Genomic DNA, 57,334 nt, shown 5'->3' on the forward strand with positions numbered 1-57,334 from the left:
TCGCGCACCCTCCGCGCGAGGGTGCGCGACGCCGTCGGGCAGGTCAGGCGCCGCGGCTCGCCGCGCGCGTGGGCGACCACGGGACGGCGCGCCCCGCGGCGAGCGAGGCCGGGACCGACAGCACACGCTGGTTCGTGCTCCCCCGGAAGGGGAGCGACAGGTCGCGGCGCGAGATCTCGAACCGGCCGTCGACCAGGACGTCGAGCCCGGCGAGCAACGCCCGCTTGTCCGGCGACCCCCCGCGGAGCTCCTCGAACGTGTAGCCGCTCCAGCACCACACGTCCTTGGTGCGGCCGAACGTCTCCCGCAGACGGCGCACCACGCGCAGGCAGACCTCGGTGTTGAGGAACGGCTCGCCGCCCAGCAGCGACAGGCCCTGCACCGACCCGTGCGCGAGGTCCGCCAGGACGCGGTCCTCGAGCTCGTCCGAGAAGGGCGTGCCGTAGCGGAAGCTCCAGGTCGCCTCGTTGAAGCAGCCCTCGCACGCGAACAGGCACCCGCTCACGTACAGCGAGCAGCGCACGCCCTCGCCGTCGACGAACACGAACGGCTTGTAGTCCGCGACGTAGCCCTGGCTGAAGCGCTCCGACCTCCAGCCCGGCTGCGGGTCCCGCGACACGACGGCCTCAGGCTTCCGCAGGGCTCGGGTCGGCCACGGCGGTCGCCGACGCGGGATCGGCGACCTCGCCGAGGCTCACGGCCCCCGCCATGTGCTTGACGCGCGAGGAGATCTCGACGTGCCGACCGTGCACCATGGGGCGCTGCTGCGGGTTGCCCAGGTACCCGCACGTGCGCTTGACGACGTCGCACGTGCGCGGGTCCGTGTTGCCGCAGCCCGGGCACGCGAAGCCTCGCGCCGTCGGCGTGAAGTCGCCCGCGTACCCGCACGCGTAGCAGCGGTCGATCGGGGTGTTCGTGCCCAGGTACCCCACGCGGTCGTAGGCGTAGTCCCACACGGCCTCGAGCGCCTTGGGGTTCTGCTGGAGCACGGGGTACTCGCAGTAGTGGATGAACCCGCCCGACGCGTACTGCGGGTAGTCCATCTCGAAGTCGAGCTTCTCGAACGGCGTCGGGTCCTTGCGCACGTCGTAGTGGAAGCTGTTCGTGTAGTACTCCTTGTCGGTGATGTCGGCAACGACCCCGAACTTCTCCCGGTCGAGCCGCGCGAACCGGTCCGTGAGGCTCTCGCTCGGCGTCGAGTAGACGCTGAACTGGTAGCCGTGCTCGGCCGTCCACGCCGACGTGTGCTCCTTGAGGGTGCGCAGCACGCGCAACGTCATCTCCTTGGCCTCGGGGTCGGCCTCCCAGGCGCCGCCGAAGAACGCCGCGGCGACCTCGTACAGCCCGATGTACCCGAGGGAGACGGTCGCGCGCCCGTCACGGAAGAGCTGGTCGACGTCGTCGTCGGGTGCGAGACGCTCGCCGAACGCACCGTGCACGTACAGGATCGGGGCGTTGCCCGGGACCGCCTCCTTGCAGCGCTCGACGCGGTAGACCAGCGCGTCGTGCACCGTCGCGAGCCGCTCCTCCAGGAGCGCCCAGAACGTTGCCAGGTCGCCTCGGGACTCGAGCGCGATACGCGGCAGGTTGAGCGTCACGACGCCCAGGTTCATGCGCCCCTCGACCACGTCGTTGCCGTCCGCGTCGCGCCAGCCCTGCAGGAACGACCGGCAGCCCATGGGCATCTTGAAGCTGCCCGTGAGCTCGACGATCTTGTCGTAGCTCAGCACGTCGGGGTACATGCGCTTGGTCGCGCACTCGACCGCGAGCTCCTTGATGTCGTAGTTCTCGTCGCCCGGGTCCAGGTTGACCCCGCGCCGCAGCGTGTAGATGAGCTTGGGGAAGATCGCGGTGCGGCCCTCCGCCCCCAGGCCCTTGATGCGGATCTGCAGGATCGCCCGCTGGATCTCGCGCTCGAGCCACCCCGTGCCCAGCCCGAACCCGACCGAGGTGAACGGCGTCTGCCCGTTGGACGTGAACAACGTGTTGATCTCGTACTCGAGGCTCTGCATCGCGTCGTAGATGTCCTTGGCGGTCTTCGCCCGCGCGTACGCGTCGTGGGTCGAGGCGTCCGTGAGCCAGCGCTCGGCCTCGACCAGGTGCTTGGCGTAGTTGAGCTCGGCGTACGGGGCCAGGAGCTCGTCGATGCGGTTGACCGAGCACCCGCCGTACTGGCTCGAGGCGACGTTCGCGATGATCTGCGTGATCTGCGCGGCCGCGGTCTGGATCGAGCGGGGCGGCTCGACCTGCGCGTTGCCGATGCGGAACCCCTCGGACAGCATCGTCCGGAAGTCGATGAGGCAGCAGTTCGTCATGGGGGCGTAGGGGTGGTAGTCGAGGTCGTGGTAGTGGATGTCGCCCTTCTGGTGGGCGTTGGCCACGTGCGGCGGCAGCATGCGCAGCCCGACCGCCTTGCCGACCGCGCCCGCCGTCAGGTCGCGCTGGGTGTTGAAGACGTCCGAGTCCTTGTTCGCGTTCTCGTTGACGACCGAGGAGTCCTTGCTGATCAGGCCGACGATCGAGTGGTTCAGGTCGGTCGAGCGGCTGCGCGCGAAGTCGCGCTGGACGCGGTAGTCGATGTAGGCCCGGGCCACGTCGTACTCGCGGGACTCGAGCAGCTCGTGCTCGACCACGGCCTGGATCTCGTAGATCTGCACGGACCCGTCGAACCGCACCGAGATCTCCGCGACGACCCGGTCGAGCACCGCGTCGAGCGCGCGCTCGTGGAAGGGGGTCGCGTCCCCGTGGACCTCTTCGTAGGCCTTGCGGAGCGCCGCGCGGATCCGGGCGTCGTCGAACGGGAGCTGGCGCCCGTCCCGCTTGAGCACCGTGAGCGCGGCCCTCGCCCCCGACGCGACGTCCTCGCCCTGCTCGACCTCGACCAGGCCCATGCGACCACAACCTCTCGACGAGACGCCCCGCGACGCATGCCGACAGGGCATGAGGGGGCGCCGATGAAAACTAGATGTAGTAGCAATTACACCCGTGCAATCCCACATGTAGTGGCCAATCCCGGGCGCGCCGGGACCTTCCTCCCTGAGGTCGGGACGTTGGTCACCCTGGCGCCGGACCTACGACCCCGCACGGCGGGAGCAGCCTGCGAGGCGAGGCGGCGGGAAGGCTGGTAGACCGGCAGGAGCAGAGCGGGCGGCACTCCTGGGCCTGCTCGTGGACCGAGGAGCGCGCGACATGACCCGTCGGTACGTCACATGGGCGGGGGAGGACGACCCCGACCGGCTCGACACCGCGGTGCTCTCGCTCGGTGCGGACCGGTTCGAGTGCCTCGGGACCTCTCGCAGCGCCACGTGGGTCACGGCCTGGTCCTTGACCACCGGACCGCAGTGGGTCACGCGACGGCTCGAGGTGACGGCCCGGGGGCAGGGCTGGTCCCGGGACCTGCTGCTCGAGCGCTCGGGCTCGGGGGAGTGGACCGCGCGCGTGTCGCACACGGGCGCGGCCCCCGTCGACCTCGCGACCCCTGGCATCGAGGACCCGTCGGCGCTCGCGGGCGCGCTCGACTGCGACCTGGCCCTGTGCCCGGTGACGAACTCCATGCCGATCCTGCGCCTGGGGCTGCTGGGCGAGCGGGCGCCGGTCGAGCCGACACCCCTGACCATGGCCTGGGTCGTGGTCCCGTCGCTGCGCGTCCTGCGCAGCGACCAGGTGTACGCGCCGGGCGCCCCCTACGACCCCGGGGCGGGGCGCGCGGTCGTCACGTACACGAGCGCCACGCGCGACGTCACGGCAGACCTCACGGTCGACGCGGACGGCCTCGTGATCGACTACCCGCACCTCGCCCGTCGGGTGCGTTGAGCACGGGGAGCGCCTGCCACGGTCGAGCGGCGGCGGGAACCGGGGCGTCGAGGACGGGATCGGCCTGCACGGCCGTCCCTGTCCGCCTGGGGCTGCGACCCGAGGGGCTGCCACCCGAGGGGCCGCCCCCCGAGGGTGCCGCAGCCTGGGGTGCCGCGGCCCGGGGCGGCGCGGAGCGCTCGCCGACCAGCACGACCGCCACCCCGATGCCGCAGAGCGCGAAGCCGACGAGGGTGGTCGCGGTGAGGCTCTCGCCGAGGAGTGCCGCGCCGGCGACGGCGGTCGTCGGCGCGATGAGGAAGAGGAGCGCGTTGAGCGCGGTGATGCCCACGCGCCGCAGCAGCCACCAGTACAGGCCGTAGGCGGCGAGCGTCGGGACGGCGGCTGCGAAGGCGGCCGCGAGCCAGAAGGAGGCCGATGCGGGCGGCGCGATCGTCCCCGTCGCCGTGCTGACCACGACGAGCGCCGCGGCCGTCACGACGACGTGGACGGTGAGCGTCGTGAGCACGCCTGCCTGCCCGTCCGGTCGGCGCTGGAGGAAGGTCGCGACGATCAGGCAGGCCATGGCGAGGACGGGCAGCAGGTAGACCGCCGGGTGGGCTGCGGAGCCCTCGAGCTGCGACCGCACGACCAGCAGGACCCCGGCGGCGCCGACGAGCAGCCCGACCCACTGGGCGCCGCGCACGCGGAGCCCCAGCAGGGGGCCCACGAGCACCGCGACCACGAGCGGCTGCGCGGCGTCGACCAGCGCGACCGTGCCCGTCGCGACGCCTGCGGCGATCGCGGCGTGCACGAAGACGCAGTAGCCGAGCTGGGCGAAGAGGCCGATGACGGACTGCCGTCGCACGACTGTCGGACCGGCCGTGCGGAGGCCGCCCGTGACCAGCTGGAGGACGAGCAGCGCACCCGCCAGCGGGACGAAGCGCCAGACGAGCAGGGTGAGCGGCGAGACGTCGACGGTCGCGACCGCCGCGACGAGGAAGCCGGAGCTCCACGTCGCCACGAAGGCGACCGTGGCCAGCGCCGTCAGGGCGTGAGGAAGTAGACCGATCTGTTTAGTCATCTCGGCGACTATACAGACTGGTATAGTCGATGTCGTGCCGCCGACCGTCCCCGTCCCCGAGCTCGCCCCCTTGACCCCCGGAGCCCGTCGTGTCCTCGACGCCGCGTCGCGACTCTTCTACGAGCGCGGCATCCACTCGGTCGGGGTCGACACCATCGCCGAGGCCGCGGGCGTCACCAAGAAGACGCTGTACGACCGGTTCGGCTCCAAGGAGGCGCTGGTCGTCTCGTACCTCCAGCACCGGGACGCCAGGTGGCGCGACCATGTCGAGGCCTGCCTCGCCCGGGTGCCCGAGCCGGGCGTCGAACGGGTGCTGGCGGTCTTCGACGCCGCCATCTCGTGGTCCGACGAGAACAGCCCCAAGGGGTGCAGCGCGATCAACGCCCGGGCGGAGATCGGCGACGGTCACGACGGCCACCCGGTGTTCCCCGAGGTTTCGCGCCAGAAGGCCTGGCTGCTCCGGCTGTTCGAGGATCTCTGCCGGGAGGCCGGGACGCAGGACCCCGCCGCTGCGGCGCGCGCGCTGATGCTGCTCCACGAAGGCGCGATCGTCACGGTCGGCATGGAGACCTTCGCCCGCCCGTTCGAGCGAGCACGTGCCGTGGCGCGCGTCCTGCTCGAGTCGCAGCCGCCGCAGACCGAGCAGGTCGTCACGCCGTAGCGGCCCGGGGGCAGGGCGCGTCGTCCGCGACGCGGACGGTCTCGTGACCGACCACCCCCACCTCCTCCGTCGGTGCGTCGAGCGGGCGAGGTCAGCGGGGCCCGACGGGCCGGTCGGGCGAGCTGCTGCTAGGTTCGCAGGCACCCGGACCGGATCCGATGGAGGAACCATGGTCGACGAAGCCGCTGGCACGAGCCCGATCGAACCACCCGTCGCCGGGGACGAGGTGTCGACGCTCCTGGGATCTCTCGAGAAGCAGCGAGCGACGTTCGCCTGGAAGGTCGGCGGGCTCGACGCAGACGGCCTCGCCGCGACGGTCGGCGCATCGGCGATCACGCTCGGAGGGCTCCTCAAGCACCTCGCGTTCGTCGAGGAGCTGTGGTTCTCGACCAAGCTGCACGGGCGTGCGCCCGGCGAACCGTGGGACCAGGTCGACTGGGACACCGACCCGGAGTGGCCGTGGACGTCGGCGGCCCAGGACGAGCCGCAGTACCTGTACGGGTTGTGGCGTGCCGCGGTCGTCCGGTCGCGTACCTCGGTCGACGAGGCGCTCGCGGACGGTGGGCTGGACCGACGGATCGTCTGGAACGGGGGCGACGAGGGCGAGATGCCCAGCCTCCGGTCCGTCCTGATGTACCTCGTCGAGGAGTACGCGCGACACGACGGGCACGCGGACCTCGTGCGCGAGTCGATCGACGGCCTGGTCGGGGAGGACCCCCCTGGGGTCCCTGCGGAGTACCCGCTGCGCGAGAGCTGAGCGACCCGGTCCCAGGACTGCTCGGCAGCCCGTTCCCGGGGTCGCGCGGAGCCGTCAGCTCCCGTCGCGCAGGTCGACCGGCGCGACGTCGGACAGCGTGATCCGGTCGAAGACCGCGGTGCAGCTCTCGCCCAGGGGTGCCTGTGCCAGGAAGCCGACGCTCACGGGCAGGTCGGTGAAGAGGCGGAACAGCCGGACGAACTCCCAGACCTGGCCGTCCCGCGAGGCGTGGAAGGCCCAGCCCGGGCCCGTGCGCAGGACCCGCAGGTGCACGGACTCGTCGTCGACGTCCCACGAGTTGCAGTCGTCGGTGTACTCGTTCGTCACGGTCGAGACGACCATGGCCCGCCCCTGCGGCGACTGCTCGAAGCAGAGCTTGGCCCAGTGCCGCTCGTCGGCCCACAGGACCAGCGCGCCCGCGTCGAACGTGGTGCGCGGCGTGGGCACCCGGACCCGCGCCGACAGCGCGAGCTCGGCCGGGGCGTCGAACACCAGCGCCGGCGCCGCGTGCTGGGGCGGGGCGCCCAGGGCGTCGTTCGTCCAGTCGGTGCCGGCAGGGGCGGTCAGGGTCACGACGCCCTCGTCCACCTCGCCCGCTCCTTCGTGGGACAACCAGTGCAGCGGGGGGAGGGTGGTCTGCGTCACGGGCACACCCTACCCATGCGCGCGGGCGTGGGTGGACAGGGCCGAGCGACGTCACCCGCGCATGACGGGCCCCGCCGGTACCAGGGACGCCCGGGCCTCCCGCGTGCGGTCCGGGCGGGAGCACCGTGGACTGGTACCGGAGCCCGTCACCGTCCGCACCGGCCAGCTCGTGGCCCGACGGCGCCGCGCGGCTCCGTGCCCCTGTCACCACGGCGAGGAGAACCACGATGGCACCGTCCGACGCACCGAGCACCCGGCCCGACGACCTCTTCCCGGGGCGCGTCTCGTCTCTGCGGGACACCGACCCGGAGCTCGTCGAGCGCTTCGAGGCCTTGGCGACCGACGAGGTCCGCCGGGCCAGCCGCCTCGACCCGCGGACCCGGCTCATGGTCCAGCTCGCGGCCCTCATCGCGTGCCGGGGCCTGGGGGAGTACCGCGGCCTGGTCGCCACGGCGCTCGCGGCCGGTGTCACGCCCGTCGAGGTCAGGGAGATCGTCTACCACGCCGTGCCGTACGTGGGCATGGGCCCGGTCGTCGACGTCCTGCTCCTGACGAACGAGGTCCTCACGGAGCACGGCGTCGACCTCCCGCTGCCCGGCCGGTCGACGACGACCCCCGCGGACCGCGCGGCGAAGGGGCTCGCGGTCCAGAAGGAGATCGTGGGCGGCGACGTCGTCGACGCGATGTACGCGAACGCTCCGGACGACGAGGCCCACGTCCAGCGCCTGCTGTCGGCGAACTGCTTCGGGGACCACTACACGCGCCTGGGCATCGACGTCCCGACGCGCGAGCTGCTGACGTTCGCGATGCTCGTCGCGCTCGGCGGGTGCGACCCGCAGGTCCGGGGCCACGTGGCCGCGAACCGGAACGTGGGCAACGGCCGTGAGGTCCTCGTGGACGTGGTGACCCAGCTCCTGCCGTTCATCGGCTACCCGCGGACCCTCAACGGGCTCCGGGCGGTCGACGACGTCGCGCCGGCCGCGTAGCGATGCGTCGCTCAGGGCTCGCGGGGGTCGAGGCGGAACGTCGCCTCGACCGCGTCGGGGCCCGTCACGGTGCCCACGATCGCCGGTCCGTGGCGGTCGTACTTCGCGTGGTAGGCGGCCGTGACGGCATCGTCCACCGCGTCGTCGGGCTCGACGAACGTGACGTCCTTCTCGACCCCGCCGGCGCGGACCCGGCCGCGCGGGTCGGCGAGCGCGCGCCGGAACCAGCCGTTGCCGCGGCCGTAGGCCGAGCGGACGTAGACGTCGTCGCCCACGCGGACGACCCAGATCGTCACGAACGGGCGCAGGCTCCCGTCGGGGCGCAGCGAGGACACCTGGAGCTCCTCGGCCCGGCCGACCCGTTCCAGCTCGTCGTCGGTCCAGGCGGTGGTCGTCGATCCCGTCATGGCTGCTCCTCGGTCCGTGGGGCGGTGGGTCCCGTCGCTGGGACTGCGTCCAACGTACGTCCGAACCGGCCCGGACGTGCGGTGCGACCGTCAGGGGGCCCGGCTCTCGCGCCCGACCAGGCGGTGCTCGTGCGCGTAGACGACGACCTGCACGCGGTCGCGCAGGTCGAGCTTGCGCAGGACCGAGCCGACGTGCGTCTTGACGGTCGACTCGCTCACGTACAGGCGCGCCCCGATCTCTGCGTTCGAGAGCCCGGCCGCCACGAGGGTCAGCACGCTGCGCTCCTTGGTCGTGAGCGTCCCGACCTCGGGCGGGGTCGGGGTCGCGACGCGGAAGGTGCCGTCGAGAAGGGTCGCGAGCTCCTGGGGAGCCATGACCGCGCTGCCGGCGTGGACCGTGCGCACGGAGTGCGCGAGCATCTCGGGGCTCGAGTCCTTGAGCAGGAACCCGCTCGCGCCGTAGCGGATCGCGGTGGCCGCACGGTCGTCCAGGTCGAAGGTCGTCAGGACGATCACCCGGACCGGTCGGGAGCGGTTCGCCGCCCGGGCCGGCGAGAAGATCTGCCGGGTGGCCTCGACGCCGTCGAGCACGGGCATGCGGATGTCCATGAGGACCACGTCCGGCGCGAGCTCGTCGACCAGGCGCACGGCCTCCCGGCCGTCGGCGCCCGTCCCGACGACCCTGATGCCGGGCTGGGCGTCGAGGATGACGCCGACGCCCTGCCGGAACAGCGCCTGGTCGTCGACGAGCAGGACGCGGACGTCCTCGGCGGTGGTCATGCTGCTCCTTCTGTTCGGTGCGTACCGGGTCGCGGTGGGGGGTGCTCAGCCCAGGGGGAGGGAGGCGGTCGCGGTGAACGCCGTGCCGTCGTCCTGCGCAGGAGCGGTGTGGACGGCCAGCCGGCCGCCGACGGCGTCCAGCCGGTGACGCAGCCCCTCGATCCCGCGGCCACCGGGCACCCGCTCGGCGTCGGGGGCGACGAGGTTGGTCACGGTGATGCTCAGGCGCGGCACCCCGGCCGACCCGTCCGGCCAGTCGCGGCGGATGCCGACCGGTCGGTCGCGTCGGCCGTGCCTGAGGGCGTTGGTGAGCATCTCCTGCAGGGCCCGGAAGGCGACCGTGTGGTGCTCGACGGTCAGGTCGCGGGGGGTTCCGGACTCGAGGTCCTCGACCTGGACGCCCGTCGAGCGGACGTCGTCGATCAGGGTCTGCAGGCTCCCCGCGGGGAGCGCCCCGGTGTGGACGGGTGCGCTCGCGTCGGCGGGTGTCCCGGTCGCTCCGAGGACCGCGCGCACGTCGCGCAGCGACTGGCGTGCCGACCCAGCGACGTTCGCCAGGGCCCGCTTGGTCGCCTCGGGGTCGTCGTCGGCGAGGTACTGCGCGGACTCTGCCTGGGCGAGGATCACCGCGAGCGAGTGCCCGACGACGTCGTGCACGTCGCGTGCCAGCCTCGCCTGCCCGGACCGCAGCCGGGCGATCTCGGTCGCGCGCGCCTCCTCGTCCCGGGCACGGTCGCGCGCCCGGAGCGCGGCGCGCTCCTCCTCCTGGGACCGTCGGGTGCTCTCCCGGCCACGCAGCACGAGGCCGAGGAACCAGGGCAGGAGGAAGAACGCGAGCGACCCGAACCCGATCAGCGCCGGACCGACGAGCTGCCCGGAGCGGGGGCTCAGCAGGATCCGCAGCGCGTCGCTCAGGGACGGGATGCTGCCCGTGGCGAGGTAGGAGAAGGCGAAGACGGGGGCGAAGGGCAGGGCGATCCCGCTGAGCCACAGCACGAGGGTCGACCCGTGGCGCGAGGTCCCGTAGGCGACGACCAGCAGCGCGAGCTGTGTCAGGAGCAGGTCCGCGCCCGTCACGACCTGGAAGAGGCCGGTCGCCAGGAGCGCCAGGAGCGCGAGGCCGGGGGCTCGGCGCGAGAGCCCGCACGCCGCGGCGCTCCCGAGGACGACCGCGACGTTCGCGAGGAACCTGGTGTCGACGCCCGCGCTGTAGGAGAGGATCTCGACCGCACCGAGGACCGCCACGAGCAGCCCGCCGACGACGTCGGGCAGCACGGGGTGCGCGCTGCGGTGCACGGGCTGGGGCGCTCGGTGGGCGGAGGTCACCACGAGATGGTCCCGCACGTTCGTCATCGCTCGCGCCGACGTGTCGCGGGCGTCACGCCGCGCCCCTCGTCCGGAGGGAGGTGCGGGGCGCCCGGAGGGCCCCGAGGACGAGCTGCTCGACCAGCTCCTCGTAGGGCAGGCCGATCGTGGCGAACATCTTCGGCACCTGCGAGGTCGGGGTCATGCCGGGCATCGTGTTGACCTCGTTGAGCACCAGGCCGTGCCCGGCGGACAGGAAGAAGTCGAAGCGGGCGACGCCCCGGCAGCCGAGGGCGTCGAACAGGGCGAGGGCGGCATCGCGCAGCGCGGTGCGCTGCGCCGGGGAGACCGGTGCGGGGAGGAGGAAGGACGGGTCGGCCTCGTACTTGTCGGCGGTGTCGAACACGCTGCCGGCCGCGACCTCGATCTCGAGGGGAGGGCCGACCATCCTCGAGCCGTCCGCCGTCTCGAGGACCGCGATGTCGACCTCCCGGCCGACCACGAAGTCCTCGAGCAGCACCCGGGGGTCGAGCAGACCGGCCCGGGCGACGGCCTCGTGCAGCCCGGCGTCGTCGTGCGCGACGCTCACCCCGTGGCTCGATCCCGATGCGACCGGCTTGACCACGACGGGGTACGTCCGGTCGGCGGGCAGGGGGTCGCCCGCGTCGACGAGCCCACCTCCGGCGACCGCGATGCCGAGCTCACGTGCCACGAGCTTGGTGGCCCACTTGTCCATGGCGAGCGCCCCGCCACGGACTCCCGACCCGACGTACGGGACCCCGGCGAGGTCGAGCAGGGCGGCCAGGGTGCCGTCCTCCCCGCGGGGGCCGTGGACCGCGGGGAAGACGGCGTCGCACCTGCCGAGCACCGCGACGGCCGCGGCGAGACTCTCGGCGACCCCCTCGCCGAGCGCCCCCTGCGGGTCGCGCCACCGGCCGTCCCTCCCGATCGTCAGGCGCACGACGGTGACGTCGCGCGCCTCGAGCGCTGCGGCGACGGATCGTGCGGTCGCGAGGGACACGTCGTGCTCGCAGCTCTGCCCCCCGCCGAGCACGGCGACGCGCAGGCGGGACGGCGCACCCTCTGCGCGGGCCGTCGCGGGGCGGACGGGGGAGTCGTGGCTCGTGGTTCGCATCAGTGGTCCTCCTCGACGTGGTGGCGCTCGACGCGGGGGCCGATGCCGGTGACGATCTCGTGCTCGATGGTCCGGGCCCAGCCGGCCCAGTCGCGTGCGGTGGGCTCGCCGTCGTCCCCCGGGCCGAGGACGACGGCGACGTCCCCGGCGGCCACGGGCAGTGCTCCCACGTCGACGACCACCTGGTCCATGGACACGAGGCCGACGACGGGGCAGCGATGGCCGTGCAGCAGGACCGACGCGCGTCCGGTCGTGATCCGGGGGATGCCGTCGGCGTACCCGACCGGAAGCAGGGCGAGCCGGGTGGCGCGGGCCAGGACGTGCGCGTCGCCGTACCCGACGCGCCGGCCCGCCGCAGCCTCGCGGACCCCGACGACCGGGGCGAGCAGGGTCAGGGCAGGGCGCAACGTGGCGGCGGGGCCGACGGGAACGCCGACGGGGGCGATGCCGACGAGCCCCGCGCCGACCCGGCACATGTCGAGGCGTGCGCGGGGGTCGTGCAGGGCCGCGTCCGTGCCGCCCAGGTGCCGGACCGTCGGCGACAGCCCTGCGGAGCGGGCGACCCGGGTCGCCCGCTCGAAGCGGTCCAGGTCCGCGGTCGCGGTCGGGCGTCCGGCGCGGTCGGCGCACCCCAGGTGCCCCATGAGACCGCGGACCACGACGTCGCCCGCGGCCTCGGCGGCACCCGCCTCGGCGCACAGCCGACCCCAGGTCTCCTCCTCGGCCCCGTCGCGCGACATCCCGATGTCGGCGTGCAGGTGGATCGTCGCCGTGGTCCCCGTGCGCCGGGCCGCGTCGACGACCGCACGCAGGTGACCGGGGCTCGGGACGGCGACGTCGACCCTGGCCCGGAGCGCGTCCCCGAAGTCGGCCGCCGGGGAGTTGAGCCAGCTCAGGACCGGGACGTCGATGCCTGCGTGCCGCAGGAGGACGGCCTCCGCGATCGAGGTGACCCCCAGCGCGCTCGCCCCGCCGGCGAGCGCCGCCCGGGCCAGGGCGAGGGCACCGTGCCCGTAGCCGTCGGCCTTGACCACGGCCATGACGGGAGTCCTGGTGGCGCGGACGACCGCGCAGGTGTTCGCACGCAGGGCGCCGACGTCGACGAGCGCGGTGGGGCGGCTCACGGCGGGTGGGCGGCGGGTCGTGCGAGGTGGCCGCAGCAGGTCGGTGCTCATGCCGCGGTCGCCAGCCCGGCGGGCCCGTAGAGCGCGTACCGCGCCCCCGTGGCGAGCGCCCAGTACCGGTCGCCGTAGCTCCAGTGCCACCACTCCGTGGGGTAGTTGACGAGCCCGACCTGCCCCAGGGCCGCCGCCAGCAGCTCGCGGTGCGCGCGGGCCTGCCGCGAGATGCCGGGGGCGTCGAAGTAGCAGGCGCCGCCGCTCTCCTCGGGGGTCGCGTCCAGGGGGCACCCCATGTCGAGCTCATGGCCGCGGGAGTCGACCAGCGTCACGTCGACCGCCGCGCCGGCCACGTGCGGCGCGACGTCCAGGGGGGCGACGTAGCGGCTCGAGAGCGCGGCCACCTGCTCCGGGTCGAGGTGCGGGTGGTGGGCACGCAGCGACGCGCCGTAGCGCGCGATGATCGCGTGCTGCGCCGCGACCGGCCGGTAGCCCTCGGACAGCGCCAGGCGCAGCCCGCCCGGGAGCGAGCGCTGCGCGGCGAGCAGACGGTCGGCGAGGCCCGCGCGGACGTGGCGCGCCGTGGGGCAGGCGGGGCCGTCGATCCAGGTGAGCTCGACGAGCGGCTCGCCGGTGTCGCGGACCGGCACGCGCCGGACCTGGGGGTCGCTGATCAGGGTGGGCTGGGGCATGGCTCGACGCTAGGTCGCGGGCCGTCGGCGCGGCCTCCACCTCAGGTACCGGTGACCGGCCCGGGAGGTCCGTCCGTGGTCCGACCACGGGGTGACGCCAGGGCTGGTGCCGTGCGTCGTGCCCCTCGCGCTGCGACCGGGGCCGCGGCCGGAGGGGGGCCCGACGACGCGACGTGCGCGCCGCCGTCGGGCCCGGTCAGCGGTGGGCCGCCACGTCCCGCGCGTCGCGGGGGCTCGACGCGCGGGCCTCCGTCGCGGTGCGGACCGAGGCCCAGACGAGCACGCCGAGCCCCGCCCCGAGGACCGGGTAGGTGGCGGCGAGGCGGGCGAGCGAGAAGACGGTCACGGCGTGGTCCGTCGCGAGGAGGCGCACGACCGCGCCGACCATCCCGACCACGGCCCCGGTGCCCGCCGCGACCACCGCGGAGCGCAGGTGCCGGGGGTGGGGCACGGGTTCGGCGCGGCGCCACCAGCGCACCGTGAGGACCGCGATCGTCACGAACCCCAGGAGCGAGCTCCCGTGCTGGAGGTACTTGTAGAGCACGACGCCCGCGACGGGGGTGCGCAGGACGTCCCAGGTCTGGACGGCCGTCCCTCGCAGGTGCGTGAAGTCGTCCCAGAGGATGTGGGTGAGCGTCCCGGCCACGGCGAACCCGACGACTGCGCCCGCGACGACCAGCGGTCCCGCGACCCGGGGAGACGTGCCCTGGTCCGTGCCGCCGGGCGGGGCGGACCGCCGGGGGAGGGCGGCCAGGAACGGCCCCCGCACGACCAGGACCCACAGCGCCGTGAAGGCGACGGCGAGGGCCAGGTCCACGGTCACGGCGCCCAGCAGGCGGTGCGTGGGGTGCGCGAGCTCGTCCGTCCCGGGGAGCAGGACGTCGAGGAAGAGGGGAGCGTCGGGCACCATCGCGCCGACCGCGAAGGCAGGCAGGGCCCAGAGCAGCAGGTTCGGGGGGAGCGCACGTCGCGCACGGCGGCCTGCGAGGGGGAGGGACACCAGGGCGTGGACGGGCGTGTACGGCACGCGGCACATCCTGGCAGCGGTCGGTCGGCGCCGCTGCCACGTCTCGTGGTGTGCTCGGGGTTCGACGTCGGGCATCTCACACTTTTCGGATGTTTCCCCGCGACGAGTAGAAATAGTGTGCCAAGCGGCGACCTTCACTCAGCTCACCCAGCAACCCGACTCACCACCAGCAGGGACGAGCACAGGCCGGCCCCACGTCCGTCCCAGCCGTGGAAGGAGGCGCCCGACGGCGGTAGTTTCGCTAGGACGGGGCACCCGTCCCGTGACGGACCTGGCGCAAGGGAGCCGAGCATGGGGATCGACGAGGCGAAGGACAAGGCAGCAGCCGCAGGCGACGAGGCCAAGGAAGGGCTGGGGGGACTGGTCGACAAGGCCAAGGGCTTCCTGACCGACGACAAGATCGACGAGGTCGCCGACAAGATCAAGGGATTCACGCCCGACTCGGTCGACGGGCACGTCGACGCCCTGGCCGAGAAGGCCAAGGAAGCGAACGACTGACGGGGCAGGAACGCACGCGACCTGCCGAGGTCGGTAACATCGAGGGGTGCCACCGTCTGGTGGCGCCCTTTCCACTGCCCTCTCGAGCCGCTAGGAGCGCGCACCGTGTCAGACGTCTTCTCGTCACCCTTGTCCATCACTCTCGACGGGGAACGGACCACGGTGGAGACGGGCACGACCGGCGCAGACCTGTTCCAGGGTCGCCGCGACGTCGTCGTGCTGCGCGTGAACGGTCAGCTCAAGGACCTCGACACCCCCGTCGCCGAGGGCGACGAGGTCGAGGGCGTGACCATCGACTCGCCCGACGGGCTCGACGTGCTGCGCCACTCCGCGGCCCACGTCCTGGCCCAGGCGGTCCAGCAGGTCAACCCCGACGCCAAGCTCGGCATCGGCCCTCCCATCCGCGACGGCTTCTACTACGACTTCGACGTCGAGACCCCCTTCACGCCCGAGGACCTCAAGGCCCTCGACAAGGCCATGGCCCGCATCGTCAAGGACGGCCAGACGTTCAAGCGTCGCGTCGTCACCGAGGACGAGGCCCGTGCCGAGCTCGCGAACGAGCCGTACAAGCTCGAGCTGATCGGGCTCAAGGGCTCGGGCTCGGCCGACGACGCGGGGGAGGGCGTGTCGGTCGAGGTCGGCGCGGGCGAGCTCACCATCTACGACAACGTCCGTCGCGACGGCACCGTCGCCTGGAAGGACCTGTGCCGCGGCCCGCACCTGCCCAGCACGCGCCTGATCGGCAACGGCTTCCAGCTCATGCGCAGCGCGGCCGCCTACTGGCGAGGCAGCGAGAAGAACCCGCAGCTCCAGCGCGTGTACGGCACGGCCTGGCCCACCAAGGACGAGCTGCGCGCGTACACCGAGCGTCTGGCCGAGGCCGAGCGCCGCGACCACCGCCGCCTGGGCGTCGAGCTCGACCTGTTCTCGTTCCCCGACGAGATCGGCTCGGGGCTCGCGGTCTTCCACCCCAAGGGCGGGATCATCCGCAACGAGATGGAGGAGTACTCGCGCAAGCGGCACATCGAGGCGGGCTACTCGTTCGTCAACTCCCCGCACATCACCAAGGAGAAGCTCTACCAGGTCTCCGGGCACCTCGACTGGTACTCCGAGGGCATGTACCCCCCCATGCACCTCGACGAGGAGCGGGACGCGGACGGCACGCTGCGCCGCGCCGGGCAGAACTACTACCTCAAGCCCATGAACTGCCCCATGCACAACCTGATCTTCGACGCGCGCGGCCGCTCGTACCGTGAGCTGCCGCTGCGCCTCTTCGAGTTCGGGACCGTCTACCGCTACGAGAAGTCCGGCGTGGTGCACGGCCTGACCCGTGCCCGCGGCTTCACGCAGGACGACGCGCACATCTACTGCACGCGCGACCAGATGAAGTCCGAGCTGACCGACGCCCTGAACTTCGTCCTCGACCTGCTCAAGGACTACGGGCTCGACGACTTCTACCTCGAGCTCTCGACGCGCGACCCCGAGAAGTCCGTCGGCACCGACGACGCCTGGGAGGAAGCGACCGAGACGCTGCGCCAGGTCGCCGAGGAGTCGGGCCTGGCGCTCGTGCCGGACCCGGGCGGCGCTGCCTTCTACGGTCCCAAGATCTCCGTCCAGGCCAAGGACGCGATCGGTCGGACGTGGCAGATGTCGACCATCCAGCTCGACTTCAACCTGCCCGAGAAGTTCGACCTGGAGTACCAGGCGTCGGACGGCACGCGTCAGCGCCCCGTCATGATCCACCGTGCGCTGTTCGGCTCGATCGAGCGCTTCTTCGCGGTGCTCACCGAGCACTACGCAGGCGCGTTCCCGGCCTGGCTCGCGCCGGTCCAGGTCGTCGCGGTCCCTGTCGCGGAGCCGTTCAACGACTACCTGGCCGACGTCGTCGCGCAGCTGCGCGCCCAGGGCATCCGTGCCGAGGTCGACTACTCGGACGACCGGTTCGGCAAGAAGATCCGCACGGCCAGCACCCAGAAGGTGCCGTTCGTGCTCATCGCCGGTGGCGAGGACGTCGAGGCGGGTGCGGTGTCGTTCCGCTACCGCGACGGACGTCAGGACAACGGCGTGCCCGTCGCCGAGGCCATCGAGCGGATCGTGTCTGCGGTCCGCGAGCGCAGCCAGGTCTGACGCGTGACGTCGGACGGCGCGGGGGCCGGGTACTCGGTCGAGGGGCCCGAGGGGCATCCTCGGTTCGACGACGGGATGGACCGGTTGTGGACGCCGCACCGCATGGTCTACATCGGTGGGCAGGACAAGCCGGCCGACGACCGTTCGTCGTCGTGCCCGTTCTGCCGGGTCCCTGCGTCGTCCGACGAGGACGGGTTGGTCGTGGCGCGTGGCACGTGGTGCTTCGTGGTGCTCAACCTGTACCCGTACAACCCGGGCCACCTCATGGTGTGCCCGTACCGGCACGTGTCGGACTACACGGACCTGACGCCCGAGGAGACGGACGAGCTGGCGCGGCTGTCGCAGCAGGCGATGCGGGTGACGCGTGCGGTGTCGGGTCCTGACGGCTTCAACCTGGGCATGAACCAGGGGGCGGTCGCAGGGGCCGGCATCGCGGCGCACCTGCACCAGCACGTGGTGCCGCGCTGGTCGGGGGACGCGAACTTCCTGCCGATCGTGGCGCACACCAAGGCCGTCCCGGAGCTGCTGGGGGACACGCGTGCCCGGTTGGCGGCGGCGTGGGACGGCGTGGGCCCGGCGGCGGCCGGCGACGACGTGGTTGACGAGGACGACGTGGCGCCGGTGGCGCCCACAGCTGAGGAGAGCTAGATGTTCGGTCGGCTGCGCGCCGTCGTGACGAGGTTGTTCACGCCGATCGCGGCGTTCCTGCTCCGTGCCGGCGTGTCCCCGGACGCGGTGACGGTCGTGGGCACGCTCGGGGTCGTGGCGTCCGCCCTGTGGTTGTTCCCGACGGGGCACCTGTTCGCGGGGACCATGGCGATCATGGTCTTCGCGTTCTCGGACGCGCTCGACGGCGTGATGGCCCGGCAGGCCGGGCGCTCGGGGCCGTGGGGGGCGTTCCTGGACTCGACGCTGGACCGTCTGGCGGACGCGGCGATCTTCACGGGGCTCATCGTGTGGTTCGTCCGCACGGACAACACGTGGGGCATCGCGGTGGGACTCGCGTGCCTGGTCCTGGGGTCGGTGGTGCCGTACGCGCGGGCACGGGCCGAGGGCCTGGGCATGACGGCTGCGGTCGGGATCGCCGAGCGGGCGGACCGTCTGGTCGTGACGCTCGTCGCGGCGGGGCTCGTGGGCCTGGGCCTGCCGGTGACGGTGCTGGTCGTGGTGCTGGGGCTGCTCGCGGCCGCGAGCGCCGTGACGGTCGTGCAGCGGATGGCGACGGTGCGTCGTCAGGCGGTCGCCGCTGCCGGGGCTGCGCCGTCCGAGGGTGGTGCCTGAGGTGGGGGTGAGTGCGGACAAGGCGTTCACGTTCGCGTGGCGCAATGCGCACAAGGTGCCGGAGCCGGTGCTGCGTGGGTTGTTCACGGTGATCGCGGACGTGGCGTGGGCGTCGCGCAGGGGTGGTGTGCCGCAGCTCGAGCGGAACCTGGCGAGGGTGCGGCCTGACCTGGACGTGCGGGGGCTGCGCCGGTTGAGCCGGGCGGGCATGCGTTCGTACATGCGGTACTACCGGGAGGCGTTCACGCTGCCTGCGGCGTCTGCTGCGCAGATCGAGGCGCGGGTGCGGCTGGAGGGGTACGAGAACTGTCTGCGGTTCACGTCGCAGGGGGTCACTCCGGTGCTGGCGCTGGGGCACACGGGCAACTGGGACCTGGCGGGGGCGTATGCGACGCCGCACATCGCCCCGGTGCTGACGGTCGCGGAGCGGCTCGAGCCGGAGGAGCTGTTCCAGGAGTTCCTGGCGTTCCGCAACTCGTTGGGGATCGAGATCCTGGCGCTGGGTGACGGGGACGTGTTCCGTGAGCTGATGCGCGGTGCGCGGGGGCCGGGGAAGCTGATCCCGTTGCTCGCGGACCGTGACCTGACGTCGCGGGGCGTGGAGGTGGACCTGTTCGGTGAGCGGGCTCGGGTCGCGGCGGGGCCGGCGGCGCTGGCGGTCTCGACGGGGGCGCCGTTGCTGACGGCGTCGATCCGGTACGAGCGGTTGACGGGGGTCCGGCGTCGTGCGGCGGGGACGCCGTGGGGGATCGTGATCCGGTTCTTCCCGCCGGTGGCCGTCCCGGAGGGGGTGCCGCGCAGCGAGCGGGTCGCGGTCATGACGCAGGCGTGGGTGGACCATCTGGCGGAGGGGATCGCCGCGGACCCGGAGGACTGGCACATGCTGCAGAAGGTGTTCGTGGCGGACCTGGACCCGGAGCGGTATGCCCGGACGAGGGCGAAGGACGCGCAGGGTTCTACTGGTGGAGGGGCGGTGGGCTCGGTATGAGCCTGAAGGTCGGGATCGTGTGCCCGTACTCGTTCGACGTCCCGGGTGGTGTGCAGTTCCACATCCGGGACCTGGCGGAGGCGCTCATGGCGCAGGGGCACGAGGTGTCGGTGCTGGCCCCTGCGGACGAGGACACCCCGATCCCGGACTACATCACGTCCGCGGGTCGTGCGGTGCCGGTGAAGTACAACGGCTCGGTGGCGCGCATGACGTTCGGTCCGGTCACGGCGGCGCGCGTGCGCCGGTGGTTGGACGCGGGGCAGTTCGACGTGCTGCACCTGCACGAGCCGGTGACGCCGTCGTTGAGCATGCTGGCGCTGTGGATCGCGCAGGGTCCGATCGTGGCGACGTTCCACACGGCGCTGATCCGTTCGCGGGCGCTGCAGGTGGTGTACCCGTTGGTGCGGCAGAGCCTGGAGAAGATCTCGGCGCGCATCGCGGTCTCGGAGGACGCCCGGCGCACCCTGGTGGAGCACATGGGGGGCGACGCGGTCGTCATCCCGAACGGGGTGTACGTCGACACGTTCGCCGACGCGCAGCCGTCGGCGAGGTGGCAGGGGACGCCGGACGCGCCGACGATCGCGTTCCTGGGGCGCCTGGACGAGCCGCGCAAGGGGCTGCCGGTCCTGACGGCCGCGATCCCGCGCATCCTGGAGCAGGTCCCGGGGGCGCGGTTCCTGGTCGCCGGTCGCGGTGACCAGGGGCGCGCGGACGCCCTGGAGGCGTTGGGGGAGGCCGCGAGCGCCGTGGAGTTCCTGGGGTCGATCTCGGACGGGGAGAAGGCGTCCCTGCTGTCGTCGGTGGACGTGTACATCGCGCCGCAGACGGGTGGGGAGAGCTTCGGGATCGTGCTGGTGGAGGCGATGAGCGCGGGGGCGTGCGTGGTGGCCTCCGACCTGGGGGCGTTCCGGCGGGTCCTGGACGAGGGGGAGGCGGGGGCGTTGTTCCCGGTGGGGGACTCGGCGGCGTTGGCGCAGACGGTGCTGCGGGTCCTGGCGGACCCGGAGGGTCGGGTGCGGTACTGCGAGCGGGCGATCTCGTTCGTGCGCCGGTTCGACTGGTCGACCGTGACGGCCGAGGTCCTGGCGGTGTACGAGATGGCGTTGGCGGCCTCGGACGCGGTGATCCCGGTGCACGAGGACCCGGCGTCGTTGCGCGGCGGTCGTCGTCTGGGGTTGTGGCCCCGCCCTGAGCAGGAGAGGAACCCGTCGTGACGTGGTCGGAGATCGCCATCATCGTGGTGGCCGTGGTGCTGGTGGCGGGCTGGGCCCTGTGGGTCGCGGCGTCGCGTCTGGACCGGTTGCACCGCAAGGTCATGGCGTCGCGCCTGGCCCTGGACGCGCAGCTGGAGCGGCGGGCGTCGGCGGCGCTGGACCTGGCGGGCGCGGGGGAGCTGGACCCGGCGAGCTCGGTCCTGGTCGCGGAGGCGGCGTACGCGGTCCTGGACGACGACCTGCGCATGCGGGAGATCGCGGCCGCGGTACCGGGCCTGGCGGAGCTGGTGGGGGCGCCGGAGGGGGTGCGCCGGCCCGACGGCGGCGCTCCGGTCGTGCAGGCGCCGCGCCTCCTGGCGGGGGTGGGGATGCAGCGGGCCATGGCGGAGAGCGACCTGTCGGCCACGTTGCGCTCGGCGCTCGAGGACCCGCAGGAGGTCGCCGAGATCCGGGCCTCGCCCCTGGGGGCGGAGCTGCTGGCCGCGTTGGCGGGGGCCTGGTACCGGGCGCAGATCGCCCGCCGGTTCCACAACGAGGCCGTGGCGCAGACGCAGCGCCTGCGTCGTACCTGGTACGCCCGGGCGTTCTCCTTGGCGGGGCACGCCCCGATGCCGGTCACGGTCGAGCTGGACGACGCCTGGCCGCCGGCCCTGGACCGCAACCCCTGACCGGTGGCGCCTGCCGCTGCGCTGCCCGAGGGGTGGTCGCCGCTCCGTAGACTGGGCGGTGACGTGCAAGCATGTCGGCGGCGCGAGCGTGACCCCTGCTCGTGCGTCCCAACGTGAAGATTCGAGGTTTCGCGGTGTCCGTGGAGATTTCCGGCGAGAACAGCCCGCAGGCGTCCGACGTGGTCGGCTCGGCCAAGGTCAAGCGCGGCATGGCCGAGATGCTCAAGGGCGGCGTCATCATGGACGTCGTCACCCCCGACCAGGCGAAGATCGCCGAGGACGCGGGAGCGGTGGCCGTCATGGCCCTCGAGCGTGTCCCGGCCGACATCCGCGCGCAGGGCGGCGTCTCGCGCATGAGCGACCCGGACATGATCGACGGCATCATCGCCGCGGTCTCGATCCCCGTCATGGCCAAGGCGCGCATCGGTCACTTCGTCGAGGCGCAGGTGCTGCAGGCCCTGGGTGTCGACTACATCGACGAGTCCGAGGTCCTGACCCCGGCGGACTACGCCAACCACATCGACAAGTGGGCCTTCGAGGCGCCGTTCGTGTGCGGGGCGACGAACCTGGGCGAGGCCCTGCGGCGCATCACCGAGGGTGCGGCGATGATCCGCTCCAAGGGCGAGGCCGGCACGGGCGACGTGTCCAACGCGACCACGCACATGCGCACCATCCGCGCCGAGATCCGCCGCCTGACGTCCCTGCCGGAGGACGAGCTGTTCGTCGCGGCCAAGGAGCTCCAGGCGCCGTACGAGCTGGTCAAGGAGGTCGCCGCCACGGGCAAGCTGCCCGTGGTCATGTTCACCGCGGGCGGTATCGCGACCCCGGCCGACGCGGCCATGATGATGCAGCTCGGCGCCGAGGGCGTGTTCGTGGGCTCGGGCATCTTCAAGTCGGGCAACCCGGCCCAGCGTGCGGCCGCGATCGTCAAGGCCACCACGTTCTACGACGACCCGGCCGTCCTCGCGGACGTCTCGCGCGGCCTGGGCGAGGCCATGGTCGGCATCAACGTCGACGACATCCCCGTCCCGCACCGCCTCGCCGAGCGCGGCTGGTGACTCCCGCTGCAGGTCCGGTGACGTCCCGGTGACACCGTGACGACCGGCGCGCAGGACGGGCCGGAGGGCCACGTCCCGTCCGGGGTGGGCGCACCCGTTGCGCCCGCCCCGGCGGCGTCCCCCGCCGCCCCGACGCCGGTGCCTCCCAGCACGCTCGGCCCCGACTGGGTCCTGGGCCCGGACGGCATGCGCCACCGGCGCGGTGCCCGCGTCCTGCTGATCGACGCCCGCGACCGGGTCCTGCTCGCCCGCGGCCACGACACCGACCAGCCCGGCCGCTCCTGGTGGTTCACCATCGGCGGCGGCGTCGAACCCGGCGAGAGCGACCGGGACGCGGCCCTGCGCGAGGTCCTCGAGGAGACGGGCCTGCGCCTGGACCCCGCCGGGCTCGAGGGGCCCGTGTGGACCCGGTCGGCCATCTTCGACTTCTACCGTGAGCGCTGCCGCCAGGACGAGGTGTTCTACCTCGCCCGCCTCGGCGACCAGCACACGAGCCGGCCCCTGACCCGTGACGGGTGGACCGAGATCGAGCACGACGTCGTCGACGAGATGCGCTGGTTCACGCTCCCCGAGCTGCGCACCGTGACCATCGAGGTCTTCCCCGCCGGTCTCGCCGACCTCCTCGAGCCCCTGCTCGACGGCTGGGACGGCCGCACCCGCCACCTCGGCGAAGCCACCGAGTAGCCCGCCCGGACCCGGGCGCCCACGGCGAGCGCCGCCGTCGGGCACCTCGCACCCCGCCCCCGCCCAGCCCGTACGATGGGCGATCGTGAAACCGGTCATTGGAGTCCTCGCCCTGCAGGGCGACGTCCGCGAGCACGTGGCAGCCCTCGAGGCGGCCGGCGCCCGTCCCGTCGCGGTGCGCCGCCCCACCGAGCTCGCCGCGCTCGACGGCCTCGTGATCCCCGGCGGGGAGTCGACCACGATCGACAAGCTGCTGCGGATCTTCGAGCTGTTCGACCCGCTGCGCGCCGCGATCGCGGCCGGGCTGCCGGTGTACGGGTCGTGCGCGGGCATGATCCTGCTCGCCGACCGGGTGCTGGGAGCCACGCACGACCAGCAGACCCTCGGCGGCCTGGACGTCACGGTGCGCCGCAACGCGTTCGGGCGCCAGGTCGACTCGTTCGAGTCCTCGGTCGAGATGGTCGGTGTCCCGGGCGGCCCCGTGCCCGCCGCGTTCATCCGCGCCCCCTGGGTCGAGGAGGCCGGTCCCGCGGTCCAGGTCCTGGCCCGCACCCGGCACCGCGGAGCGGGCGCGCCCGAGCCGTCCACGGGGACGGGTGACGTCGCAGGTAGAATCGTCGCAGTACGTCAGGGAACGTTGCTCGCCACCTCCTTCCACCCCGAGATCACGGGCGATGCGCGGGTGCACGAGCTCTTCGTCGCAATCGTGAAGGAGTAACAGGGGTATGTCAGGACACTCCAAGTGGGCTACGACCAAGCACAAGAAGGCCGTGATCGACGCCAAGCGCGGCAAGCTGTTCGCCAAGCTCATCAAGAACATCGAGGTCGCGGCCCGCACGGGCGGCGGTGACCTCGCCGGGAACCCCACGCTCTTCGACGCCGTCCAGAAGGCCAAGAAGTCCTCGGTCCCCAACGACAACATCGACCGCGCCCTCAAGCGCGGCTCCGGCCAGGAGGCCGGCGGCGCCGACTACCAGACGATCATGTACGAGGGCTACGGCCCCGGCGGCATCGCCGTCCTCGTCGAGTGCCTCACGGACAACAAGAACCGTGCCGCCGCAGAGGTCCGCATCGCGTTCACGCGCAACGGCGGCCAGCTCGCGGACCCGGGCTCGGTGTCCTACCTGTTCTCCCGCAAGGGCGTCATCGTGGTCCCCAAGGAGGGCACCACCGAGGACGACGTCATGGAGGCCGTCCTCGAGGCGGGCGGCGAGGAGGTCACCGACGAGGGCGACACGTTCGAGGTCCTCACCGAGGCCACCGACCTGGTCGCGGTCCGCACCGCCCTGCAGGACGCGGGCATCGAGTACGACTCCGCGGACGTCGTCTTCCACCCGTCCATGGAGGTCGAGGTCGACGCCGAGGGCGCCCGCAAGATCCTGCGCCTCATCGACGCCCTCGAGGACAGCGACGACGTGCAGAACGTCTACGCGAACTTCGACGCGAGCGACGAGGTCATGGCCGAGCTCGAGAACGACGACTGAGCACCCTGGTGTGACGAAGGGCTCCCACGCGACCGCTCGCGTGGGAGCCCTTCGTCGTGGGCGGCCCGTGAGAGGGTGAGCGCGTGCGCGTGCTCGGAGTGGACCCAGGCCTGACCCGCTGCGGCATCGGCGTCGTCGACTCCCTGCCGGGACGGCGCGCCCGCATGGTCGCGGTCGGGGTCCTGCAGAGCCCGCCCGACATGTCGGTGGACCTGCGCCTGCTCACCATCTCCCAGCGCCTGGACGCCTGGATGGACGAGCACGTCCCCGACGTCGTGGCCGTCGAGCGCGTCTTCGCCCAGCACAACGTCAGCACCGTCATGGGCACCGCACAGGTCGCAGGCCTCGCGATGGTCGCCGCGGCCCGCCGCGGGGTCCCCGTCGCGATGCACACCCCCAGCGAGGTCAAGGCCGCCGTGACCGGCACCGGGCGCGCCGACAAGATCCAGGTCCAACGCATGGTCGCCCGCATCCTCGAGCTCGCCGAGCTGCCCAAGCCCGCCGACGCCGCCGACGCCCTGGCCCTCGCGATCTGCCACCTGTGGCGCCCCGCCGGGGCCCTGCAGGGCGGGGACCGCCACCAGCTCACGCCCGCCCAGCGCGCCTGGGCCGCGGCCGAGCAGGCCTCGCGCGGACCCCGCCGCTGACCGCGTCCCCACCGGGGCGCACCGGCCCCGGTGAGCACGGGCGGTGCCGGGGGAGCGAGCCCGACGGCGAGGCTCACCCCGGCCGGCCGCGTCCCGTTGCTAGAGTGGCCGGGGTTTCGTACAGGTGTTCGGGGTCGGCCGCAGGCGGTCGGCACCCGCGAGGAAGCATGGAGGCACAGTGATCGCATCGCTGTCGGGCACGGTCGCGGACGTCCGCCTGGACCGCGCCGTCATCGACGTGGGCGGCGCCGGGGGAGCCGTGGGCTACCTCGTGCACGCGACCCCCGCGACGCTGTCCGCGCTGCGCGTGGGCGAGCCCGCCCGCCTCGCCACGAGCATGGTCGTCCGGGAGGACTCGTTCACGCTCTTCGGCTTCGCCGACGACGACGAGCGCACCGTGTTCGAGGCCGTGCAGACCGTCAGCGGCGTCGGGCCCCGCCTGGCCCTGGCCATGCTCGCGGTCCACACCCCCGACGCCCTGCGCCGCGCGGTCGCGGGCGAGGACATCGCCGCGCTCATGCGCGTGCCCGGGATCGGCCGCAAGGGCGCGCAGCGCATCGCGCTCGAGCTCGGCGACAGGCTCGGCGCCCCCACCGGCACCGACCCGGACACCGCGCCCGGTGCGCCCGGCAGCGTGGTCGACGACCAGCGCGACCAGGTCGTGCAGGCCCTCGTCGGCCTCGGGTGGAACCCCAAGGCCGCCGAGGACGCCCTCGCCACCGTCCTGACCCAGGCCGGCGCCGACGCCGTCGCCCCCGACGAGATCGCCGGCGCCCTGCGCGCCTCGCTGCGCGTCCTGGGCGGCCCCCGTGGCTGACTTCGACCGCGTCGGCTACGAGGACGGCCACGAGCCGTTCACGTCCGAACGCATCGTGACCTCGACCGCGGACGACCTCGAGCGCGCCGCCGAGGCCGCGCTGCGCCCGCGCCGCCTCGAGGAGTTCGTCGGCCAGCTCGTCGTGCGCGACCAGCTCTCGCTCGTCCTGCAGGCCGCCCTCGCCCGCGGCGCGACCCCCGACCACGTCCTGCTGTCCGGGCCGCCCGGGCTCGGCAAGACGACCCTCGCGATGATCATCGCCGCCGAGCTCGGCACGTCGCTGCGCGTCACGTCCGGACCCGCGATCCAGCACGCGGGCGACCTCGCCGCCGTCCTGTCCTCGCTCGAGGAGGGCGAGGTCCTGTTCATCGACGAGATCCACCGCCTCGCACGCCCCGCCGAGGAGCTGCTGTACGTCGCGATGGAGGACTTCCGGGTCGACGTCGTCGTCGGCAAGGGCGCCGGGGCCAGCGCCATCCCGCTGTCCCTGCCGCCCTTCACCGTCGTGGGCGCGACCACGCGCGCCGGGCTCCTGCCCGCGCCCCTGCGCGACCGGTTCGGGTTCACCGGACACCTCGACTTCTACTCCGCGGAAGAGCTCGAGCGCGTCATCATCCGCTCGGCCGGACTGCTCGGCGTCGAGATCAAGCACGCCGCCGCGCACGAGATCTCGGGCCGGTCGCGCGGCACGCCCCGCATCGCCAACCGTCTGCTGCGCCGCGTGCGCGACTGGGCGCAGGTCCGCGGCGACGGCACCATGGACCTGCGCGCTGCCCGCGCGGCCCTGGAGGTCTACGAGGTCGACGAGCTGGGCCTCGACCGCCTCGACCGGGCCGTGCTCGGCGCCCTGTGCACGCGCTTCGGGGGAGGGCCCGTGGGCCTGAGCACCCTCGCCGTGACCGTCGGCGAGGAGTCGGAGACGGTCGAGACCGTCGCCGAGCCCTTCCTCGTGCGCGAGGGCCTGATCGGGCGCACGCCCCGCGGCCGCGTCGCGACCCCCGCCGCGTGGGCCCACCTCGGCCTGACCCCGCCCGACCCCCTCGCACCGCGCGGACCGGGCGGCGTCGTCGGGCCCCGCAGCGGTTCAGGACGCTCGGGGGGAACCCTGTTCGACACGGGGGCCTAGACTGGGGGAATCTGAGCGGCGGAACTCCACGGCCGGACGGTTCGTTGGTGATCCGTACGCGTGCGCCTAGACTGCCGCGCAGATTCCCGCACAGAACAGGAACCGGTTTCCCCGCCATGGACTTCAGCCTCATCATCATCCTCGCCCTCGCCGCAGGCGCGATGTTCCTCATGACCAGCCGGTCGCGCAAGGCCCAGAAGGAAGCAGCCGCCTTCCGCACCAACCTGGCCCCCGGCCAGGAGGTCATGACCGGCTCAGGACTGTTCGGCACCATCGTCGACGTCGACGAGGAGAAGGACATCATCACGATCGAGTCCACCCCCGGCACCCAGACGCGCTGGCTCCGCGCCGCGATCGCCAAGCTCGTCGAGCCGCCGGTCGAGGAAGAGGTCACCGAGGTCGAGGGCACCGACGTCACCGACGAGCAGGACCCGGCCTACGGCGACGCAGGCCAGACCTCCTCGCCCCAGGACGACACGCTCGACGTCCCGGACGACCTGTCCGGGCTCACCGACAAGCCGGGGGACAAGCGGGACGACGGCACCGACAGCAAGTGACACCACGTCGCACCCCGAACCCGGGGTGCGACGTCGACCCGCGCCATCTCGCGATGTCGCGCGCACGAGAAGAGACGGATAGTTGGCCACCTCCAACACACGACGCGCCAGGCCCGTACGCACCCTGGTGACCCTCGCTGTACTGATCCTCGCGCTGTTCGCGTCGATCTTCGCCGGCACCAAGTGGTCGGACGCGAGCACCACGCCCGGACTCGCCCTCGACCTGGAGGGCGGCACGCAGATCATCCTCACGCCGGTCGCCACCGAGGGCAAGGTCACCGACGAGACGATCACGCAGGCGATCAACGTGATCCGCCAGCGCGTCGACTCCTCGGGCGTCACCGAGGCCGAGATCACGAGCCAGGGCAACAACATCGTTGTCGGGCTGCCGGGCACCCCGAGCGACGAGACCCTCGACCTCGTGCGCAAGTCCGCGCAGATGCGGTTCCGCCCGGTCCTGACCGTCGGCGCGCCCACCCCCGTGGAGAGCACGGAGACGGAGACGCCGGCCGAGCCCGAGACGCCCGTCACCCCGGCGAACCCGAGCGACCTCGCCCAGATCACCCCCGCGATCCAGGCCGAGTTCGACGCACTGGACTGCACGGACCCCGCGAACCTCACCGGCGGGCTCGGCGACGACCCCGACGCGCCCCTGGTCACGTGCGCCGACGACGGCACCGCGAAGTACATCCTGGGCCCGGTCGAGATCGAGGGCACCGAGATCTCCAACGCGAGCTCGGGCATGGGCACCACGGCCCAGGGCGTGAGCACCGGCCAGTGGGTCGTCAACCTCGAGTTCAACAAGGCCGGCACCGAGGCCTTCGAGGTCGTCACCGACCGTCTCTTCTCGCTGCCCGCCCCGCAGAACGCGTTCGCGCTCGTGCTCGACGGACTCGTCATCTCGGCGCCGTCCGCGAACGCCGTCATCACCGACGGCAAGGCCGAGATCTCCGGCAGCTTCACGCGTGAGAGCGCAGCGCTGCTCGCGAACCAGCTCAACTTCGGCTCGCTCCCGCTGACCTTCGAGGTCCAGAGCGAGCAGCAGATCTCCGCGACCCTCGGCAGCGAGCAGCTCGAGAAGGGCCTCATCGCGGGTGCGATCGGCCTCCTGCTCGTCGTCATCTACTCGCTCTTCCAGTACCGGGCCCTCGGCCTGGTCACGGTCGCCTCGCTCGGCATCGCCGCCGTGCTCACCTTCGGGGTGATCCTGCTCCTGTCCTGGACGATCGGGTACCGCCTCTCGCTGCCCGGCGTCGCGGGCATCATCGTCGCGATCGGCATCACCGCGGACTCGTTCATCGTGTACTTCGAACGCATCCGTGACGAGCTGCGCGACGGCCGCACCCTGAACTCGGCCGTCGAGAAGGGCTGGGACCGCGCACGGCGCACCATCCTGGCCTCCGACGCGGTCAACTTCCTCGCCGCGGTCGTGCTGTACTTCCTGGCCGTGGGCGGCGTGCGCGGCTTCGCGTTCACGCTCGGACTGACCACGCTGATCGACCTGATCGTCGTGTTCATGTTCACGCACCCCGTCATGCAGCTCCTGGCCCGCACCAAGTTCTTCGCGAACGGGCACCCGGCCTCGGGCCTCGACCCGCGCCGGCTCGGCGCGACCACCCGCTACGCCGGCCGTGGGCGCGTCGCCCGCCCCGGTACCCAGGACGCGTCCGGCACCTCGGACGCCGCGGTCACCGACGCCCCCGTCGACGAGCCCTTCGGCAGCCCCACGCGCGAGAAGGTCGGCGCGGGCGCGAGCCTGTCCGGCGCGACCACGGGTGACAGCGGCCGGATGACGATCGCCGAGCGCCGGGCCGCCGCCAGGCGCGCGGCCCAGGACTCCGGCTCCACCACCGATTCCTCGACCGAGGGCGACAAGAACGAGGAGAACCGCTGATGGCGCAGGGATTCGCCCAGTGGGGCAACGACCTGTACACGGGGCGCAAGTCCTACCAGATCGTCGGCCACCGCCGCCGCTTCTACATCGTCGCGATCGTCATGGTCGTCCTGTCGTTCGGGGTCCTGCTCACCAAGGGCTTCAACCTCGGCATCGACTTCCGCGGCGGCTCCGAGTTCGTCGTCTCGAACGTGAGCGACACCAGCCAGCAGCCCGCGATCGACGCCGTGGCCGAGGTCGCCCCCGACGAGGTCCCGCGCGTCACGAGCGTCGGCGGCAGCGCCGTCCGCGTCCAGACCGACCGCCTGACCGCCGACGAGGTCACCGAGGTCCGCGACGCGCTCGCCGGCGCCTACTCGGTGACCGAGGACGACGTCACGACCGCGTTCATCGGCCCCAGCTGGGGCAAGGACGTCTCGCAGAAGGCCATCACGGGCCTGATCGTCTTCCTGGTGCTCGTAGGCCTGGTCATGACGATCTACTTCCGGAACTGGCGCATGGCCGCCGCCGCGCTCATCGCGCTGTTCCACGACCTCATCATCACGGTCGGGATCTACGCGGCGATCGGCTGGGAGGTCACGCCGGCGACCGTGATCGGCTTCCTGACCATCCTCGGGTACTCGATCTACGACACGGTCGTGGTCTTCGACAAGGTCCGGGAGAACACGCGCGGCGTCCTCGACCAGACCCGCAGCACCTACGCCGAGCGGGCGAACCTCGCGGTCAACCAGACGCTCGTCCGGTCGATCAACACCTCGGTCGTGGCCCTGCTGCCCGTCAGCGCGATCCTGTTCATCGGCGCGTTCCTCCTGGGGGCCGGCACGCTGCGCGACATCTCGCTCGCCCTGTTCGTCGGCATGGCCGTCGGCGCCTACTCCTCGATCTTCCTGGCCACGCCCCTGGAGGTCTCGCTGCGTGAGCGCGAGCCCGCCATCAAGGAGCACACCCAGAAGGTCCTGGACAAGCGCGCGGCCCTCGTCGCGGACGCGGCCCGCTCCACCGACGACGTGTCCCGCGACGCTGCACTGGCAGCGGCCGGGGTCCAGGGCTCGGGCCAGCTCCTGCCGGGAGCCCACCAGGGCAACAAGGCCCAGCCCCGACGCAAGCGGGGGCACTGAGCACTCATGAGCACCAGCAGCATCCTTCCCGTCGGGCTCTCGGGCCTGGGGGACGAGCGCGCGGCGGAGGTCCTCGGCCTCGTCCGCGACGTCCCGGACTACCCCCAGCCCGGTGTCACGTTCCGTGACATCACCGGCCTGCTCGCCGACGGCAAGGCGCTCGGCGACGTGGTCGACTCCCTCGCGGCCTTCGCCGCGGGGGGCGTCGACCTCGTCGCCGGTCTGGAGGCCCGCGGCTTCCTGATCGGCGCCCCGCTCGCGACCCGTCTGGGCGTCGGCTTCCTGCCGCTGCGCAAGGCGGGCAAGCTGCCGCCGCCCACCGAAGCCGTGACCTACGACCTCGAGTACGGCACCGCCACGATCGAGCTGCGCACCGGCACGCTCGCGCCCGGCGCGCGCGTCCTGGTCGTCGACGACGTCCTGGCCACGGGCGGCACGGCCTCGGCCGGCGCCGAGCTCGTGGAGCGGTGCGGCGGCGTCGTCGTCGGTCTCGCGTTCCTGCTCGAGCTCGACGGCCTGGGCGGGCGCGAACGGCTCGCGGGCCGGCAGGTCGACACGCTCCTGCGCGTGGAGTCGTAGGATTGCCACTCCGACGAACGTCGAGATTCTCCGGCGATCAGGGTGAGGAGGCACGCATGAGCGAAGAGACACGGACCGGTCGGTCCGCGAGCGAGAGCGGGCAGTCCTCGGCAGCGCGCGTACGGTCCCGGTTGGTGCGGTTCGGCGTCCGGGGGAGCCAGGGAGGCATCCCCGCGCTCGAACCCGTGCTCCAAGCAGTCCGGACCAACCACCCCAAGTCCGACCTGTCGGTCATCGAGCGCGCCTACGTCACCGCGGAGAAGGCCCACCGCGGCCAGGCCCGCAAGAGCGGCGACCCGTACATCACGCACCCCGTCGCGGTCGCCACGATCCTCGCGGACCTCGGGTTCGACGGCGCCACGCTCGCCGCGGCCCTGCTCCACGACACGGTCGAGGACACCGAGTACTCGCTCGAACGCCTCACCGAGGAGTACGGCGAGGAGATCGCCATGCTCGTCGACGGCGTCACCAAGCTCGACAAGGTGAAGTACGGCGACGCGGCGCAGGCCGAGACCGTGCGCAAGATGGTCGTGGCCATGGCCCGCGACATCCGTGTGCTCGTCATCAAGCTCGCCGACCGCCTGCACAACGCCCGGACCTGGAAGTTCGTCCCGTCGTCGTCGGCCGAGCGCAAGGCCCGCGAGACCCTCGAGATCTATGCGCCCCTGGCCCACCGCCTGGGCATGAACACCATCAAGTGGGAGCTCGAGGACCTGTCGTTCGCGACGCTCTACCCCAAGGTGTACGAGGAGATCGTCCACCTCGTGGCCGAGCGCGCACCGGCCCGCGAGGAGTACCTCGCGGTCGTCCGGGAGCAGGTGACCGCGGACCTGCGGACGGCCAAGATCAAGGCGACCGTGACCGGGCGCCCCAAGCACTACTACTCGATCTACCAGAAGATGATCGTGCGCGGGCACGACTTCGCGGAGATCTACGACCTTGTCGGCGCACGCGTCCTCGTGGACACCGTGCGCGACTGCTACGCGGCGCTCGGCGCCCTGCACGCGCGATGGAACCCCGTCCCCGGGCGGTTCAAGGACTACATCGCGATGCCCAAGTTCAACATGTACCAGTCGCTGCACACCACGGTGATCGGTCCCGGCGGCAAGCCCGTCGAGATCCAGATCCGTACGCACGACATGCACCGACGGGCCGAGTACGGGGTCGCGGCGCACTGGAAGTACAAGGAGGTCGCCAAGTCGAGCGGCGCTCCGGACACGGCGTCGACCGACATGCAGTGGTTGCGCCAGCTCGTCGACTGGCAGCGCGAGACCGCGGACCCCTCGGAGTTCCTCGACTCGCTGCGCTTCGAGATCGGGGGCGCCGAGGTCTACGTCTTCACCCCCAAGGGCGACGTCATCGCGCTGCCCGCGGGCTCGACGCCCGTCGACTTCGCGTACGCGGTCCACACCGAGGTCGGTCACCGCACCATGGGGGCGCGGGTCAACGGTCGCCTCGTCCCGCTCGACTCCAAGCTGGACAACGGCGACGTCGTCGACGTCCTGACCTCCAAGTCGGAGACCGCTGGCCCCAGCCGTGACTGGCTCGCCTTCGTCAGCAGCCCGCGCGCCCGCAACAAGATCCGGCAGTGGTTCTCCAAGGAGCGCCGCGAGGAGGCCGTCGAGCACGGCAAGACCGCGATCGCCAAGGCCATGCGCAAGCAGAACCTGCCGATCCAGCGCCTGCTGAGCCACGAGTCGCTCGTGGGCCTCGCGAACGAGATGCGCTACCCCGACGTCTCGGCGCTGTACGCCGCGATCGGCGAGGGGCAGGTCTCGGCCGCGAGCGTCGTGCAGAAGCTCGTGCACGCCATGGGCGGGGAGGACGGCGCGTCCGAGGACCTCGCGGAGGTCGCCCGTCCGGGGCACACCGCGCGTCGCCCCCGCACGGGCGACCCGGGCGTGGTCGTCAAGGGCGTGGACGACATCTGGGTCAAGCTCGCCAAGTGCTGCACCCCGGTCCCGGGCGACGAGATCATCGGCTTCATCACGCGTGGACAGGGCGTGAGCGTCCACCGCGCGGACTGCGCCAACGTCGTGGGCCTGCGCAACCAGCCCGAGCGCATCGTCGAGGTCGACTGGACCACGGGCAGCAACGCCCTGTTCCTGGTGCAGATCCAGGTCGAGGCCCTCGACCGCTCGCGCCTGCTCTCGGACGTGACGCGGGTCCTGTCGGACCACCACGTCAACATCCTGTCCGCGACGGTCTCGACGTCGAACGACCGGGTTGCGATGTCCCGGTTCGTGTTCGAGATGGCCGAGCCCGGCCACCTGGCGACGGTGCTGTCCGCGGTCCGCAAGATCGACGGCGTGTTCGACGTCTACCGGATCACGGGCTCCAAGGCCGCCGAGCCGCCGCCGCTCCCGGCCTGACCGCCGGCCGGGCCCCCGCACCACGGCCCGACGGCGCCGCGCACCTGGGTGCGCGCGTCGCCCGGGTCCGGCGGGCGCGCGGCGACCTGGACGGCGAGGGGGGCGGCGCCGTACGGCCGCGGGCGACAGGCGCCGCTCGACGGGTGACCGGAGGCCCCCGGTGGCAGCATCAGGGGATGGACCTGCCCGTGCGCCCGCCCACGCTGCCCATGCTCGCGAAGTCGGTCTCGGGCGTCCCGGACCCCGCGGGCGTCGAAGGCGGTCTGGTGTTCGAGCCCAAGTGGGACGGGTTCCGTGCGATCGTCTACCGCGACGGCGACGAGGTGCGCCTCGACAGCCGCAGCGCCAAACCCATGGAGCGGTACTTCCCCGACGTCGTCCAGGCAGTCCTGGACTCGTTGCCCGAGCGGTGCGTGGTCGACGGGGAGATCGTGCTCGCCCAGGGCGGCCGGCTCGACTTCGAGGCGCTTCAGCAGCGCATCCACCCCGCGGCCTCGCGCGTCGCCCGCCTGGCCGAGGAGACCCCGGCGAGCCTCGTCGTGTTCGACCTGCTGGCCCTGGGCGACGACGACCTCACGGCCGAGCCGCTCGCCCGCCGCCAGGAGCTGCTCGCGGGCCTGCGGCTCGACGGCCCGCGCGTGCACCTGACGCCCCGCACCACGGACCGAGCGGTCGCCCAGGAGTGGTTCGAGTCGTTCGAGGGCGCAGGGCTCGACGGGGTCGTCGCGAAACCGCTCGCCGCGCCCTACCAGCCCAACAAGCGCGTCATGCTCAAGGTCAAGCACGAGCGCACGGCCGACGTCGTGCTCGCGGGATACCGCCTGCACAAGACGTCGACCCCCGAGGAGCCGCTGCTGGGCTCGCTCCTCCTGGGGCTGTACGACGGTGCGGGCGACCTGCAGTTCGTGGGCGTCGCGGCGTCGTTCCCCATGGCTCGTCGCGCCGAGCTCGTCGACGAGCTCGCGCCGCTCGTGCTCGACCCCGAGAGCCCCGACGCCGCCGAGCACCCGTGGGCCGGGTGGGAGAGCCCGGGCTCGGGGCGCATGCCGGGCGCGCAGTCGCGCTGGAGCGGCGCCAAGGACATGTCGTTCGTCCCGCTGCGGATCGAGCGGGTGCTCGAGGTGGCGTACGACCACATGGAGGGCAGCCGGTTCCGCCACACCGTCCAGCTCCGGCGCTGGCGCAGCGACCGCGAGCCCGCGTCGTGCACGTACGAGCAGCTCGAGGAGCCCGTGAGCTACCGCCTGGACGACCTGCTGCCCGGGGCACCGGGCGTGGCGTGAGCCGCACACCGGGCACCTTCCCCGGAGGGCCTGGAGCGTCGGCACCGCCCACAGGGCCGCACGAGGCGTGCCAGGGGCCCTTCTCCGCACCACGCCCCGGGGGGTGGGGTCAGTCGTCCTTCGAGTGCTCGTCGTGCCGTGAGGCGTCCTTGCTGGGCTGGACGCGCTTGGGCTCGCCCGGCATCTTGGGGTGCTCGGGAGGATAGGGCAGGTCGCCCAGCCCGTGGTCGCGCTCGTCACGCGCCGCGAGATCGAGCGCCAGCTCGAGAGAGCACCGCGGCTCGGGGGCCGCGGCGTCCAGACGGGCGTGCAGGTCACCGACCTCTGCGAACCGTGCCGGCACGGTCAGCACGTCGAAGTCGTCCGGCGCGACGTCCGGCACCTCCTCCCAGCGCAGCGGCGCCGAGACCGTGGCGCGGGCGTTGGACCGGATCGAGTACGCCGAGGCGATCGTGCGGTCGCGCGCCATCTGGTTGTAGTCGACGAAGATCTTGACCCCGCGCTCCTCCTTCCACCACTTCGTCGTGACCTGGTCCGGCAGGCGCCGCTCGAGCTCCCGACCGATCGCGATCGTCGCCCGGCGCGCCTGCACGAAGCTCCACCGCGGCTCGACCGGGACGAACACGTGCAGGCCCCGGCCGCCCGACGTCTTGGGGAAGCCCTCCAGGCCCAGCTCGCCCAGCAGCTCGCGCAGCTCCGGGGCCACCCGCGCGGCGTCGGAGTAGTCGGTCCCGGGCTGCGGGTCGAGGTCGATGCGCAGCTGGTCGGGCGACTCGACGTCCGCGCCCGTCACGGGCCACGGGTGGAACGTCAGCGTCCCCAGGTTCGCGGCCCACAGCACCACGGCCAGCTCGGTCGGGCGCACCTCGTCGGCCGTGCGACCGCTCGGGAACGCGATCCGGGCCGTCTCGACGTAGTCCGGAGCGCCCTGCGGGATGCGCTTCTGGTAGAACGCGTCGCCGCTGTTGTCCGTGCGGGTGCTCAGCCTGGCCCCCTCGAACACTCCCTTGGGCCAGCGTTCGAGCGTCGTCGGACGCTCGCGCAGCGCCGCGAGGATGCCCGGCCCGACCGACTGGAAGTACCTCACGACGTCGAGCTTGGTCAGCCCCCGGCCGGGGAAGACGACACGGTCCGGGCTCGTGACGCGCACGGTGCGCCCGTCGACGTCGAGCTCGACGGCCGGGGTCGTGGAACGAGGCATCCCCTCACGGTAGACGCGGGGACCTCCCGTCGCCCGCCGACCCGTCCTCGGCCGACGGCCCCCGGATCGCGAGCAGGTCCGCGAGCAGCACCCGCGCCCGCGGCCGCCCCGTCCGGCGGTGCCGCAGGTCGAGGACCTGCAGCGCGGCGCGCACGTCCAGGCCGCCGCGCTCGAGGAGCGCCCGCAGGACCGGCACGGCCAGCACCGGATCCGTCAGGCAGGCGACGTCGACCGCGGTCCGCTCGACCGTCGTCACCAGCACCGTGCCGATCCGCACGGTCTCCGGACGCAGGAGCGCGCTCTGGCGCGACACGCGCCCCGGACGGGGCGGGGGACGGTGGACGCCCAGGGGGTACACGACCTCGAGACCTGCGCCCTCCGGCGTCCCGCAGTGCACCCAGGCCGCGCTCGTGCCGCCGACCACGGTCCGCGGGGGCACCTGGGGAGCCAAGGACAGCGCACGCACCGCGGGGGTGAGCGCCGTCGTCGGGCGGACCGCCGCGTCCTCCCGGACCCGGACGAGCGCGCCGCACCGCACCAGGTCCCCCCATGCGACGCGACCTCCGACGTGCTCCGGCCCGACCACCAGAGGTGCGTCGTCCACGCGGACGTCCATGGCGAGGTCCGCGGGGGTCGCCGCCCCCGGGCCGGCGGCGGCGCGGGAGAGGGGAGGGAGCAGGGTGGTCACGGTCACCAGCCTGGCGTGTCCGGCGGGCACGCACGAGGGGCCCGCGTGAACCTGTGGACAGCGGTGCCGTCCACAGGCCCTCGCGGGCCCCTCGTAGGGTGCGGGATCAGCCGCGCGAGTCCTCGGCGGCCTTGACGACCTGCTCGAGCCACGCACGACGCGCCGTAATCGCGGACTCGACCTCGGCGACCTTGCGCTTGTCACCCTTGGCCTGTGCGGCCGCCAGGTCCTCCTCGAGGCCCGCGATCGCGGCCTCGAGCTGCGCGGCAGCCCCCTCGGCACGCGCCCGGGTCTCGGGGTTCGAGCGCGACCACTGCGACTGCTCGGCGTCACGGACCGCGGTCTCGACCGCGCGCAGGCGAGCCTCGACGCGCTGGACGTCGGCACGCGGGACCTTGCCCGCGTCCTCCCACTTCTCCTGGATGTCGCGCAGCGCCGACTTGGCCTGGGCCAGGTCCGTCACCGGCACGAGCTTCTCCGCCTGCTCGAGCAGAGCCTCCTTGACCACGAGGTTCTGCGCGTACTCGGCGTCCGTCGCCGCGTTGAGCTCGTCGCGTGCCTGGAAGAACGCGTCCTGCGCCGCGCGGAAACGCGCCCACAGTGCGTCGTCGTCCCGGCGGTTGGCCCGCCCGGCGGCCTTCCACTCGGTCATGAGGTCACGGAAGGCACCCGCCGTGGCACCCCAGTCCGTGCTGTTCTGCAGGGCCTCGGCACGCTGGACGAGCTTCTCCTTGACCTCCTTGGCCGAGGAGTTGCGCTGCTCGAGCTCGGCGAAGTAGTGCCGACGCTCGCGGTCGAAGGCCGTCCGGGCGTGGCTGAAGCGCTTCCAGAGCGCCTCCTCGCTCGTCCGGTCGATCCTCGGGCCGTTGCGCTGCGCGTCCTTCCACTGGTCGAGCAGCTTGCGCAGCTCCTCGCCCGCCGGGCGCCACTGGATGCGCGCGGGATCCGTCGAGGCGATCTTCTCGGCCGCCTCGATGATCTCGGTGCGGGCGGCGAGCGCTGCCTCCTTGGCGGCGTTGCGCTCGGCCTCGAGCTCGGCACGACGCGCCGCGGCGACCGAGCGCAGGGACTCGACGTGCGCACGCAGGCCGTCCAGGTCGCCCACCGCGGACGGCTCGGCGGTCTCCTCGGTGAGCTTGGCGAGGGTCGAGTCGATCTCCTTGACCGACAGGTCCGTGCCGGTCAGGCGCGCCTCGAAGAGCGCGACCTTCGCGTGCAGGTCGAGATAGCGGCGCACGTACAGCGCGAGCGCCTCCTCGGGGCTGACCCCGGGGAACTGCCCGACGCTGCGCTCGCCCGCGGCCTCGGTCACGTAGACCGTGCCGTCCTCGTCGACACGGCCGAAGCCCGCAGCGGCCTTGGCGGCCGCGCTGTCGTCGGGGACGACGGCCGCAGCGGCGGCCGGGGCGATGGTCGCGGCAGCGGGCGCCGCCGGTGCCGGGGTCCCCGGCTTGGGCGGACGCGGCACGGGGATCGCGCTCGGCTTGGGAGCCGCCGAGGGCTTGGGCGCGGCGGACGGCTTGGGCGCGGGCGCGGCGACCTCGGCGGGAGCCTCGGCCTGAGCGGGCTCTGCCTCAGCCTCAGCCTCAGCCGCGGGTGCGGGCGCGTCGGGCGCCGAGGAGGCCTCGGCCTCCGGGGCGACCGGCTCTGCGGGCTTCTCGGAAGGAGTCTCGTCCGCGACGGTCTCCGCGTCGGCGTCGTTCGCGGCGGGGGCCTCGGACTCGACCGTCTCCGCTGCGTCGGGCGCGGCCTCGGTCGGTTCAGCGACCGCCGGCACCTCGACCTGCTCCGTAGCGGCGGCCTCCTCGGATGCCTGCGCCGGAGAGTTCGCGTGGTTCTCGGTGCTCTCGCTCACTGGGTCTCAACTCCTTCGATGGTGACCGGGGTGGCGGGGGTGCCGTCGACGGCCCCGTCCGCGGTCCCCGCGTCAGCGACTGCTCGGACGACGTCCAAGCCGGATGTGATCTTGCCGAAGACGGTGTACCCACCGGTGTCCGTCGGCAAGGTGCTGTCCTCGTAGACGAGGAAGAACTGGCTGCCCTGGGAGTCCGTCGACAGCGCACGGGCCATGGCGATGGTGCCCGCGGGGAAGAACCCGTCCTCGGGCGTGTTCTCGACGGGACCGAACGTGTAGCCGGGCCCGCCCGTGCCCGTGCCCGTGGGGTCGCCGCACTGCAGGACGAAGATGTTCGCGGTCGTCAGCCGGTGGCAGTCGGTGTCGTCGAAGAACCCGCCGCGCGCGAGCGAGACGAAGCTCGCGACCGTCTGCGGTGCCGCCTGGCCGTCGAGCGTGAAGGCGATGTCCCCGGCGCTGGTGCGCAGCTCGCCCGTCCACTCGCGGTCCTGCGCGTCGGAGGCCGGGGGGAGCGTGAACGTCTTGGCCGGAGCGTTGGCCACGAAGGCGATCGCGGTGCCGCCCGCGACGAGGGCGAGCCCCGCGACCGCACCGGCGACGGTCCACGTCCGACGCCTGCGGGCGTGCGCCTGCGCCTGGCGCTGGGTCCACCTCAGCTCGCGCCGACGGGCGCGCTCACGTTCGCGCTTGCTCGTTGACACCCCAACTCCTTCGTCTCACGCCACGGGCAGGTCCGCGTGCCGGCGCGAAGGCGCGTGCTCGCACGGGTGGTCCACGGTTTCAGAGGACAGTCTAGGCACCGGGAGCGTTCCGGCGCGGTGACTTTCCGCCCGCGAGGTCACGGTCCGGTATCAGGTGCCCCGCCGGGCGGGGTCGGTACTGTCCCTCCATGGACGTCTTCCTGGTGGTCGCCCCCGTGTTCGGAACCAACTGCACGGTCGTCGCGCCGCCCGCCCCGGACGGGCCCGACGGCGCCGCGCGCCCGTGCGTGATCGTCGACGCAGGGGCCGGGGTCGTCCCCGGCGTGGTCGAGGTCGTGCGTGAGCACGGCCTGTCGCCGCGGGCGGTCTTGGCGACGCACGGGCACGCCGACCACACGTGGGACGCGGCCGAGCTGTGCGACCTCTACGGCGTGCCACTGTGGATCCACGCGCGCGACGCGTACCGCCTCGCGGACCCCCTCGGCACGGTCGAGGACGCGCCGCCCTCGACCGGCGAGCGCGCCGCCACGCTCGCGAGCGCGCTCCGGCAGCAGGGCGCACGGATCGAGGACTACCGCGAGCCGGTCGACGTGCGGACCTTCGGGACGCCCTGGGCACCGGGGCCCGGCGACCAGCAGGGCGGCGGCAGGGTCGACGGCCGGGTCCCCGCGGACTCGCGGACCCGGCTCGGCCTGGGCGGTGTCCTGGTCGACGCCCTGCACGCCCCGGGCCACACCCAGGGGTCGACGCTCTACCTGCCGGTCGTCGGGGACGCTGCCGCGGACCCCGCCGGGCACGACGAGGGAGGCTCCGGCGGACGGCACGACGCGGCCGGTCTCGTGCTCGCCGGCGACGTCCTGTTCGCCGGCTCCGTGGGCCGGACCGACCTGCCCGGAGGAGACGGCGAGACGATGCGGCGGACCCTGCGCGACGTCGTCGGGCCGCTCGACGACTCCCTCCAGGTGGTGCCCGGGCACGGGCCCCTGACCACGGTCGGCCGCGAGCGCCGGACCAACCCGTACCTGCGGGGCCTGTGAACCGATTGCTCGTCCGGTCCGGGAGTCTGGAAAGATCGGGTCCCATGGCCCGACCTACACCTCTCTCCGGTTTCCCCGAATGGCTCCCTGCTGGACGCGTCGTGGAGCAGCACGTGCTCGACACGCTGCGTCGCACGTTCGAGCTCCATGGTTTCGCGGGGATCGAGACGCGCGCCGTCGAGCCCCTGGACCAGCTGCTGCGCAAGGGTGAGACCTCCAAGGAGGTGTACGTGCTGCGTCGGCTCCAGGAGGAGCCCGACGCAGCCGATGCAGGCGCGGGGGACCGGGGTGGCAAGGGCGACAAGCAGCTCGGCCTGCACTTCGACCTGACGGTGCCGTTCGCGCGCTACGTGCTGGAGAACGCCGGTCACCTGGCGTTCCCGTTCAAGCGTCACCAGATCCAGAAGGTGTGGCGTGGCGAGCGACCCCAGGACGGGCGCTTCCGTGAGTTCGTGCAAGCCGACATCGACGTCGTGGGCGCGGGCGAGCTGCCCTACCACTTCGAGGTCGAGCTGCCGCTGGTCATGGCCGAGGCGCTGGGGGAGCTGCGCTCGATCGGGGTGCCCGAGGTCCGCATCCTGGTGAACAACCGCAAGGTCGCGGAAGGCTTCTACCGCGGGCTGGGCCTGGACGACGTCGAGGGCGTGCTGCGCAGCATCGACAAGCTCGACAAGATCGGCCCGGACAAGGTCGCGGCGCTGCTGGTCGCGGAGACGGGTGCGACGCCCGAGCAGGCGGCCGCGTGCCTGGCGCTCGCGGCGATCTCCGGCTCGGACGCGAGCGTCGCGGAGCGGGTGCGGGCGCTCGCGGCCGAGCACGGTGTGACGTCCGACCTGCTGGAGGAGGGGCTCGGCGAGCTGTCGGCGCTGATCGACGCGGCGGCCGTGCGGGCGCCCGGCGTGGTGGTCGCGGACCTGAAGATCGCGCGTGGCCTGGACTACTACACGGGCTCGGTCTACGAGACGGTCCTGGTGGGGCACGAGCAGCTCGGGTCGATCTGCTCGGGCGGGCGCTACGACACGCTGGCGTCGGACGGTGCGAACACCTACCCGGGGGTAGGGCTGTCGATCGGTGTCTCGCGGCTGGTCTCGCGGCTGCTGAGCGCGGGCCTGGTGCGCTCGACGCGGTCGGTGCCGAGCGCCGTGGTGGTCGCGGTGACGAGCGAGGAGACGCGTGCCGCGTCGGACGCGGTCGCGGTCGCGCTGCGCTCGCGGGGCATCCCGGTCGAGGTGGCGCCGAGCGCGGCGAAGTTCGGCAAGCAGATCAAGTTCGCGGACCGTCGCGGCATCCCGTTCGTGTGGTTCCCTGCGGGGATCGGTGCGGACGGCGAGGTCGTGCCGCACCAGGTCAAGGACATCCGTTCGGGCGAGCAGGTCGCGGCGGACCCGGCGACGTGGGCGCCGTCCGAGGAGGACCTGTGGCCGCGGGTCGTCCCGGCGGGGGAGTGAGACCGCTGCCCGGGCGCTGACCCGGGCGGACGTGCGTGAGGCCCGGCAGGGGTTCCCTGCCGGGCCTCACGTGTGCGGGCGGGTGCCAGGCCGACGTCAGGCCTCGGGGATCTCGGCGCCGAAGCTCTCGAGGGTGATGTCGGCGGGGTCGGGGCCGCGGCGCACCCCCTGGTCGAGCGCGTCGATCGCGGCGAGCTCGGTGTCGGTCAGCGTGAAGTCGGCCACGTCGAAGTTCTCGGCGATGCGAGCCGGCTTGGTGGACTTGGGGATCGCGGAGCGGCCCTCCTGCAGGTGCCAGCGCAGCATGACCTGCGCGGCGGACTTCCCGTGCGCCTCGGCGATCGCGAGGATCTCGGGGTCGTCGAACGTGCGTGCGCCGCCCTCGCGGTAGGACGTGATGCCGCCGATGGGGGACCACGCCTGGGTCAGGATGCCGTGCGCCGCGTCCACGGCCTGGAGATCGCGCTGCTGGAAGTACGGGTGGACCTCGATCTGGTTCACGGCCGGGACGACGCTCGCCGTCTCCAGGAGGCGCTCGAGGTGCTCGGGCATGAAGTTGCTCACGCCGATGGCCCGGACCTTGCCGTCGGCCAGGAGCGTCTCCAGGGCGCGGTAGGCCTCGAGCGTGAGGTCGAACCGGCTCGGCAGCGCCTGGTGCAGGAGCAGCAGGTCGATCTGCTCGACGCTGAGCTTGCCCGCGGACTTGTCGAACGCGTGCAGCGTCGTGTCGTAGCCGTAGTCGCTGATCCAGACCTTGGTCTCGACGAACACCTCGCTGCGGTCGAGGCCCGAGTCGGCGAGCGCGCGGCCGACCTCGCGCTCGTTGCCGTACGCCGCGGCGGTGTCCACGAGCCGGTACCCGGTCTCGAGGGCCGTGCGGACCGAGGCCACCGTCTCGTCGGGCGGCGCCTGGAAGACGCCGAAGCCCAGGGCGGGCATCGTGACGCCGTTGTTCAGGGTGAGGGCGGGGGTCGAGGGGGTGCTCATGTGGTGCTCCTTGATCGGTCCTGGTGCTGCGGTCGGTAAGGGAGGTGGCCGGCGCGCCGAGGGGCGCGCGCGGCAGGTCGTACCGGCGAGGAGCGCTGCTGCTCGCCGGTGGGAGGGGACGGGGTGCGTGCTCAGGGCACGAGCGCGACCTTGAGCGCCTCGCGCGCGTCCATGGCGCGGTAGGCCTCGGCGACCTGGTCGAGCGGGAGGGTGCGGTCGAACACGCGCCCGGGGTCGATGCGCCCGGAGAGCACGTCGGGCAGGACGTCCTCGATGTAGGCGCGCACCGGCGCGGGCCCGCCCGTCAGGGTGATGTTGCGCCCGAACAGCGAACCCCACCCCACGGGGGCGTCCTCGTACTGCGGGACCCCGACGCGGGAGATGACGCCGCCGACCCGCACGACCCCGTACGCCTGCTGGTAGGCGGGCATGTGCCCGACGGCCTCGATCACGACGTGCGTGCCCTGACCGTCGGTCAGGTCGCGGACCCTGGCCACGCCCTCCTCGCCGCGCTCGGGCACCACGTCGGTCGCGCCGAGCTCGACGCCCAGGTCGGTGCGGTCGGTGTGGCGTCCCATGAGGACGACCCGCTCGGCGCCGAGCCGTCGCGAGGCGAGGACCGCGGAGAGCCCGACGGCGCCGTCCCCGATCACCGTCACGGTCCGGCCGGGGCCGACCCTGCCCATGTGCGCGGCGTGGTGCCCGGTGAGGAACACGTCGGACAGCGTCAGCAGCGAGTTCAGCATCGGCTCGTCGGTGTCCGCGAGCGCCGTGCCGGTCTTGACGAGGGTGCCGTCGGCGAGGGGGATGCGCACGGCCTCGGCCTGCGCACCGCCGACGCCGCCGGTGCCGAAGAAGTGCCGGTGGGCTGGCGGCGCGGACGCGGTTCTTCAGGATCGTCGATCCTGCGATCAGCAGGAAGCTCGCGGTGACCGGGCGCGCCGTGAAGTCCGACGCGCCGCTCACGGTCCGGTCGGTCGAGGACACCGGGGAGGTGCGCGACCTTCTCGACCTCACGACCGGGACTGGGGACTTCATCGCGAACGGTGTCATCAGCCACAACTGCTTCGCGCGCCCCTCGCACCGCTACCTCGACATGAACCCCGGCGAGGACTTCGACAGCCAGATCGTCGTCAAGATGAACGTCGCCGAGGTGCTGCGGGCCGAGCTCGCCAAGCCGTCCTGGACGGGCGACGCGGTCGCGCTCGGCACCAACACCGACCCCTACCAGCGCGCCGAGGGACGTTACCGGCTCATGCCGGGGATCATCGACGCGCTCGAGGCCTCGCGCACGCCGTTCTCGATCCTCACCAAGGGCACGCTCCTGCGCCGCGACCTCCCGCGACTGACGCAGGCGGCGCAGAACGTGGACGTCGGCATCGGGGTCTCCCTGGCGTTCGTCGACGAGGACCTCCAGCAGGCCGTCGAGCCCGGCACCCCCACGCCGCGCGCCCGCCTCGACCTCATCCGCGCCGCCCGGGCGGCAGGACTGCCGTGCGGGGTCATGATCGCCCCGGTCCTGCCGTGGCTCACCGACTCGGCCGACCACCTCACGCGCCTGCTCGACGCGGTCCACGAGGCCGGCGCGACCGGCGCCACGGTCCTCCCGCTGTTCCTCAAGCCCGGCACCCGCGAGTGGTTCATGGCCTGGCTGCGTCGCGACCACCCCGAGCGGGTCGCGGGCTACGAACGCGTCTACGCGGGCGGGTCGTCCGCGAGCCGTGCGTACCGGGACTGGCTGTGGGACCGGGTGCGCCCGCTGCTCGTCGAGCGCGGCTTCGCGAGCGCCGGGCACCGCGCCCAGGCGCGCACGTCGGGCCACGCCCGGACCGCCTGGCACCCCGAGTCTCCTGGCGAGAGAGCGCGGCGCGACGAGGGGGACTACCCGGCCGGGAGCCTGGTGGCGCAGCACCGGGACAGCGGCAGAGGGCCAGCCCGCACGGGCACGAGTGCGTCCGCGAGCGCCGAGCAGCTGCTCTTCTAGGACGGTCCCGGCAGGACACGCCCGGCGCGCGTCCGCTGAACGCGACGGCCTGGCGGACGCCCGCGCTCAGTCCTGCGCGAGCCGGGCCGGGAACCCGCCCGTGGCCACGGGTCCCCAGCCCGTGACGGTCACGCGCAGCAGCGACTTGCCCTGCGCGACCATGGCCCGGCGGTACTCGTCCCAGTCGGGGTGCTCCCCGGCGATCGAGCGGTAGTACTCGACGAGGGGCTCGACCGAGTCCGGCAGGTCGATCACCTCGGCCGTGCCGTCGACCTGGACCCAGGCGTCGTCGAAGTCCTCGCCCAGGACGCACAGCGAGGCGGCGGGGTCGCGCCGCAGGTTCACGGCCTTGGCGCGGTCGGGGTACGTCGAGACGACGACACGCCCCTCGGCGTCGACCCCGTACGTGACGGGGCTCATCTGCGGGGCGCCGCTCGCGCGCCGGGTGAGCAGCACGGCCCGCCGGTTGGCGCGCAGGAACGCGACGAGCTCCGCGCGTCCGACCCGGTCCGTGGTCGCGATCCGTCTGGCCATGCGTGCCTCCCGGGGAGAGTCCTCCTGAACGTGGTCCGCCCACAGACTAGACTCGTCCGCGTGCGTCGTCTGCGCACTCCCCACTCCCATCCCGGGACGCCACTGCGCGTCCCGGCATGTTCCGGAAGGACTCTCTCCGTGCTCCGCACCCATACAGCCGGCTCCCTGCGGGCCGAGCAGATCGGTCAGACCGTCACCCTCACCGGTTGGGTCGACCGTCGCCGCGATCACGGTGGGGTGGCCTTCATCGACCTGCGCGACGCCTCGGGCATCGCCCAGGTCGTCATCCGTGACGAGGCGATCGCGCACCCGCTGCGCGCCGAGTTCGTGCTCCAGGTCACCGGTGAGGTCTCCCGGCGCCCCGAGGGCAACGAGAACAAGAACCTCCCCACGGGTGAGATCGAGGTCGTGGCGAGCGACGTCGTCGTGCTCAACGAGTCCGCGCCCCTACCCTTCCAGGTCTCCACGGCCCTCGAGGGCACCGAGGTCATCGGCGAGGAGGCGCGCCTCAAGCACCGCTACCTGGATCTGCGCCGCCCCACCCCGGCCCACGCCCTGCGCCTGCGCGCCAAGGCCAACCAGGCCGCGCGCCGCGTGCTCGACGAGCAGGACTTCGTCGAGATCGAGACCCCGACGCTGACGCGCTCGACCCCGGAGGGCGCTCGCGACTTCCTGGTCCCCGCGCGCCTGGCCCCGGGCTCCTGGTACGCCCTGCCGCAGTCCCCGCAACTGTTCAAGCAGCTGCTCATGGTCTCCGGCATGGAGCGCTACTACCAGATCGCCCGCTGCTACCGCGACGAGGACTTCCGCGCGGACCGTCAGCCGGAGTTCACCCAGCTCGACGTCGAGATGAGCTTCGTCGAGCAGGACGACGTGATCGCGCTGGGCGAGAAGATCCTCGTCGCGCTGTGGGACCTCATCGGGTACAAGATCCCCACGCCCATCCCGCGCATGACGTTCCACGACGCGATGCGCCTGTACGGCTCGGACAAGCCGGACCTGCGCTTCGGCAACCCGCTCGTGGAGCTCACGGACTACTTCAAGGACACCCCGTTCCGCGTCTTCCAGGCCGAGTACGTGGGCGCCGTCGTCATGGCGGGCGGGGCCTCGCAGCCGCGCCGCCAGTTCGACGCCTGGCAGGAGTGGGCCAAGCAGCGCGGGGCCAAGGGCCTGGCGTACGTGACGTTCCAGGAGGACGGCACCCTCGCTGGCCCGGTCGCCAAGAACCTCTCGGAGGCCGAGCGCGAGGGCCTGCGCGACGCGACCGGCGCACAGCCGGGCGACGCGGTGTTCTTCGCCGCGGGCAGGACCAACGAGTCGCGCGCCCTGCTGGGCGCTGCTCGTCAGGAGATCGCCAAGCGCACGGGGCAGATCGACGAGGACGCCTGGGCGTTCGTCTGGATCGTCGACGCCCCGCTGTTCAAGCCCACGGGTGAGGCCGCCGACGAGGGCGACGTCGCGCTGGGCAACTCGGCCTGGACCGCGGTGCACCACGCGTTCACGTCGCCCACGCCCGAGTGGATCGACACGTTCGAGCAGAACCCGGGCGAGGCGCTCGCGTACGCGTACGACATCGTGTGCAACGGCAACGAGATCGGCGGCGGCTCGATCCGTATCCACCGCCGCGACGTCCAGGAGCGCGTGTTCGCGGTCATGGGCATCGGCGAGGAGGAGGCCCAGGAGAAGTTCGGCTTCCTGCTCGACGCCTTCGCGTTCGGCGCCCCGCCGCACGGCGGCATCGCGTTCGGCTGGGACCGCATCGTGGCGCTGCTGACGAAGTCGGAGTCGATCCGCGACGTCATCGCGTTCCCCAAGTCGGGCGGCGGGTTCGACCCGCTGACGCAGGCGCCCGCGCCCATCACGGCGCAGCAGCGCAAGGAGGCGGGCGTCGACGCGAAGCCCAAGGCCGCGCCCGCGCCGGACCCAGCGGCGGAGGCCGCTGACGCTCCTGCCGCTGCCGGGAAGGCGTGAGCGCCCCGGACACCCGCACCCTCGCAACGACGCTGGGAGGCTCGACCGGTCTGACGGACCGGTGGGCCTCCCACCCGTTTGTCCTGGCGGACCTCGCGGAGTGGGACGTGCGCGGGGTGTGGCAGGACGAGCGGGCCTGCGTGCTGAGCGTGGCGGCGCCGGTCCCGGCCGGGACGGGTGCGGAGCCCGACGCCGCCGCTCACCTCCGCGAGGCCGTGGCCCTGTGGGGCGTGGGCTCGCCCGAGGGGACCGCGGCCCTGCTCGCGGACGCCGCTCGCTCCGGTGCGCTGGGGGAGCCCGTCGTGGCCGCGGGGCTGCCCCGCGGGACGCTGCGGGTCCTGGGGGACCGGTGCGCGGGCCAGGACCTGCCGGCGATCCTGCGCGAGCGCGACGAGCCGTCGGTCTCGACCTGGGACTTCCTCGCGACCCGCCGGGCCCCGGCCGCCCATCCGGGCGAGGAGCACGTCGAGGCCCTGACCGGACCGACCGTCGTGGCCGAGGTGCGCGCGTGCCTGGACACGGCGAACCCGCTCGCCGAGACGAGCCCCGAGGACCCGCTCACCCGGTGGTGGGGCTGGCGCGACCAGGACGGCGTGCTGCGCGGTGTGGTCGGCGCCCGGCAGGCGGCACCGGGTACGCCGTGGTCGCTGGGCAGCATCGCGACCGACCCCGCATGGCGCGGGCGGGGGATCGCCGCGGCGACCACGGCCGTCGTGACCCGGGCGGGGCTCACGGAGTCCGACTGGGTGACCCTGGGCATGTACGCCGACAACGACGCGGCCCGCAGGCTCTACACCAGGCTGGGATACGCCGTCGTGCAGGAGTTCGAGAGCCGCCACTGACGTCCCTGGCGCCGGGCGGGGTCAGGTGTCGCGGACGCCGTGCGTCCTCGACACCTGCCCCGCTCCCCGCGAGCACGCCCGGTGCGGGTCAGTGCGTGATCGAGAACCGCTCGTACAGCCACCTCAGGTGCTTGGGCGCCCACCAGTTGGCCCGGCCCAGGAGCGTCATGGTCGCGGGCACCAGCAGGATCCGCACGATCGTCGCGTCGATGAAGACCGCCACGGCCAGCGCGAACCCGACCTCCTTGATCACGAGCAGCTCGCCGAACACGAAGCCCGCGAAGACGACGATGATGATGGCCGCGGCCGACGTGATGATGCGCCCCGAGCGCTGCAGCCCCAGCCGCACCGCCTCGTCGTTCGACAGGCCCGCGTCGTGCAGCTCCTTGATGCGGGACAGCAGGAAGACCTCGTAGTCCATGGCCAGGCCGAACGCGAACGCGATGACGAGCGCCACGACGTACGTCTCGATGCCGCCCGCCGACGAGAAGTCGAGCACGCCCTCCAGGTGCCCGTCCTGGAAGACCCACACCAGCACGCCCAGCGACGCGGCGAGCGACAGCGCGTTCGTCAGGAGCGCCTTGACGGGGATCAGGACCGATCCCGTCATGAGGAACAGCAGCACGAACGTCGCGACCACCACGATCGCGACGGCCCACCACACCCGGTCGGCGAGCGCCGCCCGGAAGTCGACCTGACCCGCGGCCTGGCCCGTGACGTAGAACGCGAACCCGGGGTCCTGCGCGCGCAGCTCGTCGACGAGGGCGACGGCCTCGGGGCCGCCCGCGTCGTCGACGTCGAGGTGCACCCCGACGACAGCGTGGTCGGTGCCCACGGCGACCGCCGGGTCGACCCGCTCGACGTGCTCGAGGCCCGCGATCTCGTCGGCCCACGCCTGCGCGTCCTCGGTCGTGGAGTCCGTCACGACGCGCAGGTCGGGGCTCGCGGACGCGGGGAACTGGGCGGCGAGCTCGTCGACGAACTCGCGCTGGGGCGAGGACTCGGGCAGGAGCTCGATCCCCGAGTTGCGCATCTGCAGGCCGAGCACGGGCAGCGCGAGGACGACGAGCACGGCGACCGTCGCGACCATGACCCACACGGGGTGGCGCTGGACGCGGCCCGTGAGGCGGGAGAAGAAGCCCTCGTCGGACTGCACGTCGGCCGTGCGGGCCAGGACGGCGCGCAGCCCCGGGACCTTGCTCAGGACGCCGGGCCGGACGAGCCGGTGCCCCGCGAGGGCGAGCAGGGCGGGCACGAGGGTCATCGCGGTCGCCACCGCGATGAGGATGACCGCGAGCCCCGCGGCGCCGATGGCCCGCAGGATGTCGGGCTCGAACACCATGAGGCCCGCGATCGAGATCGCGACGGTCAGGGCCGAGAACGCGACCGTGCGCCCCGCGGTGGCCATGGTGCGCACGACGGCGGCGGTCACGTCCGCGTCGCGCCGGCGCGGACGACGCGTGGCGCGGGCCGTGGTGGCCGGGCCGGCCGTCACGGCCGGGTCGGCGCTCCCGGTCCGCGCGTCGTCGAGCGCGTGGAGCTCCTCGCGGAACCGGGACACGATGAGCAGCCCGTAGTCGATCGACAGGCCGAGCCCCAGCAGGGTCACGACGTTGACGACCGACGCGTCGATCGTCAGCACGTACGACAGGCCCAGGAGGACGCCGAGCCCTGCGCCGATCGACGCGACCGCTCCCGCCATGGGCATCGCGGCCGCGAGGAACCCGCCGAAGACCAGGACCATGACGAGCAGCGCGATGGGCAGGGCGATCATCTCGCCCGTCGTGAGGTCCTTCTCGACCTGGGACGTGATGGCCTCGACGATCAGGTCGTTGCTCGAGACAAGCCCGGTGGCGTCCGGGGCGACCTCGGCGAGGCCCGCGGGGACGGCCTCGAGGTGCTCGACGACGTCGGTCGCGGCCGCTGCCCGCGCCTCGTCGTCGAGGGCCGGGTCGAGCGTCACGGACAGCACGAACCCGTCACCGTCGGCCGCGACGAGCGACTGCCCGGCCTCGGTCCCGACCCCGCCCGGGACCACGAACGGGTCGACGACCGTCTCGACCCCGGCGATCGCGGCGAGGTCCTGGTGCACGGGCGCCATGGCCTCGGCGACGGCCGGGTCGGCGGGGTCGACCCCGCTCACCAGCAGGGAGACCGTCTCACCGGTCTCGTCCTGCTCGGTGAGGATCTGGGTCCCGCGCTCGCTCTGCGAGCCCGGGACCGAGGGCTCGCCCGTGGTCAGCCGGTCGAACAGGCTCTCGCCGTGGAGGCCGACCACGGCGAGGGCGAACCCGAGCGACGTGAGCACGACCCAGAGGGCGACGGTCAGGCGGGGACGGTGGGCGACGGCACGGCCAAGGCTCTCGAACACCCCGTCAGCATGGCACCTCGTCCGCGCGCCCGCCGGGGTGTGCACAGTGTGGGCGAGCCGTTCCCACGGAGCGCGACGGCAGGTGCGGGCGCGCCGTGCGGAAGGAGCCGTGTCGAGACCTGTCGGTGGTGGTGCGTAGGCTCGGAGCATGCTTCCCGGGATGGACCTGTTCGACGCCGCGACCTCCGGCACCCAAGGGACGCCCCGCCCCGGCCCCGGGGCACCGCTGGCCGTGCGCATGCGCCCGGCCGCCCTCGACGAGGTCGCGGGGCAGGAGCACCTGCTCGTCGCAGGCTCGCCGCTGCGTCGCCTCATCGAGGTCGACGGCCCGGGCGCCTCGCGGGCCGCCCCCGGTTCCGTCATCCTCTGGGGTCCGCCCGGGACGGGCAAGACGACCCTCGCGTACCTCATCGCCACGACCTCGGGCCGCCGCTTCGTCGAGCTCTCGGCCGTGACCGCGGGCGTCAAGGACGTGCGCCAGGTCATCGACGACGCCCGCCGCCGCCTCGCGACCGGCGGCGAGGAGACGGTCCTGTTCATCGACGAGGTCCACCGCTTCTCCAAGTCCCAGCAGGACGCGCTCCTGCCGAGCGTCGAGAACCGCTGGGTCACGCTCGTGGCCGCCACGACCGAGAACCCCAGCTTCTCGGTCAACTCCCCGCTGCTCTCGCGCTCGCTCCTGCTCACCCTCAAGCCCCTGACCGCCGACGACGTGCGCGCCCTGGTGCACCGGGCGCTCGTCGACGAGCGCGGCCTCGGCGGGTCCGTCACCCTCGCCGCGGAGGCCGAGGAGCACCTGGTCCGCCTCGCGGGCGGTGACGCCCGCAAGGCCCTGACCATCCTGGAGGCCGCGGCGGGCGCCGCGCTCTCCGAGGTCCCCGACGCCCCGGTCCCCACCACCGACCTGCCCGACGACGACGCACCGGAGGCGAGCGTCGCCGTCGGGCAGGCGGGGGAGCCGGACGCCCCCGGTACGGCCGGGTCGACGACCGTGCTCGTGGACCTCGAGACCATGGAGCGCGCGATCGACGTCGCCGCGGTGCGCTACGACCGCGACGGCGACCAGCACTACGACGTCACGAGCGCCTTCATCAAGTCCGTGCGCGGCTCCGACGTCGACGCGTCCCTGCACTACCTCGCGCGCATGATCGCCGCGGGCGAGGACCCGCGCTTCATCGCCCGGCGCATCGTCATCTCGGCCGCCGAGGACGTCGGCATGGCCGACCCCAGCGCCCTGCAGACCGCGGTCGCCGCGGCCCAGGCCGTCGCGCTCATCGGCATGCCCGAGGCCCGGATCATCCTCGCGGAGGCCGTCGTGCACCTCGCGACCGCGCCCAAGTCCAACGCGGCCTACCTCGGGATCGACGCGGCGCTCGCGGACGTGCGCGCGGGCAAGGTCGGCACGGTGCCCGCGCACCTGCGCGACGCCCACTACGCGGGGGCCAAGGAGCTGGGCCACGGCAAGGGGTACAGGTACGCGCACGACGCCCCGCACGCGGTCGCGCGCCAGCAGTACCTGCCCGACGTGCTGCAGGGCACCCGCTACTACACACCCTCGGACCGCGGGTTCGAGCGGTCCGTGACCGAGCGGCTCGAACGGATCCGGCAGATCCTCGGGGACTGAGCCCGGCGCGCTCGCCCGCCGCACCGGCCACCGCGCCCCGTGCGGTAGACTTCTCAGGTTGTCTCCGCCCGTCAGGGCAGTAGCAACCGCCTGGGACCTCGGCCCCGCAGCCCCGCACGTCACCCTCGGCCTCGCGTCGCAGGGTGCGGCATCCTCACGGATCGCGGCGGCTCATCGGCTGGTCCCGCACCCGGCAATCCGCACGGGTGTGACGTCAAGTACACACGACAGGACAGGAACACACTGTGTCTTCAGTGACTCGTTCGCGCCGCCAGGTTCGCCTGAGCCGCGCGCTGGGCCTCGCGCTCACGCCCAAGGCAGTCAAGCACTTCGAGAAGCGTCCCTACCCGCCCGGTGAGCACGGCCGCGCCCGTCGCCGCACCGAGTCGGACTACGCGGTGCGTCTTCGTGAGAAGCAGCGTCTGCGTGCCCAGTACGCGCTCCGCGAGAAGCAGATGGCTCGCGCCTACGAGGACGCTCGCAAGGACGCCGGTCTGACCGGTGAGGCCATGGTCGAGAACCTCGAGATGCGTCTCGACGCGCTCGTGCTGCGTTCGGGCTTCGCCCGCACCATCCTGCAGGCGCGCCAGGCCGTCGGCCACCGCCACATCCTCGTCGACGGCAAGATCGTCGACCGCCCCTCGTTCAAGGTCAAGCCGGGTCAGACGATCCAGGTCAAGCCGAAGAGCCAGGCCACCACGCCGTTCCAGGTCGCCGCTGCCGGTGCGCACCGCGACGTCCTGCCGGCCGTCCCGGCCTACCTCGACGTCCAGCTCGAGAAGCTGAGCGCCGTCCTCGTGCGTCGCCCCAAGCGCGCAGAGGTCCCCGTGACCTGCGAGGTCCAGCTCGTCGTCGAGTACTACGCTCGCTGATTCCTCGTGCGCGGCTGGTGCCGCGTGCTGTGCACGAACGCCTCGCTCACCGCTTCGACGGGGAGCGGGGCGTTCGTGCATCCGGGTAAGGTTTCGCGAGGCGTGGCTGTCGCGTCGCGCCGTCGAAGGAGGAGCAGGAGATGTCCGTAGGAGACGTGGCCGGGCTGATCGCCGCCATCGCGTTCGTGCTGCTGGTCGGGGTCCTCGCGGTCCCTCTGGTCAAGCTCGGCCGGGTGCTCGACGAGGCCAGGGCGAGCATCAAGGAGGTCACGGACCACTCGGTGCCCATCCTCGACGAGGCCGCGACGACGGTCGCCACGACCAACAGCCAGCTCGTCAAGGTCGACACGATCACGACGTCCGCCGCCCAGGTCAGCGAGAACGTCTCTGCCCTCACGGGCCTGTACGCGGCGACCTTCGGGGCTCCGCTCGTCAAGGTCGCGGCCTTCACCTACGGCGTGCGCCAGGCGTTCGCCCGGGCCTCCGGTCGTGCGGGCTCCGGACCGCGGACCGGTCGCTGATGCGCCGCGTCTTCTGGGTCGGCGTCGGCGTCGCGATCACCGTGGTGATCGTGGTCAAGGGGCGGCAGGTCGTCGCACGCTACGCGCCCGCGTCGCTCGTCGACCAGGCGACGGACCAGGTCAACTCGCTCGGGGAGAAGGCCACGGGGTTCGCGCGGACCTTCCGCGAGGAGTTCCGGGTCGCTCGCGACGCACGGGAGGCCGAGCTGCTCGCGTCCCTGCTCGCCGAGGGCCAGCCCCACCCCGACGACGTGCGCGCGGCTCGCGCGGCGCGCCGCGACCGTGCGGGGGAGCCCGGCGTCGACGACGACGAGGACCTCCTCGGGTACTCGTTCTACTGATCTACCTCCCGGGCCTCTCCGCCCCGTCCCGACGCACCGCGCCGGGACGGGAGGGAAGCAGGTCGGGAACATACTTGTTCTAGCCGGTGTCGCCCGCGTCCAGCGGCGCGCCCCGGGCCGTTCCATCACCGACTTCCGAAGGACATCATGCGTACCGCCGAGATCCGCAAGCGTTGGCTCGACTACTTCGCCGCCCAGGACCACACCGTCGTGCCCTCGGCGTCGCTGATCTCGCCGGACCCCTCGACCCTGTTCACCATCGCGGGCATGGTGCCCTTCATCCCGTACATGACGGGCGAGCAGACGGCGCCGTGGGCCCGTGCGACGAGCGTGCAGAAGTGCGTGCGCACCCTCGACATCGACGACGTGGGCAAGACGACGCGCCACGGCACGTTCTTCCAGATGAACGGCAACTTCTCGTTCGGCGACTACTTCAAGGAAGGTGCCATCACCTACGCCTGGGACCTCATCACGCGGTCGCAGGACGAGGGCGGGTACGGCATCCCCGAGGACAAGATCTGGGTCACCGTCTTCCACGAGGACGACGAGGCGCGCCAGCTCTGGAAGAAGATCGCCGGTCTGCCGGACGAGCGCATCCAGGGCCTCGGCATGGGACCCAACTACTGGTCCACGGGAGCCCGTGGGCCCGCAGGTCCGTGCTCGGAGATCTTCTACGACCGCGGCCCGGCCTACGGCCCCGACGGCGGCCCGGCGGTCGACCTCGCGGGCGACCGGTTCCTGGAGATCTGGAACCTCGTCTTCATGCAGTACGAGCGCGGGGACGGCGGGACCAAGGAGTCCTTCCCCATCCTGGGCGAGCTCACCAAGAAGAACATCGACACCGGCATGGGCCTCGAGCGCGTCGCGTTCGTCCTGCAGGGCGTCGACAACATGTACGAGATCGACGAGGTCTTCCCCGTCATCGCCGCGGCCCAGGAGCTGTCCGGCAAGCGCTACGGCGCCGACACCGACGACGACGTGCGCATGCGCGTGGTCGCCGACCACGTCCGCTCGGCGCTCATGATCATCAGCGACGGCGTGCGACCCTCGAACGAGGGGCGCGGCTACGTGCTGCGCCGTCTGCTGCGCCGCTCGGTGCGCGCGATGCGCCTGCTGGGTGTCGAGGACCCCGCGCTGCCCCAGCTCTTCCCCGTCTCTCGCGATGCCATGCAGGCCTCCTACCCGGAGGTCGGCGCGGACTTCGAACGCATCTCGCAGATCGCCTATGCCGAGGAGGAGGCGTTCCGCCGCACCCTGACCTCGGGCACGACGATCCTGGACACCGCGGTCGCGGCCGCCAAGACCACGGCCGGGGCGGGCAGCACGCCCGTCCTGCCCGGTGACCAGGCGTTCGCCCTGCACGACACGTACGGCTTCCCGATCGACCTGACCCTCGAGATGGCTGCCGAGCAGGGTGTCCAGGTCGACGAGAAGGCGTTCCGCGCCCTCATGCAGGAGCAGCGCACGCGCGCTCGTGCCGACGCGCTCGCCAAGCGCACGGGCGGGGTCGACACCGCGGCCTACGAGACGCTGCAGAGCGAGCTCGCGCGTCCCGTCGAGTTCCTCGGCTACACCGACGCCACGGCGTCGGTCAACGTCGTGGGCCTCCTGGTCGACGGCGTGCCCTCCCCGGCAGCGACGGCCCCGGCCGACGTCGAGGTCGTGCTCGACCGCACGCCGTTCTACGCCGAGGCCGGTGGCCAGCTCGCCGACCACGGCACGATCGTGCTCGACGGCGGCGCGACCATCGAGGTCGACGACGTGCAGCGCCCCATCAAGGGCTTCTCCGTCCACCGCGGGCGCCTCGTCGAGGGCGTCGTGGCGCTGGGGGACCCCGGCACCGCGCAGATCGACACGGCCCGCCGCAAGGCGATCAGCCGCGCCCACACCGCGACGCACATGATCCACAAGTCCATCCAGGAGGCCCTGGGCAAGGACGCGACGCAGGCGGGCTCGGAGAACGCGCCGAGCCGCATCCGCTTCGACTTCCGCGCCTCGAGCGCGGTGCCCGCGGGGGTGCTCGCCGAGGTCGAGGAGCGCGTCAACACCCAGCTCGCCGAGAACCTCGAGGTCACGGACCAGGTCATGCCCATCGCCGAGGCCAGGGCGCTCGGCGCCATGGCACTGTTCGGCGAGAAGTACGGCGACCAGGTGCGTGTGGTCTCGATCGGCGGCGACTGGTCGCGCGAGCTGTGCGCGGGCACGCACGTCAAGCAGTCGGGCCAGCTGGGCCTGGTGACGCTGCTCGGCGAGTCCTCGATCGGCTCGGGCGTGCGGCGCGTCGACGCGCTCGTCGGCGACGGTGCGTACGGCTTCCAGGCCAAGGAGCACGCGCTCGTGGGACAGCTCACGGGGCTGCTCAACGTGCGCACCGAGGAGCTGCCGGACCGGGTGGGCTCGCTCGTCTCGCGGCTGCGCGAGGCGGAGAAGGAGCTGGCGGCACTGCGCCAGGCCCAGCTCCTCGCCCAGGCGTCGAGCCTCTCCGCGGGGGCCGAGTCCGTGGGCTCCGCGCGCGTCGTGGTGCACGACGCCGGTGAGGTCGCCTCGGCCGACGACCTGCGCGCTCTCGCCCTCGACGTGCGCGGCCGCCTGGCCGACTCCGCGCCGAGCGTCGTCGCCGTCGGTGGCGTCAGCAAGGGACGTCCTCAGGTCGTCATCGTGACCAACGCGCCGGCCCGTGAGGCCGGCCTGCGCGCGGGCGCCCTCGCGAAGAAGGCGTCGGGCGTGCTCGGCGGCGGCGGCGGCGGCAAGGACGACATGGCCCAGGGCGGCGGCACGGACGTGTCCGCCCTGCCCGCTGCCCTCACGGGCATCCGCGACGACGTCGCCTCGGCGCTCTGAGCCCGCACCCGATGACCGTCGACGACCACCAGGCGGGCGCCCCTCTCCCGAGGGGCGCCCGCCTGGGCGTCGACGTGGGCAGCGTGCGCGTCGGGCTCGCCGCGAGCGACCCCGACGGCCTGATCGCGACCCCCGTCGAGACCCTTCCGCGGGACATGAAGACCGTCCCCTCCGGCCCCGACACGCCGTCGGGCACGTTCCCGGCCGACGTCGCACGGATCGCGGCGGAAGTGGAGGAACGCGGTGCACGTGTGGTGTACATCGGGCTTCCTCGACACCTTTCCGGCGCGGAGGGTGCCGCCACCCAGGCCGCACGTGCGTACGCTGGACTGGTGGCACGTGCCGTCGCACCGGTCCCGGTGCACCTCGTCGACGAACGCATGACGACCGTGAGCGCCCACCAGGCGCTGCGGGCCTCGGGGCGCGCCGGGCGCAAGCAGCGCTCTGTCGTCGACCAGGCGGCGGCAGTTATCATCCTCCAGACCGCTCTGGACCGCGAGCGGAGCGCGGGGGCGCGTGCTGGAGAGTTCGTAGAACGTTGATCGTTGCGTCGTGGCAAGGACCGCCGCGCGCACACCCGTCAGGAGGCAGCCTCCCGTGACCGACCTATTCGACCGCCCGCCGGTGCAGCAGCAACCACCGTCCCGGGCGTCCCGTTCGGGGAGCCGAGACCGTCGAGCCGCGAAGAAGCGCGCGCAGCGCAGGCGCCGTCGCGCGCTGATCATCGTGCTC

The 57,334-nt window shown here is 72.9% G+C and carries 54 protein-coding genes and 1 pseudogene (1 of these 55 cut by a window edge); 36 read left to right on the top strand and 19 right to left on the bottom strand.

What is annotated here, in order from left to right:
• Positions 1–43: 43 nt before the first annotated feature.
• Complete coding sequence (nrdG, locus tag H9623_RS11370; protein WP_193720160.1) at positions 44–619, bottom strand: anaerobic ribonucleoside-triphosphate reductase activating protein; 576 nt, start codon at positions 617–619, stop codon at positions 44–46.
• Between the two features lie 7 nt (positions 620–626).
• A complete protein-coding gene (gene nrdD, locus H9623_RS11375; RefSeq protein WP_193720161.1) occupies positions 627–2,891 on the bottom strand; it encodes an anaerobic ribonucleoside-triphosphate reductase in 2,265 nt (754 codons plus the stop codon).
• 298 nt (positions 2,892–3,189) lie between these two features.
• On the opposite strand from nrdD, the gene H9623_RS11380 reads away from it, so the two are divergent.
• Complete coding sequence (locus tag H9623_RS11380) at positions 3,190–3,813, top strand: putative glycolipid-binding domain-containing protein (RefSeq protein ID WP_193720162.1); 624 nt, start codon at positions 3,190–3,192, stop codon at positions 3,811–3,813.
• On the opposite strand, the gene H9623_RS11385 is transcribed toward H9623_RS11380, so the two are convergent.
• Positions 3,752–4,876: a DMT family transporter gene (locus tag H9623_RS11385; RefSeq protein WP_193720163.1), complete on the bottom strand. Its 1,125-nt coding sequence runs from the start codon at positions 4,874–4,876 to the stop codon at positions 3,752–3,754. The genes H9623_RS11380 and H9623_RS11385 overlap by 62 nt on opposite strands.
• Positions 4,877–4,910: 34 nt before the next feature.
• Between H9623_RS11385 and H9623_RS11390 the strand changes: the two genes are divergently transcribed.
• Complete coding sequence (locus H9623_RS11390; RefSeq protein ID WP_321575413.1) at positions 4,911–5,537, top strand: TetR/AcrR family transcriptional regulator; 627 nt, start codon at positions 4,911–4,913, stop codon at positions 5,535–5,537.
• Between the two features lie 169 nt (positions 5,538–5,706).
• Positions 5,707–6,294 (top strand): DinB family protein, encoded by a 588-nt coding sequence (locus H9623_RS11395; RefSeq protein ID WP_193720164.1) that lies wholly within the window; start codon positions 5,707–5,709, stop codon positions 6,292–6,294.
• Between the two features lie 54 nt (positions 6,295–6,348).
• On the opposite strand, the gene H9623_RS11400 is transcribed toward H9623_RS11395, so the two are convergent.
• Positions 6,349–6,939, bottom strand: a complete 591-nt coding sequence (locus H9623_RS11400) for a DUF1349 domain-containing protein (protein WP_321575414.1) — start codon at positions 6,937–6,939, stop codon at positions 6,349–6,351.
• Positions 6,940–7,166: 227 nt separating this feature from the next.
• Here H9623_RS11400 and H9623_RS11405 point away from each other — a divergent pair, with 227 nt between their 5' ends.
• The gene (locus H9623_RS11405) at positions 7,167–7,925 is read left to right on the top strand and encodes a carboxymuconolactone decarboxylase family protein (RefSeq protein ID WP_193720166.1); all 759 of its coding nucleotides are present in this window, start codon (positions 7,167–7,169) and stop codon (positions 7,923–7,925) included.
• 11 nt (positions 7,926–7,936) lie between these two features.
• Here the strand turns inward: H9623_RS11405 and H9623_RS11410 are convergent, their stop codons facing one another.
• From H9623_RS11410 to H9623_RS11440, 7 genes are all read right to left on the bottom strand, one after another.
• Positions 7,937–8,332, bottom strand: coding sequence for a DUF2255 family protein (locus tag H9623_RS11410; protein WP_193720167.1), 396 nt, complete (start codon positions 8,330–8,332; stop codon positions 7,937–7,939).
• A 90-nt stretch (positions 8,333–8,422) separates the two neighbouring features.
• Positions 8,423–9,112, bottom strand: coding sequence for a response regulator (locus H9623_RS11415; RefSeq protein ID WP_193720168.1), 690 nt, complete (start codon positions 9,110–9,112; stop codon positions 8,423–8,425).
• 45 nt (positions 9,113–9,157) lie between these two features.
• Entirely contained in the window at positions 9,158–10,438 is a 1,281-nt protein-coding gene (locus H9623_RS11420) for a sensor histidine kinase (protein ID WP_193720169.1), read from the bottom strand.
• 52 nt (positions 10,439–10,490) lie between these two features.
• A complete protein-coding gene (locus tag H9623_RS11425; protein WP_193720170.1) occupies positions 10,491–11,552 on the bottom strand; it encodes a D-alanine--D-alanine ligase family protein in 1,062 nt (353 codons plus the stop codon).
• Positions 11,552–12,727 (bottom strand): alanine racemase, encoded by a 1,176-nt coding sequence (gene alr / locus H9623_RS11430; protein WP_193720171.1) that lies wholly within the window; start codon positions 12,725–12,727, stop codon positions 11,552–11,554. Before alr ends, H9623_RS11425 begins: the two co-directional genes overlap by 1 nt.
• Positions 12,724–13,362 (bottom strand): M15 family metallopeptidase, encoded by a 639-nt coding sequence (locus H9623_RS11435; protein WP_193720172.1) that lies wholly within the window; start codon positions 13,360–13,362, stop codon positions 12,724–12,726. Before H9623_RS11435 ends, alr begins: the two co-directional genes overlap by 4 nt.
• A 196-nt stretch (positions 13,363–13,558) precedes the next feature.
• Positions 13,559–14,389, bottom strand: a complete 831-nt coding sequence (locus tag H9623_RS11440; RefSeq protein WP_193720173.1) for a DUF4184 family protein — start codon at positions 14,387–14,389, stop codon at positions 13,559–13,561.
• Between the two features lie 291 nt (positions 14,390–14,680).
• Here H9623_RS11440 and H9623_RS11445 point away from each other — a divergent pair, with 291 nt between their 5' ends.
• From H9623_RS11445 to H9623_RS11540, 20 genes are all read left to right on the top strand, one after another.
• Complete coding sequence (locus H9623_RS11445) at positions 14,681–14,887, top strand: hypothetical protein (RefSeq protein WP_193720174.1); 207 nt, start codon at positions 14,681–14,683, stop codon at positions 14,885–14,887.
• 105 nt (positions 14,888–14,992) lie between these two features.
• The gene (gene thrS, locus H9623_RS11450) at positions 14,993–17,014 is read left to right on the top strand and encodes a threonine--tRNA ligase (RefSeq protein WP_193720175.1); all 2,022 of its coding nucleotides are present in this window, start codon (positions 14,993–14,995) and stop codon (positions 17,012–17,014) included.
• A gap of 75 nt (positions 17,015–17,089) precedes the next feature.
• Positions 17,090–17,662 (top strand): HIT family protein, encoded by a 573-nt coding sequence (locus H9623_RS11455; protein WP_193720251.1) that lies wholly within the window; start codon positions 17,090–17,092, stop codon positions 17,660–17,662.
• Complete coding sequence (pgsA, locus tag H9623_RS11460; protein WP_193720176.1) at positions 17,663–18,295, top strand: phosphatidylinositol phosphate synthase; 633 nt, start codon at positions 17,663–17,665, stop codon at positions 18,293–18,295.
• 1 nt (position 18,296) lies between these two features.
• Complete coding sequence (locus H9623_RS11465; RefSeq protein ID WP_407671901.1) at positions 18,297–19,283, top strand: phosphatidylinositol mannoside acyltransferase; 987 nt, start codon at positions 18,297–18,299, stop codon at positions 19,281–19,283.
• Positions 19,284–19,285: 2 nt separating this feature from the next.
• Positions 19,286–20,497, top strand: a complete 1,212-nt coding sequence (locus tag H9623_RS11470) for a glycosyltransferase family 4 protein (protein ID WP_193720252.1) — start codon at positions 19,286–19,288, stop codon at positions 20,495–20,497.
• The gene (locus H9623_RS11475; protein ID WP_193720178.1) at positions 20,494–21,165 is read left to right on the top strand and encodes a hypothetical protein; all 672 of its coding nucleotides are present in this window, start codon (positions 20,494–20,496) and stop codon (positions 21,163–21,165) included. The genes H9623_RS11470 and H9623_RS11475 overlap by 4 nt, the downstream gene beginning before the upstream one ends.
• Before the next feature lie 140 nt (positions 21,166–21,305).
• Positions 21,306–22,223, top strand: coding sequence for a pyridoxal 5'-phosphate synthase lyase subunit PdxS (pdxS, locus tag H9623_RS11480; RefSeq protein WP_193720253.1), 918 nt, complete (start codon positions 21,306–21,308; stop codon positions 22,221–22,223).
• Positions 22,224–22,259: 36 nt separating this feature from the next.
• On the top strand, positions 22,260–22,907 hold the full coding sequence (locus tag H9623_RS11485; RefSeq protein ID WP_321575415.1) for an NUDIX hydrolase: 648 nt from the start codon (positions 22,260–22,262) through the stop codon (positions 22,905–22,907).
• A gap of 82 nt (positions 22,908–22,989) precedes the next feature.
• Positions 22,990–23,625, top strand: coding sequence for a pyridoxal 5'-phosphate synthase glutaminase subunit PdxT (gene pdxT / locus H9623_RS11490; protein ID WP_193720254.1), 636 nt, complete (start codon positions 22,990–22,992; stop codon positions 23,623–23,625).
• A gap of 7 nt (positions 23,626–23,632) precedes the next feature.
• Complete coding sequence (locus H9623_RS11495) at positions 23,633–24,391, top strand: YebC/PmpR family DNA-binding transcriptional regulator (RefSeq protein WP_193720179.1); 759 nt, start codon at positions 23,633–23,635, stop codon at positions 24,389–24,391.
• An 83-nt stretch (positions 24,392–24,474) separates the two neighbouring features.
• Positions 24,475–25,038: a crossover junction endodeoxyribonuclease RuvC gene (gene ruvC, locus H9623_RS11500; RefSeq protein WP_193720180.1), complete on the top strand. Its 564-nt coding sequence runs from the start codon at positions 24,475–24,477 to the stop codon at positions 25,036–25,038.
• A gap of 178 nt (positions 25,039–25,216) precedes the next feature.
• Positions 25,217–25,855 (top strand): Holliday junction branch migration protein RuvA, encoded by a 639-nt coding sequence (gene ruvA, locus H9623_RS11505; RefSeq protein ID WP_193720181.1) that lies wholly within the window; start codon positions 25,217–25,219, stop codon positions 25,853–25,855.
• 52 nt (positions 25,856–25,907) lie between these two features.
• On the top strand, positions 25,908–26,981 hold the full coding sequence (gene ruvB, locus H9623_RS11510) for a Holliday junction branch migration DNA helicase RuvB (protein ID WP_407671904.1): 1,074 nt from the start codon (positions 25,908–25,910) through the stop codon (positions 26,979–26,981).
• Positions 26,982–27,097: 116 nt separating this feature from the next.
• Entirely contained in the window at positions 27,098–27,538 is a 441-nt protein-coding gene (gene yajC, locus H9623_RS11515) for a preprotein translocase subunit YajC (protein WP_193720183.1), read from the top strand.
• A gap of 127 nt (positions 27,539–27,665) precedes the next feature.
• Positions 27,666–29,432, top strand: coding sequence for a protein translocase subunit SecD (gene secD / locus H9623_RS11520; protein ID WP_321575416.1), 1,767 nt, complete (start codon positions 27,666–27,668; stop codon positions 29,430–29,432).
• Positions 29,432–30,550: a protein translocase subunit SecF gene (gene secF / locus H9623_RS11525; protein WP_193720185.1), complete on the top strand. Its 1,119-nt coding sequence runs from the start codon at positions 29,432–29,434 to the stop codon at positions 30,548–30,550. Before secD ends, secF begins: the two co-directional genes overlap by 1 nt.
• Before the next feature lie 6 nt (positions 30,551–30,556).
• Positions 30,557–31,129, top strand: coding sequence for an adenine phosphoribosyltransferase (locus H9623_RS11530; protein WP_193720186.1), 573 nt, complete (start codon positions 30,557–30,559; stop codon positions 31,127–31,129).
• 56 nt (positions 31,130–31,185) lie between these two features.
• A complete protein-coding gene (locus H9623_RS11535; RefSeq protein ID WP_193720187.1) occupies positions 31,186–33,501 on the top strand; it encodes a RelA/SpoT family protein in 2,316 nt (771 codons plus the stop codon).
• Positions 33,502–33,677: 176 nt separating this feature from the next.
• Entirely contained in the window at positions 33,678–34,784 is a 1,107-nt protein-coding gene (locus H9623_RS11540) for an ATP-dependent DNA ligase (protein WP_193720188.1), read from the top strand.
• A gap of 109 nt (positions 34,785–34,893) precedes the next feature.
• On the opposite strand, the gene ligD is transcribed toward H9623_RS11540, so the two are convergent.
• The 4 genes from ligD to H9623_RS11560 form a co-directional block, all read right to left on the bottom strand.
• Positions 34,894–35,985 carry a non-homologous end-joining DNA ligase gene (gene ligD, locus H9623_RS11545; protein ID WP_193720189.1) on the bottom strand — a complete coding sequence of 364 codons (1,092 nt, stop codon included), beginning with the start codon at positions 35,983–35,985 and terminating at the stop codon, positions 34,894–34,896.
• 4 nt (positions 35,986–35,989) lie between these two features.
• The gene (locus H9623_RS11550) at positions 35,990–36,673 is read right to left on the bottom strand and encodes a hypothetical protein (protein WP_193720190.1); all 684 of its coding nucleotides are present in this window, start codon (positions 36,671–36,673) and stop codon (positions 35,990–35,992) included.
• Positions 36,674–36,779: 106 nt separating this feature from the next.
• On the bottom strand, positions 36,780–38,528 hold the full coding sequence (locus H9623_RS11555; RefSeq protein WP_321575417.1) for a DUF349 domain-containing protein: 1,749 nt from the start codon (positions 38,526–38,528) through the stop codon (positions 36,780–36,782).
• The gene (locus H9623_RS11560) at positions 38,525–39,229 is read right to left on the bottom strand and encodes a peptidylprolyl isomerase (RefSeq protein WP_193720191.1); all 705 of its coding nucleotides are present in this window, start codon (positions 39,227–39,229) and stop codon (positions 38,525–38,527) included. The genes H9623_RS11555 and H9623_RS11560 overlap by 4 nt, the downstream gene beginning before the upstream one ends.
• A 188-nt stretch (positions 39,230–39,417) precedes the next feature.
• On the opposite strand from H9623_RS11560, the gene H9623_RS11565 reads away from it, so the two are divergent.
• On the top strand, positions 39,418–40,266 hold the full coding sequence (locus H9623_RS11565) for an MBL fold metallo-hydrolase (protein ID WP_193720192.1): 849 nt from the start codon (positions 39,418–39,420) through the stop codon (positions 40,264–40,266).
• Between the two features lie 44 nt (positions 40,267–40,310).
• Complete coding sequence (gene hisS / locus H9623_RS11570) at positions 40,311–41,714, top strand: histidine--tRNA ligase (protein ID WP_193720193.1); 1,404 nt, start codon at positions 40,311–40,313, stop codon at positions 41,712–41,714.
• A 96-nt stretch (positions 41,715–41,810) separates the two neighbouring features.
• Here hisS and H9623_RS11575 read toward each other — a convergent pair whose 3' ends face one another.
• Entirely contained in the window at positions 41,811–42,701 is an 891-nt protein-coding gene (locus tag H9623_RS11575; protein WP_193720194.1) for an aldo/keto reductase, read from the bottom strand.
• A gap of 131 nt (positions 42,702–42,832) precedes the next feature.
• Positions 42,833–43,552 (bottom strand): annotated as a pseudogene (locus H9623_RS11580) (zinc-binding dehydrogenase); the annotation flags it as partial.
• A gap of 77 nt (positions 43,553–43,629) precedes the next feature.
• Between H9623_RS11580 and H9623_RS11585 the strand changes: the two are divergent.
• A complete protein-coding gene (locus H9623_RS11585; protein ID WP_193720196.1) occupies positions 43,630–44,685 on the top strand; it encodes a radical SAM protein in 1,056 nt (351 codons plus the stop codon).
• Positions 44,686–44,751: 66 nt separating this feature from the next.
• On the opposite strand, the gene H9623_RS11590 is transcribed toward H9623_RS11585, so the two are convergent.
• Positions 44,752–45,219, bottom strand: a complete 468-nt coding sequence (locus H9623_RS11590) for a PPOX class F420-dependent oxidoreductase (protein ID WP_193720197.1) — start codon at positions 45,217–45,219, stop codon at positions 44,752–44,754.
• 138 nt (positions 45,220–45,357) lie between these two features.
• Between H9623_RS11590 and aspS the strand changes: the two genes are divergently transcribed.
• Positions 45,358–47,190: an aspartate--tRNA ligase gene (gene aspS, locus H9623_RS11595; RefSeq protein ID WP_193720198.1), complete on the top strand. Its 1,833-nt coding sequence runs from the start codon at positions 45,358–45,360 to the stop codon at positions 47,188–47,190.
• Positions 47,187–48,032 (top strand): GNAT family N-acetyltransferase, encoded by an 846-nt coding sequence (locus tag H9623_RS20025; RefSeq protein ID WP_193720199.1) that lies wholly within the window; start codon positions 47,187–47,189, stop codon positions 48,030–48,032. Before aspS ends, H9623_RS20025 begins: the two co-directional genes overlap by 4 nt.
• 88 nt (positions 48,033–48,120) lie before the next feature.
• On the opposite strand, the gene H9623_RS11605 is transcribed toward H9623_RS20025, so the two are convergent.
• Positions 48,121–50,403, bottom strand: a complete 2,283-nt coding sequence (locus tag H9623_RS11605) for an MMPL family transporter (protein WP_321575418.1) — start codon at positions 50,401–50,403, stop codon at positions 48,121–48,123.
• A 160-nt stretch (positions 50,404–50,563) separates the two neighbouring features.
• On the opposite strand from H9623_RS11605, the gene H9623_RS11610 reads away from it, so the two are divergent.
• The 7 genes from H9623_RS11610 to mltG form a co-directional block, all read left to right on the top strand.
• Positions 50,564–52,027: a replication-associated recombination protein A gene (locus H9623_RS11610; protein WP_193720257.1), complete on the top strand. Its 1,464-nt coding sequence runs from the start codon at positions 50,564–50,566 to the stop codon at positions 52,025–52,027.
• Between the two features lie 245 nt (positions 52,028–52,272).
• Entirely contained in the window at positions 52,273–52,899 is a 627-nt protein-coding gene (gene rpsD, locus H9623_RS11615) for a 30S ribosomal protein S4 (protein ID WP_193720201.1), read from the top strand.
• A gap of 140 nt (positions 52,900–53,039) precedes the next feature.
• The gene (locus H9623_RS11620; protein WP_193720202.1) at positions 53,040–53,420 is read left to right on the top strand and encodes a DUF948 domain-containing protein; all 381 of its coding nucleotides are present in this window, start codon (positions 53,040–53,042) and stop codon (positions 53,418–53,420) included.
• Positions 53,420–53,761: a hypothetical protein gene (locus tag H9623_RS11625; protein WP_193720203.1), complete on the top strand. Its 342-nt coding sequence runs from the start codon at positions 53,420–53,422 to the stop codon at positions 53,759–53,761. The genes H9623_RS11620 and H9623_RS11625 overlap by 1 nt, the downstream gene beginning before the upstream one ends.
• 147 nt (positions 53,762–53,908) lie before the next feature.
• Complete coding sequence (gene alaS / locus H9623_RS11630; protein ID WP_193720204.1) at positions 53,909–56,602, top strand: alanine--tRNA ligase; 2,694 nt, start codon at positions 53,909–53,911, stop codon at positions 56,600–56,602.
• An 11-nt stretch (positions 56,603–56,613) separates the two neighbouring features.
• A complete protein-coding gene (ruvX, locus tag H9623_RS11635) occupies positions 56,614–57,144 on the top strand; it encodes a Holliday junction resolvase RuvX (RefSeq protein ID WP_193720205.1) in 531 nt (176 codons plus the stop codon).
• A gap of 55 nt (positions 57,145–57,199) precedes the next feature.
• Positions 57,200–57,334, top strand: partial view of an endolytic transglycosylase MltG gene (gene mltG / locus H9623_RS11640; protein ID WP_193720206.1) — the start only. The gene runs 1,011 nt beyond the window's last position; only the first 135 of its 1,146 coding nucleotides appear in the window; the start codon lies at positions 57,200–57,202; the stop codon falls past the right edge of the window.

This window comes from Oerskovia douganii (assembly GCF_015142735.1).
In the GTDB taxonomy this organism is placed as follows: domain Bacteria; phylum Actinomycetota; class Actinomycetes; order Actinomycetales; family Cellulomonadaceae; genus Oerskovia; species Oerskovia douganii.

What these genes read in the sequence shown, in the direction of transcription:
- nrdD (WP_193720161.1), bottom strand. Translation starts at nt 2,891, where the DNA reads ATGGGCCTGGTCGAGGTCGAGCAGGGCGAGGACGTCGCGTCGGGGGCG.
- H9623_RS11380 (WP_193720162.1), top strand. Translation starts at nt 3,190, where the DNA reads ATGACCCGTCGGTACGTCACATGGGCGGGGGAGGACGACCCCGACCGG.
- H9623_RS11385 (WP_193720163.1), bottom strand. Translation starts at nt 4,876, where the DNA reads ATGACTAAACAGATCGGTCTACTTCCTCACGCCCTGACGGCGCTGGCC.
- H9623_RS11395 (WP_193720164.1), top strand. Translation starts at nt 5,707, where the DNA reads ATGGTCGACGAAGCCGCTGGCACGAGCCCGATCGAACCACCCGTCGCC.
- H9623_RS11405 (WP_193720166.1), top strand. Translation starts at nt 7,167, where the DNA reads ATGGCACCGTCCGACGCACCGAGCACCCGGCCCGACGACCTCTTCCCG.
- H9623_RS11410 (WP_193720167.1), bottom strand. Translation starts at nt 8,332, where the DNA reads ATGACGGGATCGACGACCACCGCCTGGACCGACGACGAGCTGGAACGG.
- H9623_RS11415 (WP_193720168.1), bottom strand. Translation starts at nt 9,112, where the DNA reads ATGACCACCGCCGAGGACGTCCGCGTCCTGCTCGTCGACGACCAGGCG.
- H9623_RS11425 (WP_193720170.1), bottom strand. Translation starts at nt 11,552, where the DNA reads ATGCGAACCACGAGCCACGACTCCCCCGTCCGCCCCGCGACGGCCCGC.
- alr (WP_193720171.1), bottom strand. Translation starts at nt 12,727, where the DNA reads ATGAGCACCGACCTGCTGCGGCCACCTCGCACGACCCGCCGCCCACCC.
- H9623_RS11435 (WP_193720172.1), bottom strand. Translation starts at nt 13,362, where the DNA reads ATGCCCCAGCCCACCCTGATCAGCGACCCCCAGGTCCGGCGCGTGCCG.
- H9623_RS11445 (WP_193720174.1), top strand. Translation starts at nt 14,681, where the DNA reads ATGGGGATCGACGAGGCGAAGGACAAGGCAGCAGCCGCAGGCGACGAG.
- H9623_RS11455 (WP_193720251.1), top strand. Translation starts at nt 17,090, where the DNA reads ATGGACCGGTTGTGGACGCCGCACCGCATGGTCTACATCGGTGGGCAG.
- pgsA (WP_193720176.1), top strand. Translation starts at nt 17,663, where the DNA reads ATGTTCGGTCGGCTGCGCGCCGTCGTGACGAGGTTGTTCACGCCGATC.
- H9623_RS11495 (WP_193720179.1), top strand. Translation starts at nt 23,633, where the DNA reads ATGTCAGGACACTCCAAGTGGGCTACGACCAAGCACAAGAAGGCCGTG.
- yajC (WP_193720183.1), top strand. Translation starts at nt 27,098, where the DNA reads ATGGACTTCAGCCTCATCATCATCCTCGCCCTCGCCGCAGGCGCGATG.
- secF (WP_193720185.1), top strand. Translation starts at nt 29,432, where the DNA reads ATGGCGCAGGGATTCGCCCAGTGGGGCAACGACCTGTACACGGGGCGC.
- H9623_RS11530 (WP_193720186.1), top strand. Translation starts at nt 30,557, where the DNA reads ATGAGCACCAGCAGCATCCTTCCCGTCGGGCTCTCGGGCCTGGGGGAC.
- H9623_RS11535 (WP_193720187.1), top strand. Translation starts at nt 31,186, where the DNA reads ATGAGCGAAGAGACACGGACCGGTCGGTCCGCGAGCGAGAGCGGGCAG.
- H9623_RS11540 (WP_193720188.1), top strand. Translation starts at nt 33,678, where the DNA reads ATGGACCTGCCCGTGCGCCCGCCCACGCTGCCCATGCTCGCGAAGTCG.
- ligD (WP_193720189.1), bottom strand. Translation starts at nt 35,985, where the DNA reads ATGCCTCGTTCCACGACCCCGGCCGTCGAGCTCGACGTCGACGGGCGC.
- H9623_RS11565 (WP_193720192.1), top strand. Translation starts at nt 39,418, where the DNA reads ATGGACGTCTTCCTGGTGGTCGCCCCCGTGTTCGGAACCAACTGCACG.
- hisS (WP_193720193.1), top strand. Translation starts at nt 40,311, where the DNA reads ATGGCCCGACCTACACCTCTCTCCGGTTTCCCCGAATGGCTCCCTGCT.
- H9623_RS11575 (WP_193720194.1), bottom strand. Translation starts at nt 42,701, where the DNA reads ATGAGCACCCCCTCGACCCCCGCCCTCACCCTGAACAACGGCGTCACG.
- H9623_RS11590 (WP_193720197.1), bottom strand. Translation starts at nt 45,219, where the DNA reads ATGGCCAGACGGATCGCGACCACGGACCGGGTCGGACGCGCGGAGCTC.
- H9623_RS11610 (WP_193720257.1), top strand. Translation starts at nt 50,564, where the DNA reads ATGGACCTGTTCGACGCCGCGACCTCCGGCACCCAAGGGACGCCCCGC.
- H9623_RS11620 (WP_193720202.1), top strand. Translation starts at nt 53,040, where the DNA reads ATGTCCGTAGGAGACGTGGCCGGGCTGATCGCCGCCATCGCGTTCGTG.
- H9623_RS11625 (WP_193720203.1), top strand. Translation starts at nt 53,420, where the DNA reads ATGCGCCGCGTCTTCTGGGTCGGCGTCGGCGTCGCGATCACCGTGGTG.
- alaS (WP_193720204.1), top strand. Translation starts at nt 53,909, where the DNA reads ATGCGTACCGCCGAGATCCGCAAGCGTTGGCTCGACTACTTCGCCGCC.
- ruvX (WP_193720205.1), top strand. Translation starts at nt 56,614, where the DNA reads ATGACCGTCGACGACCACCAGGCGGGCGCCCCTCTCCCGAGGGGCGCC.